Origin of the sequence: Natrinema sp. H-ect1 (genome assembly GCF_041821105.1) — an archaeon.
Taxonomy (GTDB): Archaea; Halobacteriota; Halobacteria; order Halobacteriales; family Natrialbaceae; genus Natrinema; species Natrinema thermotolerans.
In genome coordinates this window covers 1-53420 of the sequence record NZ_JBGUBA010000005.1, presented here as the reverse complement: position 1 = coordinate 53420, position 53420 = coordinate 1, and the positions used below count along the sequence as shown (strand labels likewise).

60 protein-coding genes, 3 tRNA genes, 1 rRNA gene and 1 pseudogene (1 of these 65 running past the window's edge) are annotated in these 53420 nt (G+C 64.5%); 32 read left to right on the top strand and 33 right to left on the bottom strand.

What is annotated here, in order from left to right; all coding sequences use genetic code 11:
* A protein-coding gene (locus ACERIM_RS12620; RefSeq protein WP_373632899.1) for an ABC transporter permease subunit crosses the window boundary here: on the top strand, positions 1–690 show its 3' portion. It extends 252 nt beyond the left edge of the window; the window shows 690 of its 942 coding nt (coding positions 253–942); its start codon lies off the left edge, out of view; it ends in the stop codon at positions 688–690.
* Positions 691–714: 24 nt separating this feature from the next.
* Here the strand turns inward: ACERIM_RS12620 and ACERIM_RS12615 are convergent, their stop codons facing one another.
* The 3 genes from ACERIM_RS12615 to ACERIM_RS12605 form a co-directional block, all read right to left on the bottom strand.
* Entirely contained in the window at positions 715–1617 is a 903-nt protein-coding gene (locus ACERIM_RS12615) for an ATP-binding cassette domain-containing protein (protein WP_373632897.1), read from the bottom strand.
* A 276-nt stretch (positions 1618–1893) separates the two neighbouring features.
* Entirely contained in the window at positions 1894–2304 is a 411-nt protein-coding gene (locus ACERIM_RS12610; protein WP_006650007.1) for a TRAM domain-containing protein, read from the bottom strand.
* Between the two features lie 150 nt (positions 2305–2454).
* Positions 2455–4182 (bottom strand): radical SAM protein, encoded by a 1728-nt coding sequence (locus ACERIM_RS12605; protein ID WP_373632896.1) that lies wholly within the window; start codon positions 4180–4182, stop codon positions 2455–2457.
* Between the two features lie 31 nt (positions 4183–4213).
* On the opposite strand from ACERIM_RS12605, the gene ACERIM_RS12600 reads away from it, so the two are divergent.
* The 3 genes from ACERIM_RS12600 to ACERIM_RS12590 all read left to right on the top strand — a co-directional run bounded on the left by ACERIM_RS12600 (position 4214) and on the right by ACERIM_RS12590 (position 5286).
* Positions 4214–4366: a hypothetical protein gene (locus ACERIM_RS12600; protein WP_373632895.1), complete on the top strand. Its 153-nt coding sequence runs from the start codon at positions 4214–4216 to the stop codon at positions 4364–4366.
* Between the two features lie 68 nt (positions 4367–4434).
* A complete protein-coding gene (locus tag ACERIM_RS12595) occupies positions 4435–4593 on the top strand; it encodes a hypothetical protein (protein ID WP_162834890.1) in 159 nt (52 codons plus the stop codon).
* Positions 4594–4794: 201 nt separating this feature from the next.
* Positions 4795–5286, top strand: a complete 492-nt coding sequence (locus ACERIM_RS12590) for an Hsp20/alpha crystallin family protein (protein ID WP_373632894.1) — start codon at positions 4795–4797, stop codon at positions 5284–5286.
* Position 5287: 1 nt separating this feature from the next.
* Here the strand turns inward: ACERIM_RS12590 and ACERIM_RS12585 are convergent, their stop codons facing one another.
* The gene (locus ACERIM_RS12585) at positions 5288–6481 is read right to left on the bottom strand and encodes an NAD(P)/FAD-dependent oxidoreductase (RefSeq protein ID WP_373632893.1); all 1194 of its coding nucleotides are present in this window, start codon (positions 6479–6481) and stop codon (positions 5288–5290) included.
* Positions 6482–6799: 318 nt separating this feature from the next.
* Positions 6800–7072 (bottom strand): hypothetical protein, encoded by a 273-nt coding sequence (locus ACERIM_RS12580; RefSeq protein WP_015299206.1) that lies wholly within the window; start codon positions 7070–7072, stop codon positions 6800–6802.
* Positions 7073–7332: 260 nt separating this feature from the next.
* Between ACERIM_RS12580 and ACERIM_RS12575 the strand changes: the two genes are divergently transcribed.
* Positions 7333–7569, top strand: a complete 237-nt coding sequence (locus ACERIM_RS12575; protein WP_049965073.1) for a CDGSH iron-sulfur domain-containing protein — start codon at positions 7333–7335, stop codon at positions 7567–7569.
* A 23-nt stretch (positions 7570–7592) separates the two neighbouring features.
* On the opposite strand, the gene ACERIM_RS12570 is transcribed toward ACERIM_RS12575, so the two are convergent.
* The 3 genes from ACERIM_RS12570 to ACERIM_RS12560 form a co-directional block, all read right to left on the bottom strand.
* Entirely contained in the window at positions 7593–10043 is a 2451-nt protein-coding gene (locus ACERIM_RS12570; protein WP_373632892.1) for a heavy metal translocating P-type ATPase, read from the bottom strand.
* Positions 10044–10045: 2 nt separating this feature from the next.
* Positions 10046–10837: a sulfite exporter TauE/SafE family protein gene (locus tag ACERIM_RS12565; RefSeq protein WP_049905818.1), complete on the bottom strand. Its 792-nt coding sequence runs from the start codon at positions 10835–10837 to the stop codon at positions 10046–10048.
* Between the two features lie 98 nt (positions 10838–10935).
* Complete coding sequence (locus tag ACERIM_RS12560) at positions 10936–11151, bottom strand: hypothetical protein (RefSeq protein WP_006182632.1); 216 nt, start codon at positions 11149–11151, stop codon at positions 10936–10938.
* Between the two features lie 100 nt (positions 11152–11251).
* Between ACERIM_RS12560 and ACERIM_RS12555 the strand changes: the two genes are divergently transcribed.
* From ACERIM_RS12555 to ACERIM_RS12540, 4 genes are read left to right on the top strand one after another with little or no spacing between them, the layout of a single operon-like run.
* Positions 11252–11455: a hypothetical protein gene (locus ACERIM_RS12555; protein WP_006182633.1), complete on the top strand. Its 204-nt coding sequence runs from the start codon at positions 11252–11254 to the stop codon at positions 11453–11455.
* Positions 11452–12258, top strand: coding sequence for a cytochrome c oxidase subunit II (locus ACERIM_RS12550; protein WP_373632891.1), 807 nt, complete (start codon positions 11452–11454; stop codon positions 12256–12258). The genes ACERIM_RS12555 and ACERIM_RS12550 overlap by 4 nt, the downstream gene beginning before the upstream one ends.
* Positions 12218–13999 carry a b(o/a)3-type cytochrome-c oxidase subunit 1 gene (locus ACERIM_RS12545; protein WP_373632889.1) on the top strand — a complete coding sequence of 594 codons (1782 nt, stop codon included), beginning with the start codon at positions 12218–12220 and terminating at the stop codon, positions 13997–13999. Before ACERIM_RS12550 ends, ACERIM_RS12545 begins: the two co-directional genes overlap by 41 nt.
* Positions 14000–14209, top strand: a complete 210-nt coding sequence (locus ACERIM_RS12540) for a hypothetical protein (protein WP_006649997.1) — start codon at positions 14000–14002, stop codon at positions 14207–14209.
* Positions 14210–14246: 37 nt separating this feature from the next.
* Here the strand turns inward: ACERIM_RS12540 and ACERIM_RS12535 are convergent, their stop codons facing one another.
* On the bottom strand, positions 14247–15287 hold the full coding sequence (locus ACERIM_RS12535) for a mannose-1-phosphate guanylyltransferase (protein ID WP_373632888.1): 1041 nt from the start codon (positions 15285–15287) through the stop codon (positions 14247–14249).
* Between the two features lies 1 nt (position 15288).
* Complete coding sequence (locus tag ACERIM_RS12530; RefSeq protein ID WP_006649995.1) at positions 15289–15600, bottom strand: hypothetical protein; 312 nt, start codon at positions 15598–15600, stop codon at positions 15289–15291.
* Positions 15601–15711: 111 nt separating this feature from the next.
* On the opposite strand from ACERIM_RS12530, the gene ACERIM_RS12525 reads away from it, so the two are divergent.
* The 3 genes from ACERIM_RS12525 to ACERIM_RS12515 all read left to right on the top strand — a co-directional run bounded on the left by ACERIM_RS12525 (position 15712) and on the right by ACERIM_RS12515 (position 18368).
* Positions 15712–16602 (top strand): dihydrodipicolinate synthase family protein, encoded by an 891-nt coding sequence (locus ACERIM_RS12525; RefSeq protein ID WP_373632887.1) that lies wholly within the window; start codon positions 15712–15714, stop codon positions 16600–16602.
* Positions 16603–16792: 190 nt separating this feature from the next.
* Positions 16793–17722, top strand: coding sequence for a hypothetical protein (locus ACERIM_RS12520; RefSeq protein WP_006649993.1), 930 nt, complete (start codon positions 16793–16795; stop codon positions 17720–17722).
* Position 17723: 1 nt separating this feature from the next.
* The gene (locus ACERIM_RS12515; protein ID WP_006182641.1) at positions 17724–18368 is read left to right on the top strand and encodes an RPA family protein; all 645 of its coding nucleotides are present in this window, start codon (positions 17724–17726) and stop codon (positions 18366–18368) included.
* 45 nt (positions 18369–18413) lie between these two features.
* On the opposite strand, the gene ACERIM_RS12510 is transcribed toward ACERIM_RS12515, so the two are convergent.
* Both ACERIM_RS12510 and ACERIM_RS12505 read right to left on the bottom strand, forming a co-directional pair.
* Positions 18414–19085 (bottom strand): alpha/beta hydrolase, encoded by a 672-nt coding sequence (locus ACERIM_RS12510; RefSeq protein WP_373632886.1) that lies wholly within the window; start codon positions 19083–19085, stop codon positions 18414–18416.
* Positions 19082–20062: a VOC family protein gene (locus tag ACERIM_RS12505; RefSeq protein WP_373632885.1), complete on the bottom strand. Its 981-nt coding sequence runs from the start codon at positions 20060–20062 to the stop codon at positions 19082–19084. Before ACERIM_RS12505 ends, ACERIM_RS12510 begins: the two co-directional genes overlap by 4 nt.
* Before the next feature lie 149 nt (positions 20063–20211).
* Between ACERIM_RS12505 and ACERIM_RS12500 the strand changes: the two genes are divergently transcribed.
* Positions 20212–20616, top strand: a complete 405-nt coding sequence (locus tag ACERIM_RS12500) for a ribbon-helix-helix protein, CopG family (RefSeq protein ID WP_373632883.1) — start codon at positions 20212–20214, stop codon at positions 20614–20616.
* 24 nt (positions 20617–20640) lie between these two features.
* On the opposite strand, the gene ACERIM_RS12495 is transcribed toward ACERIM_RS12500, so the two are convergent.
* Together ACERIM_RS12495 and ACERIM_RS12490 are read right to left on the bottom strand one after the other, a co-directional pair.
* Positions 20641–20868, bottom strand: a complete 228-nt coding sequence (locus tag ACERIM_RS12495) for a hypothetical protein (RefSeq protein ID WP_006649990.1) — start codon at positions 20866–20868, stop codon at positions 20641–20643.
* A gap of 149 nt (positions 20869–21017) precedes the next feature.
* The gene (locus ACERIM_RS12490) at positions 21018–21473 is read right to left on the bottom strand and encodes a DUF5814 domain-containing protein (RefSeq protein ID WP_006182646.1); all 456 of its coding nucleotides are present in this window, start codon (positions 21471–21473) and stop codon (positions 21018–21020) included.
* Positions 21474–21639: 166 nt separating this feature from the next.
* On the opposite strand from ACERIM_RS12490, the gene ACERIM_RS12485 reads away from it, so the two are divergent.
* The 3 genes from ACERIM_RS12485 to ACERIM_RS12475 all read left to right on the top strand — a co-directional run bounded on the left by ACERIM_RS12485 (position 21640) and on the right by ACERIM_RS12475 (position 24608).
* Positions 21640–21711, top strand: a tRNA-His gene (locus ACERIM_RS12485).
* A gap of 367 nt (positions 21712–22078) precedes the next feature.
* Positions 22079–24040 carry an ATP-binding protein gene (locus ACERIM_RS12480; RefSeq protein WP_373632882.1) on the top strand — a complete coding sequence of 654 codons (1962 nt, stop codon included), beginning with the start codon at positions 22079–22081 and terminating at the stop codon, positions 24038–24040.
* Between the two features lie 214 nt (positions 24041–24254).
* The gene (locus ACERIM_RS12475; protein ID WP_373632881.1) at positions 24255–24608 is read left to right on the top strand and encodes a hypothetical protein; all 354 of its coding nucleotides are present in this window, start codon (positions 24255–24257) and stop codon (positions 24606–24608) included.
* 30 nt (positions 24609–24638) lie between these two features.
* On the opposite strand, the gene ACERIM_RS12470 is transcribed toward ACERIM_RS12475, so the two are convergent.
* Complete coding sequence (locus ACERIM_RS12470) at positions 24639–25487, bottom strand: alpha/beta fold hydrolase (RefSeq protein WP_006649987.1); 849 nt, start codon at positions 25485–25487, stop codon at positions 24639–24641.
* Between the two features lie 143 nt (positions 25488–25630).
* On the opposite strand from ACERIM_RS12470, the gene ACERIM_RS12465 reads away from it, so the two are divergent.
* Positions 25631–26902: a hypothetical protein gene (locus tag ACERIM_RS12465; RefSeq protein WP_373632880.1), complete on the top strand. Its 1272-nt coding sequence runs from the start codon at positions 25631–25633 to the stop codon at positions 26900–26902.
* Between the two features lies 1 nt (position 26903).
* On the opposite strand, the gene ACERIM_RS12460 is transcribed toward ACERIM_RS12465, so the two are convergent.
* Positions 26904–27764 (bottom strand): aldo/keto reductase, encoded by an 861-nt coding sequence (locus ACERIM_RS12460; protein ID WP_373632879.1) that lies wholly within the window; start codon positions 27762–27764, stop codon positions 26904–26906.
* Between the two features lie 176 nt (positions 27765–27940).
* Here ACERIM_RS12460 and ACERIM_RS12455 point away from each other — a divergent pair, with 176 nt between their 5' ends.
* From ACERIM_RS12455 to ACERIM_RS12440, 4 genes are all read left to right on the top strand, one after another.
* Positions 27941–28231 carry a zinc ribbon domain-containing protein gene (locus ACERIM_RS12455; protein ID WP_006649984.1) on the top strand — a complete coding sequence of 97 codons (291 nt, stop codon included), beginning with the start codon at positions 27941–27943 and terminating at the stop codon, positions 28229–28231.
* 152 nt (positions 28232–28383) lie between these two features.
* Positions 28384–28773, top strand: a complete 390-nt coding sequence (locus tag ACERIM_RS12450; protein WP_100243426.1) for a hypothetical protein — start codon at positions 28384–28386, stop codon at positions 28771–28773.
* A 3-nt stretch (positions 28774–28776) separates the two neighbouring features.
* A complete protein-coding gene (locus ACERIM_RS12445) occupies positions 28777–28977 on the top strand; it encodes a helix-turn-helix transcriptional regulator (protein WP_006649982.1) in 201 nt (66 codons plus the stop codon).
* 479 nt (positions 28978–29456) lie between these two features.
* Positions 29457–29669 carry a YgaP-like transmembrane domain gene (locus tag ACERIM_RS12440; RefSeq protein ID WP_006649981.1) on the top strand — a complete coding sequence of 71 codons (213 nt, stop codon included), beginning with the start codon at positions 29457–29459 and terminating at the stop codon, positions 29667–29669.
* Between the two features lie 591 nt (positions 29670–30260).
* On the opposite strand, the gene ACERIM_RS12435 is transcribed toward ACERIM_RS12440, so the two are convergent.
* From ACERIM_RS12435 to ACERIM_RS12395, 9 genes are all read right to left on the bottom strand, one after another.
* Positions 30261–31175 (bottom strand): hypothetical protein, encoded by a 915-nt coding sequence (locus tag ACERIM_RS12435; protein ID WP_006649980.1) that lies wholly within the window; start codon positions 31173–31175, stop codon positions 30261–30263.
* 4 nt (positions 31176–31179) lie between these two features.
* The gene (locus ACERIM_RS12430) at positions 31180–31794 is read right to left on the bottom strand and encodes a hypothetical protein (protein WP_006649979.1); all 615 of its coding nucleotides are present in this window, start codon (positions 31792–31794) and stop codon (positions 31180–31182) included.
* Positions 31795–31915: 121 nt separating this feature from the next.
* The gene (locus ACERIM_RS12425; protein WP_049905814.1) at positions 31916–32836 is read right to left on the bottom strand and encodes a hypothetical protein; all 921 of its coding nucleotides are present in this window, start codon (positions 32834–32836) and stop codon (positions 31916–31918) included.
* A gap of 2 nt (positions 32837–32838) precedes the next feature.
* Complete coding sequence (locus tag ACERIM_RS12420) at positions 32839–33636, bottom strand: DUF4157 domain-containing protein (RefSeq protein ID WP_373632878.1); 798 nt, start codon at positions 33634–33636, stop codon at positions 32839–32841.
* 8 nt (positions 33637–33644) lie between these two features.
* Positions 33645–34610: a hypothetical protein gene (locus ACERIM_RS12415; RefSeq protein ID WP_006649976.1), complete on the bottom strand. Its 966-nt coding sequence runs from the start codon at positions 34608–34610 to the stop codon at positions 33645–33647.
* A gap of 2 nt (positions 34611–34612) precedes the next feature.
* Complete coding sequence (locus ACERIM_RS12410) at positions 34613–35908, bottom strand: DUF4157 domain-containing protein (RefSeq protein WP_006649975.1); 1296 nt, start codon at positions 35906–35908, stop codon at positions 34613–34615.
* Positions 35909–36182: 274 nt separating this feature from the next.
* Positions 36183–36308, bottom strand: a complete 126-nt coding sequence (locus ACERIM_RS12405; RefSeq protein WP_373632877.1) for a hypothetical protein — start codon at positions 36306–36308, stop codon at positions 36183–36185.
* Between the two features lie 49 nt (positions 36309–36357).
* Complete coding sequence (locus tag ACERIM_RS12400) at positions 36358–37389, bottom strand: hypothetical protein (protein WP_206536558.1); 1032 nt, start codon at positions 37387–37389, stop codon at positions 36358–36360.
* An 84-nt stretch (positions 37390–37473) separates the two neighbouring features.
* Positions 37474–37547, bottom strand: a tRNA-Phe gene (locus ACERIM_RS12395).
* Positions 37548–37767: 220 nt separating this feature from the next.
* Between ACERIM_RS12395 and ACERIM_RS12390 the strand changes: the two genes are divergently transcribed.
* Entirely contained in the window at positions 37768–38214 is a 447-nt protein-coding gene (locus ACERIM_RS12390; RefSeq protein WP_006182656.1) for a hypothetical protein, read from the top strand.
* Between the two features lie 230 nt (positions 38215–38444).
* Here the strand turns inward: ACERIM_RS12390 and ACERIM_RS12385 are convergent.
* Positions 38445–38518: transfer RNA gene (locus ACERIM_RS12385), tRNA-Val, on the bottom strand.
* A 413-nt stretch (positions 38519–38931) separates the two neighbouring features.
* On the opposite strand from ACERIM_RS12385, the pseudogene ACERIM_RS12380 reads away from it, so the two are divergent.
* The 3 genes and pseudogenes from ACERIM_RS12380 to ACERIM_RS12370 form a co-directional block, all read left to right on the top strand.
* Positions 38932–39387, top strand: a pseudogene (locus ACERIM_RS12380) (DUF192 domain-containing protein); the annotation flags it as partial.
* Positions 39388–39441: 54 nt separating this feature from the next.
* Positions 39442–41379 carry an ABC transporter ATP-binding protein gene (locus ACERIM_RS12375; RefSeq protein WP_373632875.1) on the top strand — a complete coding sequence of 646 codons (1938 nt, stop codon included), beginning with the start codon at positions 39442–39444 and terminating at the stop codon, positions 41377–41379.
* 69 nt (positions 41380–41448) lie between these two features.
* On the top strand, positions 41449–42069 hold the full coding sequence (locus ACERIM_RS12370) for a Yip1 family protein (RefSeq protein ID WP_373632874.1): 621 nt from the start codon (positions 41449–41451) through the stop codon (positions 42067–42069).
* Between the two features lie 5 nt (positions 42070–42074).
* Here the strand turns inward: ACERIM_RS12370 and ACERIM_RS12365 are convergent, their stop codons facing one another.
* Complete coding sequence (locus ACERIM_RS12365) at positions 42075–42419, bottom strand: hypothetical protein (RefSeq protein WP_006649969.1); 345 nt, start codon at positions 42417–42419, stop codon at positions 42075–42077.
* A 142-nt stretch (positions 42420–42561) separates the two neighbouring features.
* On the opposite strand from ACERIM_RS12365, the gene ACERIM_RS12360 reads away from it, so the two are divergent.
* Positions 42562–43299 (top strand): creatininase family protein, encoded by a 738-nt coding sequence (locus ACERIM_RS12360; RefSeq protein ID WP_373632873.1) that lies wholly within the window; start codon positions 42562–42564, stop codon positions 43297–43299.
* Between the two features lie 24 nt (positions 43300–43323).
* Here the strand turns inward: ACERIM_RS12360 and ACERIM_RS12355 are convergent, their stop codons facing one another.
* Complete coding sequence (locus tag ACERIM_RS12355) at positions 43324–43776, bottom strand: DUF5790 family protein (protein WP_006649967.1); 453 nt, start codon at positions 43774–43776, stop codon at positions 43324–43326.
* A gap of 271 nt (positions 43777–44047) precedes the next feature.
* On the opposite strand from ACERIM_RS12355, the gene ACERIM_RS12350 reads away from it, so the two are divergent.
* The 3 genes from ACERIM_RS12350 (at position 44048) to ACERIM_RS12340 (ending at position 46298) form a co-directional block, all read left to right on the top strand.
* Entirely contained in the window at positions 44048–44404 is a 357-nt protein-coding gene (locus ACERIM_RS12350) for a dihydroneopterin aldolase family protein (protein ID WP_373632872.1), read from the top strand.
* Positions 44405–44489: 85 nt separating this feature from the next.
* Positions 44490–45263 (top strand): NAD-dependent glucose-6-phosphate dehydrogenase Azf, encoded by a 774-nt coding sequence (gene azf / locus ACERIM_RS12345; RefSeq protein ID WP_006649965.1) that lies wholly within the window; start codon positions 44490–44492, stop codon positions 45261–45263.
* Positions 45264–45326: 63 nt separating this feature from the next.
* A complete protein-coding gene (locus ACERIM_RS12340) occupies positions 45327–46298 on the top strand; it encodes an aldo/keto reductase (protein WP_006649964.1) in 972 nt (323 codons plus the stop codon).
* A gap of 1 nt (position 46299) precedes the next feature.
* On the opposite strand, the gene ACERIM_RS12335 is transcribed toward ACERIM_RS12340, so the two are convergent.
* The 4 genes from ACERIM_RS12335 to ACERIM_RS12320 all read right to left on the bottom strand — a co-directional run bounded on the left by ACERIM_RS12335 (position 46300) and on the right by ACERIM_RS12320 (position 50157).
* The gene (locus tag ACERIM_RS12335) at positions 46300–47172 is read right to left on the bottom strand and encodes an LLM class F420-dependent oxidoreductase (protein ID WP_373632871.1); all 873 of its coding nucleotides are present in this window, start codon (positions 47170–47172) and stop codon (positions 46300–46302) included.
* A 136-nt stretch (positions 47173–47308) separates the two neighbouring features.
* Positions 47309–47923 carry a DUF309 domain-containing protein gene (locus ACERIM_RS12330; protein ID WP_373632870.1) on the bottom strand — a complete coding sequence of 205 codons (615 nt, stop codon included), beginning with the start codon at positions 47921–47923 and terminating at the stop codon, positions 47309–47311.
* A gap of 320 nt (positions 47924–48243) precedes the next feature.
* A complete protein-coding gene (locus ACERIM_RS12325) occupies positions 48244–49341 on the bottom strand; it encodes an aminopeptidase (protein ID WP_006649961.1) in 1098 nt (365 codons plus the stop codon).
* A gap of 90 nt (positions 49342–49431) precedes the next feature.
* Complete coding sequence (locus ACERIM_RS12320) at positions 49432–50157, bottom strand: queuosine precursor transporter (protein ID WP_006649960.1); 726 nt, start codon at positions 50155–50157, stop codon at positions 49432–49434.
* 456 nt (positions 50158–50613) lie between these two features.
* On the opposite strand from ACERIM_RS12320, the gene ACERIM_RS12315 reads away from it, so the two are divergent.
* From ACERIM_RS12315 to ACERIM_RS12305, 3 genes are all read left to right on the top strand, one after another.
* Complete coding sequence (locus ACERIM_RS12315; protein WP_006182670.1) at positions 50614–50808, top strand: cold-shock protein; 195 nt, start codon at positions 50614–50616, stop codon at positions 50806–50808.
* Between the two features lie 253 nt (positions 50809–51061).
* Entirely contained in the window at positions 51062–51337 is a 276-nt protein-coding gene (locus tag ACERIM_RS12310) for a PadR family transcriptional regulator (RefSeq protein ID WP_006182671.1), read from the top strand.
* Positions 51338–51781: 444 nt separating this feature from the next.
* Positions 51782–53128 (top strand): RNase J family beta-CASP ribonuclease, encoded by a 1347-nt coding sequence (locus ACERIM_RS12305; protein WP_373632867.1) that lies wholly within the window; start codon positions 51782–51784, stop codon positions 53126–53128.
* A 105-nt stretch (positions 53129–53233) separates the two neighbouring features.
* Here ACERIM_RS12305 and rrf read toward each other — a convergent pair.
* A 5S ribosomal RNA gene (rrf, locus tag ACERIM_RS12300) occupies positions 53234–53355 on the bottom strand.
* Between the last annotated feature and the right edge of the window lie 65 nt (positions 53356–53420).

The following is a 53420-nucleotide window of genomic DNA, read 5'->3' as shown; positions in this document are numbered from 1 at the left end:
GGCGGTTTCGTCGGTATTTTCGCCGGATACGCATCGGTCACCGGCGATCGAAACACCGGCCGACTCCCGCTTCTCTTGAAGTTACCGTACTCGCGGAGCGAGTACCTGCGACAAAAATTCCTCGGGCACGCGGGTGCGCTCTCGGCGCTGCTCGTTCTCGCACTGGGTGCCGGCTTCGCTGTCTGTACGGTCGCTCTCGGTCCCCCGCCGATCCTCGAGACGCTCGCGTTCGTGGCCGTGTCGGTCCTCTACGTTCTCGTCTGGCTCTCGATCGCGATGACGGTCTCGATGGTCGTCGCGACCGGTCGCCGAGCGATTGCCGCCCTCCTCCCGATCTTCGTCGCCACGGGGATGCTCTGGCGCATGACGTTTACGTCGATTCTGACGCCGATCGTCGGCGATCTTCCGCAGCCGGTATCGCTCCTAGTTACTCGTCTCGTCCCGTTCCGAGCGTACCTCGTCGCGACGAACTGGATCGCCGGACTCCCGAACTCGCACAGTTACGGGACGTGGATCAGTCAAGAACTCAATACCGAATTCGTCTCAGACTCGACCATTGTTTCGATGGAACTGGGCAGTTCGGTTCCGTGGTATCTGTCCGAGTGGCTGGCAATTCCTGTACTCGTGTTCTGGCTCGTCGTCCCGCCGGTCGTCGCGTCCCGGCGATTCGAGGCCGTCGACATCGTCTGAAATTCCGCTTTCGACGCTCCCGCTCTACGCTGCGGCAGTGTATTCCGAGAAGACGTCCTGTAGCGACGCCGTCTCGAGGTCGAAGTCCTGCGGTCCGGCGCCGAGGTCTTCCAGCGTCGTCAACACGTCGACCGTCGCGTTCTCGGAACACTCGAGGACGATCGTCCCCTCGTCCGTCCGAACCGACGCCACCGACTCGAGCGCCGACAGCGGCGACAGATCGTCGGGGACGCGTTCGACGGCCACCCGTATCGTCGTACTCGTCCCGAGGTCCGACCGGAGCGTCTCGAGGTCGTCGACGGCGACGAGGTTGCCGTCCCGGAGGATGCCGACGCGATCACAGACCGCCTCGACCTGTGCGAGGAGGTGACTCGAGAAGAAGACCGTCGTTCCGGCGTCGGCGCGTTCGCGGATGATTTCCTGCATCAGTGCGACGCCGTTGGGATCGAGTCCCGTCGACGGCTCGTCAAGAATCAGGAGGTCCGGATCGCCCGCGAGCGCCATCGCGAGGAGGAGTCGCTGGGTCATCCCCCGCGAGTAGTCGGTCGCGACGCGGTCGGCGTCGTCGGCGAGTCCGACCCGCTCGAGGAGGACGTCGGAATCGTCGTCGACGCCGCGGGATTCGATCTCGAACGCGACGTGGTCGCGGCCGGTCCAGTCGGGCATCATCGAACAGCCGTCGGGGACGACGCCACACCGCCGTCGGATCGCCGGGCCGTCCGTACGGGGATCGAGTCCGAAGACCGACGCCGACCCCGACGTCGGACGGATCAGATCCAGCAGGATATCGATCGTCGTCGACTTGCCGGCCCCGTTCGGCCCGAGGAAACCGAACACCTCGCCCGATTCGACGCGGAGATCGAGCGACTCGAGGGCAACGGTATCGCCGTACCGCTTCGTCAGTCCCTCGGTTTCGATCACACACATATTTCAGTATGCCAACCAGAAAGACGTTAGTACTACCGGTAGCAATCCAGAATCGTCTCAGTTGAAAGGACGGTGCCAACAGGACAAACGGGAGCGAAACCGGCGTCGACACGGCTCGAGCGTACGGCGCGCTCCGCGCGCCGTTTCACCGAGCGCGAGCGGGGCGAGGGCTGAGCGAAGCGAAGCCCTCGGAAACGCGAGCGCTCGGTCTTTTTTGGTCCAGATTTTTTGCGCGAGTGGTCGGCGAAGCCGACCCGAGCGCAAAAAAGGTGGGTCCTAGAAGGTGTCCTCGATGATCTCGCCGACCGCGAAGTTCGACTTGACCTCGGTGACTTCGATCTTGACCCGTTCGCCGACGTCGGCACCCGGCACGATAATGACGTAGCCGCGTTCGACGCGGGCGATGCCGTCGCCCTGCTTGCCGATGTCCTCGATCTCGACGTAGCGGGTTTCCCCGACGTCGACCGGTGGCTGCGGCTCCGACGGTGCGCTCTGGGGCTGGCTCGCCGTCCCCGAGTCGTCCTCGGTGGCCGCCTCGTCCCGCGAAATGAGCGCGACGCGGTAGACCTCGCCGGGGTCGATGTCGCCGGTTTCGACCTCCTGACGGGGTACTTCGATGACGTAGCGATCCTCTTCCTCCGAAACGTCCGTACTGAACAGACACAGCAGCTTTTCAGATATCTCCACAGGTAGACCCTCTATTTCATTGCAGAGACCCATCCATAATAGAACTACCGACACCGAGCCGTCGATTGACGGGGAAAGAGGCTTGTGTACCCGTTCGACCGGCGGGCTCGAGGAACCATGCGAGTGTGTGACGATCCCTGACGCACGGAATCAGTCCGCGCGCTCGAGGGGGCGAACCGTCGCGAGCCGCGAGAGGTCGACCTCGGTACCGAAGTCGGCATCGGACAGGGTCTCGTAGGGGCGGTCGACGACGATGTCGCCGGCGGTACTGTCCCCGATGCCGGGGATGGCGGTGAGTTCGTCCATCGAGGCCGCGTTGAGATCCAGCGGGTGGGGGACGCCGGTCACCGAGCGGTAGCCGTGGTCGACGACCGCGACGTCGATCGTCCGCCCGAGTTCGCGCTCGCCCGGAATCCCGACCAGCAGGGGGTAGGTGCCGAGCTGGCGGCCGAAGGTCTTGCCGTCCTGATGGTACTCGAGGTGAACGTCGGGGAGGACGGTGCCGAGCGGGGCGACCCGCTCGAGCATGGGGTTGTCGATCTCCTCGCGGACCCGCTTCTTGTAGCGTTTGAACAGCTGTTTGTGGTCGTTGGCGATCTCGGCCCCGGTGTCGCTCATGTCGGTGCCGTCGAAGGCCATCACCTGCCGGATATTGATCCGCCGGAGCATGTAGCCCTCGTCGTAGACTCGCTGGAGGAACTCGCGGTTGCGCTCGTAGGTTTCCTCGCGCTCGCCCTTGAGTCCGTGCAGGAGGTTGATGCCGGGAAGCAGCTTGGGGAGCCGGTTCGGGGTGTTCCGACCGACGCTCGGGCCGTCCCCGGGGTCTTCGCCGGGTCGCCAGCCCGCTTCCTGGTTGACGATCTTGACCGCCTCGAAACACTCCTCGGCGGTGACGTTGAGGTTGTTCTCCTCCTGAACCACCGGATCGGCCGACTCGAGGCCGAACGCGGCCGTGTCGCCGGGCGTGTTGTGTTCGGCGATGATCCGGATCCCCTCGCGGCTCTGCTCGGGCCACTCGACGATCGTGATGGGGTTCATGTTGTCCAGATGCAACGTCTCGAGGTCGGGCGCGACCTCGCGGATGCCGCCGTAGAGTTGGCGCAGGGCGTCGGGATTGGGCGCCTCGCCGTCACCGCCGTAGGCGAGGATGTCGGCCTGCCGGCCGAGCCGGAAGTGTTTGACGCCGTAATCGGAGAGGGCGTCGACCTCGCCGACGACCGTCGGCGGCGGCCGGAACTCGGGGTTGCCATAGAGCGGTTCCGTACAGAACGAACACCGATACGCACAGCCCCGCGAGGTCTCGAGTTCGGCGATGAGATGGTCCGGGTGGTTGGGATGCTGTTCGACGACGAACGCGCCCTCCCGCGCCCACCGCGAGACCTCCTCGATGTCGCGCATCCGGTTGTTGAAGCCCTCGAGGCCGCTCTCGACGAGGTCGTGAACGGCGGCCTCGACGTCGCCCTTGGCGACGAAATCGAAGTCCAGGTCCTGCCGTTCGGTCTCGGTCGCACCGGCGTTTTCGTCGCCGACGCCGAACTTGACGGGGCCGCCCATCAGGCTTGTGCCGGTGGCGGTCCAGGCCAGTTTGCGGACCTCGTCGGGTTCGGCCGGCGTCCCGCCGACGTACTTGCCGGGAACGGTCATCCCGCCCAGATAGAGCAGGAGGTCGGCCTCGTCGACGTCCCGCCAGTAATCGGGCTCGTCGCGGAGTCGGTCGATCGTGTGATAGGTGATTTGCTCGCGCGGGACGCCCGCGTCGACGAGCGCACCCGCCGCGTACCGGGGATACGTCGAGATGTACGGCGGCACCCCGAAGTGTGCGGGCTCGTCGACGTAGCCGTCGACGATTGTCACCGACAGCGTCTCGGGGTCAGTCATGGCTCCCGGTAGCGCCTCGAGGGGTAAAACGGTGACTACACGCCCTCGGTCGACGGTCGCCGCCGCCGGATCGCTACCGCCGCCGGTCCGCGAGGAGGACGGGCTCGTCGTCAGGGACCGCGACGGCCCGGCGGTCATCACGAGCCTCGCACCCGGCGTCGAGCGAGCCCTCGAGCGGGACTGAGCCACCGGAGCCTGCAGCCGTCGTGGGTGAAGCCAATGTTGATTAGTTTCCCGACCGAACGGACGGGTATGCCGCCGACGGAAGAGATCGTGTGTACCGACGACGACTGTTTTCTCGACATCTTCGAGAACCACTACACCTACGACGTTCCCGACGACCTCGAGGTCACCGACCTGTCGTGTCCGGTCTGTGGGGGGACCGACTGCCTCGAGCGGGTCGAACTCTGACGGGGGAGTGGCGTCCGTCCGTCGCCTTGCTGGGACGGTGTCGAGCCGCGCGTCTGACGTTTCTTTTGGCATGGGCAAAAGAGATATGAAACGGGCTCACGTATCCGTTCGTACGGCCATGTCTCCCACGTACTGTCAGTCCCTTCTCTCGGTCCCCACGACCGCTGCCCGCACCGGCCGTCTCGCCCGGGGTGAGGTCCCGTGAGCCTCCAAGATCTCGGGGAATCGGTCGGCAGCACGCTGTATCGACAGATCGGGCGCGCGAGCGGCCGCGTCCAGAACCACCGTTCGCTCCCCGTCGACATCCTCGAGAACGACGACGCCTATCGGGTCGTCTTCGACGCACCCGGTGCCGAACCCGACGACGTTCAGGTCCGATATCTCGATGGCACCGTCAAGATCCGGATCGATCGCTTCCGGGGATTCCACGAGGGCTACGAGATGCGGTTCCCCGGCCGGGGGATGTCGTTATCCGGCGCCGCCGAACTGCCCGGCGACGCCGTCGTCGATCCCGACGCCGGGACCGCCCGACTCACCGAAACCGGCACGCTGAGCGTCGAAATCCCGAAGGGATCATCGCTCGAAGAGCCGTCACACGAAGCGGACCCGAGCGCCGAGTCACACGATGAAACCGATCGGAGTGGGTCCGTCGAGACGGACCCCGAGACCGAACCGGTCGCCGTCGACGACTAACTCAGTTCGGCTCCGTCGACATTCCTTCCGCGATCTCGAATTCTTCGTCGCCGTCGAACCGGGTCGGGTCGAACGCGTCGATCCCGTCGCTGCCGAGGATCTCGGCCGCGAGTCGCTGTCCGATCGCCGGCGCGCGCATAAACCCGTGACCCTGGAAGCCGGTCGCGACGTAGACCCCGTCCCGAACCGCACCGACCAGCGGGTCCCGGTCCGGGGTCGCCGTACAGAGACCGGCCCACGAGCGCGTGATAGCGTTCTCACCTCCGAGATCGATCGCCGGAACCCGGTGTGAGACCCGCTCGCGGAGATCGGTCCGGAACTCGGGATCGGCCTCGCGGTCGTAGCCGTCGGGATCCGCCTCGCGTTCTTCGGTCCCGTCGCCCGCGAGAATGCCGCCGGCGTGCGGTCGCAGATAGAAGTCACCGCTCGCATCGTAACACATCGGTTCCGCGAGGTCGCCGTCCCCGAGCAGCGCCTGGACGCGATAGGGTTTCACGGCCAACTCGAGACCCGCGTCCGCGAGCAATCCGCCGGTCCAGGCCCCGGCTGCCACGAGGACTGCGTCGACCTCGTGAACGTCGCCGTCCGGACGGATCACCCGGCTCGGATCGGCCCGGACCTCGACCGGGGTCTCGGTCTCGAGGGTCGCGCCCGCACCGGTGGCCGCGGCCGCGAGACAGGCGGTGTACTCGGCGGGATCGGCATAGCCCGCCGCGCCAGCGATCCCGGCGACGGCAACGTCGTCGGTCCGCAGGGCGGGGAACCGGTCCGCGAGCGCGTCGCCCTCGAGTTCGAGCGCGACGACGCCGTGTTCCTGCATGCGCCCGACCTGTTCTCGGATCGCGTCAGCGCGTTCGGGGTCGTCCTCCCGGGCGAGCCAGACGTAGGGACACTCGACGAACGCAAAGGTATCGTCGCCCGAGAGCGCGCGGAAGCGCTCGATGGCGTCGCCGGCGATCTCGGCGTCGAGCCCGTCCGCGAACGCGTCGTAACAGATCCCCGCCGCCCGGCCGCTGGCACCGCTGGCGACGCTCCCGCGGTCGTAGACCGTCACGTCGGCACCCTCGCGGGCGAGGTCGTAGGCCGCGGTCGCGCCGACGGCACCCGCGCCGACGACCGCGACCTCGAGGCCCCTGCCCTCGCGCGTGAACGCGTCCGCACCGACCGCCAGCTCGGCGTCGTCCGGGCTGCTCATCGTCGATCCCCCACCGACGCGGTGGCCGATCCGCTCGGCGACTGCCCGTCGGCTGCGTGTTCGGTTCGCATAGCGGTCACTCGTGTGGCGGACCACTTACCTCTGGGTGATTCCGCGATCCGAGCGAACGCATCGCCTGTGCGAAGACCGGCGCGTCGAACGAAAGGGGGAGTGGATGGGGGAAGAGGGGGTACGACGGCAGGGGGCGTGAAGCTCCATGGTTCAGCGCCGATCGTCCCTGCCGTACCTTCGGATATTCCCCGATCACGGATACCGTTACTCCCAAATAAATTTGGCCGAGCGCGACATCGACGCGGCTCAGGTCACGTACAACGAGTATGCGATCACGAAGAAGCCGGCCAGTACCAGCAGGCTCTCGAGGAGGATGCCGGTCATCAGCGGGACGCCGAGTATTTCATACAGCATGCCGGCCAGTACCAGTCCGAGGGTGACGAGGCCGAAGCCGAGCGAGAGATAGCCCAGCGCGGACTGACGAGTGCGTCGGTAGGCCTTGTAGGCGAAGAACGTGATGACGCCGCCGACGATGAGGACGAGCGTCTTGACGACCGCGAGGGCGATCGCGGTCGGCATTGTCGCGGCGGAGACCCACATGACTGTTCCTATCCTGATTTTCAACAGCCGAACCAAGAACCTTGCCGTTCCCGGAGACGGTGTTCCGTGCCACCACCCCACACCATCAGTCGCCGGTACTGATAGTCGGCGTCGACGCCGGTCTCAGGGATCGGCGGTTCGTGACTGCTGTCCACCGTGTGACGGCACACTGGCGGATCACACCGCCGTGAGACGGCTGCGAGCGAAGCGTTTTGCCGACGGCGACGCGAGACACACTCATGACGCGACTGGTCGAACTCGAGGCCAACGGCCCACGGAAGCTCGAGCCCGAGGACATCGACGACGAGAAAGGCGACGTGGCGGTCTGTCAGTGCGGACTCTCGGACGACTTTCCCTTCTGTGACGGGAGCCATCGGCGGACCCGCGACGAGGACGAGGGCACGACCTACGTCTACGAGGACGGCGAGCGGCGAGAAGTCGAACGGGTCGTGACGGCCGACGAAACGGACGAGTAGAGGCGCGACGGCAGCGCCATCGCTCACAGCGAGCGGGCGGAGTTACAGACGACGAGCAGGCTGCTCGCGGCCATCGCGACGGCGGCAAACAGCGGGTTCAACAGACCGGCGACTGCCAGCGGGATCGCGACCGCGTTGTAGGCGAAGGCCCAGCCGAGGTTCTGCCGGATCCGTCGGTGCGTGGCCGTCGCCACGTCGAAGGTTTCGCCGACGGCCGTGAGGTCGTCGCCGACGATCACCGCGTCGGCCGCGTCGGTCGCGAGCTGTGTTCCCCCGCCCATCGCGATGCCGACGTCGGCCGCGGCCAGCGCGGGCGCGTCGTTGCTGCCGTCGCCGACCATCGCGACCGTCCCGCGGGCCCGGAGCCGGTCGACGGTCTCGGCCTTCGCTTCCGGCGGCACGCCCGCGAAGACCTCGTCGACGCCCTCGAGGTCGCGGAAGCGCTCGGCCGCCGCCCCCTCGTCGCCGGTGAGGACGACGACCTCGTGGTCCGCCGAGAGGTCCGTCAGGGCCGCCTCGAGATCGTCTCGCGGTGCGTCCCCGACGACGACGACGCCGTGAGCCCGGTCGTCCCAGCCGACGACGACGGGCACGCGGCCCGCCGATCTCGCGTCCTCGATCCGGGGCTCGAGGGCGTCGGGGATCGCCAGCCCGCGCTCCCGACAGAAGTCGGGGTGGCCGACGACGACCTGGTCGCCGTCGACGCGACCGCTGACGCCGCGGCTCGCCCGCTCGAAGTCCGCGACGGTGCTGGCTGCCGTCGCGTCGTCGGGTGCCGCGTCGGCGACGGCGGCCGCGACGGGGTGTTCGGAGAGGGACTCGACCGCGCCGGCCCGTCGGAGCAGTTCCTCGCGCCCGGGGCCGTCGCCCGCGGCGTCGCCGCCGACCACATGGACGGCGTCGACGGTCATCGTCCCGGTCGTGAGCGTCCCCGTCTTGTCGAGGACGACGGTATCGACCTCGGGGGCGTCCTCGAAGATCGTCTCGGCGGCGACGACGATCCCCCGTTCGGCGGCCGACTGGATCCCCGCGGCGATGGCAAGCGGCGTCGCCAGTCCCAGCGCGCAGGGACAGGAGACGATGACGACCGTGAGCCCGAGCAACAGTGCCGTCGACGGGCTCGAGCCGGTTGCCAACGAGACGGCGATCGTCCCGACGGCGAGGGCGACAACCAGCGGGACGAAGACGGTCGCGAGCTTGTCCGCGAGCCGCTGGACGCCCGGCCGGGAACTCTGGATCGACCAGAGCAGGGAGACGAGCCGGTCGAGGGTGCTTTCCGCCTCGTCGCCGACCGCGACGACGATCGGGGCGTCAGTGACGACGGTCCCCCCGCGGACCGGATCGCCCGGCTCCTTCTCGGCCGGCAGCGACTCGCCGGTGACCAGCGACTCGTCGACCGCGGCCGATCCCTCCACGATCTCGCCGTCGAGGGGAACCCGCTCGCCGGGACGAACGAGCAAACGATCGCCGGGCTCGACCGCCTCGAGGGGCACCGTCTCGCCGCTCTCGCGACGGGCCTCGTCGACCTGTCGTTCGGTCAGATCGGAGAGCAGGCCGGTCGCGCGGCGCTTGACGATCCGTTCGTAGCGCCCGCCCGCGGTGACGACGAGGACGACGGCGACGGTGACGTCGAAGTAGAGGTGACTGCTGCCGAGCAGCGTCGCGACGGCGCTGTAGCTATAGGAGCCAAGCGCCGCCGTCGCCACCAGCAGGTCCATGTTCGGGCTGCCGGCCCGGAGGCTGACGTACGCACCCCGGAGGATCGGATAGCCGGTATAGAAGAGGACGATCGAGGCGAACACCCAGATGTTCGCCGACAGAAAGGCGGTCTCGTACCCGCCGAAGTCGGCGACCGGCTCGTAGCCGAAGTACCTCGGGTAAAGGAACAGGACGTACCACACCATAATCATCATGCCGAAGAACCCGCCAAGCAGGAGCGGTGCAAGCCCGTCATCCGATCCGCTCGCATCACCAAGAGCCGATCGATCGGACGCGGTGTACCCGTAGCCGGAGACGAGTTCGGGGAGGTCGTCGGAATCGAGTCGGTCGGGATCGTAGACGAGCCGAATCGTATCCGTCGCGTAACTTGCCGTCGCGCCGCGGACCCCGGGTTCTCGCTCGGCGGTGGTCTCGAGGAACGCCTCACAGGTCGAGCAGTGCATGCCGTCGACCGCGAGGTAGGCGTCTTCGCCGTCGAGATCGTCGAGGTCCGGCCCGTCGTCGCCGGAATCGAGGCGGGATCGTACCGCCGCCTCGTCGGGCGCGTCGTCGGTCCCGTCGAGCGTGCGAGCGACCTCGAGACAGCCACGACAGCAGTACGTGCCGTCGACGTCCGGGTCGGTGATCGGCTCCGCGGGTGTCGGCAGATCACAGAGGTCGCAGGTGTCGGCAGCCGCATCGTCGACCGTCGCCGTCCCGCCGGTTGCAGCCGGTGACGATATCGAGCCTCGTGCGGGTGGTGAATCCGGTGTCATCGTTAGAATAGTGGTTCGTACGGGAGCGGGGGATGTGGCAGGTGGATGCCGTACAGCATCAGGCCGTGCGAAAGGGGAATGTAGCCGAGGAGGATAAACGCCGCGCCCAGCGCGCGGTGGAGTCGCACCCGCGTGTCGACGTCGATCGCGGTCATGGCGGTGCCGTAGACGAACAGCGTGGGGATCGTTCCGAGTCCAAGGACGGCCAGCGAGAGCGCGCTGCGTGCCGGCGATCCCAGCGCGAACGCGTAGAGATACGCGGGATAGATGATCGGACACGGCATGACCCCGTGGACCGCACCGAGCGCGACGATCCCCGGCGACGTCGCGAGCCGATCGACACGGCTCGAGAGCAGTTCCGAGAGTCGGCGAAACAGCGTGCCGACGATCGGGAGCCCGTGGCCGGGAACGGCGGTCTTGCCCCGGAGATAGTAGAGGCCGCTCGCGACGATCGCGATCCCGACGAGGATTCCGGTCGCCCCCCTGACGCTATCCCCGACCGCGGCGACGGCCTCGCTCGAGGCGACCGTCACCGCACCGAGGAGACCGAACAGGCCACCGATCGCGGCGTAGCTGGCCGTCCGGCCGAGGTTGAACAGCGCGTGCTGGCGCACCTCGTAGCCGGTCAGCGTGTCGTCGCGGCGCTTGTCACTGGCGTCGCCGATCCGATCGGCGTAGGTCGTCACCAGCGGGCCGCACATACCCAGACAGTGTGCGCCGGCGAGCAGTCCGACGACGAAGAGGACGAACAGGTTCACGTGTTCGGGGGCGAGTCCGGGGCCCGGACTCGCCATCAGCGGTGTTCCGACGGGGAACCGGACGGCTCCGTACCCCGCGCTAGTCGTCAGTAGCTCCGGGGAAAGTGAACTGAGGGTCATCTCGCGGGCGGCGGTCACCCGGCAGTTCCGTTGCCGTCACCGTGGTGATCGCCGTGCGAGCCCTCGACCGGGGACATCGCGAGGTACAGTGAGCCGACGATAAGAACGACGTTAACCGCGCTGACGGCGCCGGCGACCGTCGAGTTGGTGAGCCCATAGACGAGCAGCGGAACGATCGCCAGTAGCCCCGCGATCGCAGCCAGCCGCGGCGGTACTGTCTCGAGGTTCATACTCGGTACTGGGCGGGACGAGCGCTTAATACCCCACCATCTTCCCATCGAACGGGAACCAAGGTTGATAGTAAGTCGTCCCTATTCCCTACTCGTCCGTATGAGTTCGAAAACTGAACAACGGGAGCCCGAACATGTTCAAACACTCGGGCACGAGGAGTACGATCCGATCGGGACGGCGATCCTGATCGGAATCTACTTCCTGATACTGGTATTGCTGTGGATATTCATGTACTTCGTTGAGTTCCTCGGCAACGGGCCGACCGTCGTCGGAATGGCCCTGACGGTGGTGGGACTGGCATGAACATTCACACCTACGAGAAGGTATGGCTCGTCGCCGCCATGGTATTAATCGTTGGTTTCATCGCGACGATCACCTACGGGGCAGTCGGCCCGGGTATCGCGATGATCGACGACGAAGGCGGCGACATCAACCCCGACGAGATCAACGACGACGAACGGTTCGCCGAGCCCGGCGTCGAACACGTCGGCGGCAACGAGTACGAAGTCGCGGTCGTCGCACAGGCGTGGTCGTACACGCCGAGCCAAATAGAGGTGCCAGCCAACAGCGAGGTGACCTTCTATGTCACCAGCCGGGACGTGACACACAGTTTCTCCGTCGTGGGAACGAACGTGAACACGATGGTCATTCCCGGGCAGGTCTCGGAGATGACCGTGAAGTTCGACGAACCCGGCGAGTACGGCATCCTCTGTAACGAGTACTGCGGCGAGTATCACCACACGATGGAAGGCAAACTGAACGTCGTTCCCGAAGACGAGTTCGACCTGACCGAACTGTCCGTCGAGGCCGACGACGAGGTCGAATCGGGCAACGAGACGACGATCACCGCGAACGTGGAAAACGGCATGCAAGAGGACCTCGAGACGACCGTCTCCCTCGAGATCGGCAACGAGACGCGTGAAGAAGCCGTCACCGTCCCCGGCGACGGCAGCGAAGAAGTCGCGTTTACCGTCGACAGCGCCGACCTCGGCGAGGGCGACCACGACTGGACCGTGACCGTCGACGACTACGAGGAAAGCGGAACGCTGTCGGTCGTGACCCCCGATGGCAACGAGTCCGCCGACGGAGGTGACGGCGATGCGTAACGCCTACGTCGACCAGTTCCCCGACGAGGCGCGAGTGATCAAAGCCGCCTTCTGGAGTTCCTTCATCGCGCTGGCGATCGGCGGGACGCTCGGCCTGGTGCAGGCGCTTCACCGGACCGACGTCTTCAGGTTCATTCAATCACCCGACTACTACACCGTCCTGACCGCCCACGGCGTGTTGCTGGCGATCACGTTCACGATCTTCTTCCTCGTGGGGACCTTCACGTGGGCGGTAACGACCAGTCTGGACCGGGGCGTCGTCGACGTCCGGTTCACCTGGGCTTGGTATATCATGATGGTCGTCGGCACGGTACTCGTCGCGATCGCGATCTTTAGCGGCTTCCTCGAGTCGGCGCCGTCGGTACTCGGCTCGGAGCTGAACGCCGACGTCCTCTTTACGTTCTACGCGCCGCTGGAGGCCCATCCGATCTTCTACATCGGACTGGTGCTGTTCGTGGTCGGTTCCTGGCTCGCCGGTGTCGACTGGTTCCGAACGTGGTTGGCCTGGCGGAGCGAGAACCCCGACGAGCGGATCCCGCTGCCGACCTTCATGGTGCTGACGACGACGCTGTTCTGGTACATCTGCACGTTCGGTGTGGCCCTGTCGATCCTCGTGTTCCTGCTGCCGTGGTCGCTGGGGATCACCGAGTCGGTTAACCCGCTGTTGACCCGGACGCTGTTCTGGTACTTCGGCCACGCCGTCGTCTACTTCTGGCTGATGCCGGCGTACATGATGTGGTACATCATGCTGCCGAAGTTCTCCGGCGGAAAGCTGTTCAGCGACCCGCTTGCACGCGTCGTCTTCGTGCTGTTCCTGCTGCTCTCGACGCCGCTCGGAATCCACCACCAGTATCTGGATCCGGGCATCGCTGAGGGGTACAAGTTCATCGCGATGACGAACACAATGTTCCTCCTCTTGCCGAGCCTGCTGACCGCCTTCACTGTCGTCGCGAGCATGGAACACGGCGCGCGCCAGCGTGGCGGCGAGGGCTACCTCGGCTGGCTGAAGGCGCTCCCGTGGCGCAACCCGATCTTCACCGGGATGGCGCTCGCGGGCCTGATGTTCGCCGCGGCCGGCTTCTCCGGCATGATCAACGCCGGCATGAACATCAATTACCTCGTCCACAACACGTGGTGGGTCGTCGGTCACTTCCACCTCACCGTCGGCACCGCCGTCGCACTGACGTTCATGGCAGCGTCCTACTGGTTCATCCCGCAGCTGACGGGCAAGGAACTCTGGAACCGGTCGGTCGCGCTCGGACAGGTCCTCCTCTGGTTCATCGGCATGACGTTCATGTCCAACGCGATGCACCGCTCCGGACTGTTCGGGATGCCCCGCCGGACCGCCGAACCGCAGTATCAGGGCTTCGACTTCGAACCCGCCGTGGGTACCGTCGGCGAGATCAACATGCAGGTCGCCCTCGGCGGCGTCATCCTGACGCTGTCGCTGGCCCTGTTCCTCCTGAACATGATCATGACGTCGATCGGCGACGACAGCGAGTCGATCCCGGACAACACCTACGCGGGGACGCTCTCCGGGGCCGAGGACTCGCCGCGCATCCTCGACAACCTCAAGCTCTGGACCGCGATCGCCGTCGTTCTCGTGATCATCGCGTACACGCTCCCGCTCGCGAGCATCATCGACGCCGGCGGCCTCTTCGGGCCCGGCATCGAGGGCGTCAGGCTCTCGACGTGGGTCGACCCCGCCGTTATCGAGTCCCTCAGTGGGGTGATCCGCTAGATGCGCATCTCGAAGGGGGCGCTACTGGTCGTCGTGGCCTTGCTCGTCCCGTTCGTCGTCGAGTTCCGAACGGCGCTGTCGTGGTTCGGGATCAAACTCACCATCCTCGAGTCGCTCGCCCTCGCCGGCGTCCTCGTCATCGGACTCCTGCTCTGGGCGGTGTGGCCGGAAAACGGTAACGGCGGGACGGGAACGGCCGACTCGAGCTGACAGCCGAACTCGTTTCGCTGCGTTCCGTCGCTGTTTCTCAGAAGGCGTCGCGTTCGCGAAGCCGATCGACGACTTCGCGAACCCGCTGTGACGACGTCCGTGGCGCGACGAGGATCCGGTCGTCGTCGGCGGCGACGATCAGGTCCTCGACCTCGAGCAGGGAGACGTGCCGGTCGGGCGCGGCGACGACGTTGTTCGCCGCGTCGACCGACAGGATCTCACCGGCGACGCGGTCGTTCGTCGCGGCCGCGTCGCGGTCCGAGCGGGTCCGCCCCACGGCATCCCACGTCCCGAGGTCATCCCAGTCCACCGGCAACGGCGTCACGAAAACGTCGCTCGCCCGCTCCATGATCGCGTAGTCAACGCTGACGGCATCGACCGCGTCGAACCCGCGTTCCGGCTCGCCGGCCTCGAGGGCCTCGACCAGCGGGGCAAGCGGCGAGTCCCGCGCTTCTCGCAGCAGGGCGGCGGGCGTCCAGGCGAAGATCCCGGCGTTCCAGTACGCGCCCGCCTCGCGGAGCCGCCGCGCTTCCTCGCGGTCGGGTTTCTCGGTGAAGCGCTCGACGGCGTCGTAGTCCGCGCTCGCCCCCTCGAGTTCGTCCGCGTCGCCGTCGGGAACGATGTAGCCGTAGCCCGTCGCCGGCCGGGTCGGCTCGACGCCCAGCGTCACGAGGCCGCCGGTGTCGGCGGCGATCTCGGCGGCGCGCTCGAGGTGGGCGGCGAAGGCGGCGTCGTCGCCGACGTGGTGGTCACTGGGGAGACAGACGAGGACGGGGTCGCGGTCGAACCGTTTTCGGAGCCGCCATGCGGCGTAGACCAGCGCCGGTCCGGTGTCCTTGCCGGCGGGTTCGACCAGTAGACCCGCCTCGGGCGCGTGGTCGTGTATTTCGTCGGCGAAGGACTCGCGAGTCAGGACGAAGCGCTCGTCGGCGAACGCCGTCCGATCCATCGTCTGCGAGAGGAGCGAGCGGTCGCCGCCGAACTCGAGGAACTGTTTCGGGCGCTCCCCGCGACTCGCGGGGTAGAGCCGGCTGCCGATACCCCCGGCGAGGACACAGGCAACGATGGGCCGATCCATCTTACCAGGTCTCGATCCGCCCGCGTCGGACGTCCTCGGCACAGCCCTCGCAGTCGGGGTGGTCCGCCTCGTAACAGGCCGGTCGGTACTCCTCGTCTAACTTCGCCGCCCGCTGTTGGGCGTAACGCCGACAGACGATCTTCGCTCGGCCCGCCTCGTCGGTGGGTAACTCGCGGGCGTTTCGCGCCACCTCGTAGGCCTCGCGGGCCTCCTCGAGCTGGTCGTCGGTCGATCTGCGAAGCTCCTCGAACTGCTCGCCGGCTCCCTGCAGCGTCGAGCGCAGGAACCGCTCGAGTCGACGCCGATCCGCCATTGCCCCGTGGTTCGACCGCCGGACACATAGGCCCGCCGGTGGTCGGAGGCGCGGCGACGGCTTGCGGAACCGATGCGAACGATTTTCATCGTCCCGACGGAGGCAACGAGCATGGCTATCCGCGATGCACTCCGCGGGATCACCGCACCGACGGTGACCCCCTTCGACGACGGCGCGATCGACGAGGCGGCCCTGACCGATCTGCTCACCCACCTCGAGGCCGGCGGCATCGACGCGGTCTTTCCCTGCGGGACGACCGGCGAGTTTCCGAGCCTGACCGCCGACGAGCAGCGCCGGGTCGTCGCGGCGACCGTCGACCGCGTCGACGTCCCGGTCGTCGCCGGTGCGGCCGCCACGAGCGTCGCCGACACCGTCGCGGCCATCGATCGGGCGGCCGAGGCGGGAGCCGATGCCGCCGCGATCGTCGCACCCTACTTCACGACCGCGAACGCGCCCGACGGCAACCGGCGGTTCTTCGAGGCCGTCCTTGAGGAAGCGGCGCTCCCCGTCTTGCTGTACAACATTCCGCAGTGTACGGGCCGGCGCATCGAACCCGAGACCGTTGCCGCCGTCGCTGAGCGCGACGAGGCGATCGGCATCAAGGACTCGAGCGGCGATCTGGCGTACTTCCTCTCGGTGCTGCGGGCGACGCCCGAGGAGTTCCTGTGTCTGCAGGGGTACGACGCCTTGCTGGTGCCCGCCTTGCGGATGGGGGCCGACGGCGGGATCAATGCCCTGTCGAACGTCGTCCCCGAGGTGCTTGGCGAGGCGTTCGAGCAGGCGGACGCGGAGCGCGGGCAGGAACTCCAGTCCGACGCGATCTCGCCGCTGTTCGAGGCCTGTACGAGCCACGGCTTCGCGCCCGCGACGAAGACGGCCCTCGCCGAGCGCGGCGTCATCCCCTCCGACGAGGTCCGCCCGCCGCTGGTCGGCGTCGACGACTCGGGAACCGACGCGATCGCCGCCGCCCTCGAGCGCCGTCTCGAGGGCGGCAGGCAGTAACCGCTGGTCCGCGGGCTCGGCGGAACCCGACGACACCGCTGCAGACCGACATCTCCAATCGGCCCCGCGACGCCGTCTTGCGGTTTCTTCCGCCGCCGTTCACTTTCGCTCCGGTGGCGGTAGTTTAAATACCATCGGGAGCGAACGGGTGTATGCCTCCCACTGAAACCGAAGAGGAGGCGTGAAGCCAATGAGCGACGTACGACAACACGCGGACGACATCCACGAGCAGTTTTCGGACCACCTCGACGTCGATGTCGAGGACGTCGAGGAGCGCCTGACGACGCTCGTCGACGAGTACAAAGTGCCGATGGACGAGGCACGCCGGAGCGTCACTAACCACTACCTCGAGGAGGCCGGCCTCGATCGCGAGGACATCTCGAGCGGCGACAGCGAGGCGGCCAACGTCGAGGACGTCGACGAGCCCGAGGAGTGGATCGACCTCACCGCGAAGGTCATCGAACTCTGGGATCCCCGCAGCGACTCCGTCGCACAGGTCGGCCTGCTGGGTGACCCGACGGGGACGATCAAGTTCACCAAGTGGGCCAAATCCGACCTCCCCGCGCTCGAGGAGGGCGGCGTCTACGAACTTCGCAACGTCGTCACCGACGAGTACCAGGGCCGGTACTCGGTCAAACTCAACTCGACGACGGTGATCGAGGAACTCGACGAGGACCTCGAGGTCGGCAACGACACCAGCGAGGTCGAGGGCGCACTGGTCGACATGCAAAGCGGCAGCGGGCTGATCAAGCGCTGCCCCGAGGAGGGCTGTACCCGCGTTCTCCAGAACGGCCGCTGTAACGAACACGGCGAGGGCGAAGGCGAGTTCGACCTCCGCATCAAGGCCGTCGTTGACGACGGTATCGACGCCCACGAGGTCATCTTCGACAAGGACGCCACGGAGAACTTGACGGGACTGAGCCTCGAGGAGGCCAAAGAGATGGCGATGGACGCCTTAGACACGACCATCGTCGCCGACGAGATCCGCGAGGACATCGTCGGCACCTACTACCGCATCGAGGGACCGACCTTCGGCCGGTACGTGCTGGCCGACGACGTCGAGGAACTCGACGGGCCGATCGATGGCGAGGAACTGCTGATCAAAGCGAGGTCGATGTGATATGAGCCAGGCAGAACTCACCCGCGAAGTCGCCCGCCGCGTCTTCGCATCGGAATTCAACGACTCGACGTACACCTTCAAAGAGAGCGACGACGAGCGCGCGCCCAACTACGCGCTCCTCCCGACGGGCGACCGCGCGAACCGCGTGTTCGTCACCGGTACCCTGACCGAGACCGAAGACGTCGGCGACGAAAGCGAGTACTGGCGCGGCCGGGTCGTCGACCCGACCGGGACGTTCTTCGTCTACGCCGGCCAGTACCAGCCCGAGGCCGCCGCCGTCCTGCGGGACACCGAACCGCCGGCCTATGTCTCCATCGTCGGCAAACCCCGGACCTACGAGACCGACGACGGCACGGTCAACGTCTCCCTGCGACCCGAGTCCATCGCGGTCGTCGACGACGCCACTCGCGATCGCTGGGTCGTCGAAACCGCCGAACGGACCCTCGATCGCATCGAGGCCTTCGAGGCCTGGGAGGCCGAGCAGGAAGCGCCCGAAAGCGGCTCGACCGCACCCACGAACGAGTACGCCGAGATGGCCCGCGAGCGCTACGACTCGCCGGTCGTCAACTACCGCAACGACGTCATTCAGGCGCTCGAGCAACTCGAGGACGTCGAGGAGCCCGACGACGCGGAAGCGACGGTCTGACGGCTGGACCAGTCGACCGGTTTTTTGTTTTAGTCGAACCGCGAGCTACAGCACGGCCTCGAGCAGCGCCCCGATCGCGTCGAACTCGTCGTCGGTGACTTCGTGGCCGGTCTCGGGATACCACCGCTCGTCGACCGTAGCGGCCGCCTCTTCGAAGATCCGGACCGCTTCGGTGGCGTGGTCCGGATCGACGTGTGGGTCGTCGGCGCCGTAGCCAAAGAGTACTGGCGTCCCCTCGAGCGAGCCGTCGATCGCGGTCGCACGGAGTTCGGCGAGCGTCCCGGGAAGCGTACCCGAGAGGACGGCGATCCCGCCGTACCGCGCCGGGTTCAGGCGGGCGAACTCGGCGGCGACGCAGGCCCCTTGGGAGAAGCCCGCGACGACGGTACGCTCCGGCGGGACGCCAATCTCGGCTGCCGCCTCGAGGGCCGCCGCCACGCAGTCGACGCTCGAGGAGAGCCACGGGTCGTTCTCGGCTCGAGGGGCGGTCGCCCGGCGGGGATACCAGCGGCTTCGCTCGGCGTCCGGCGCGAGGACGGCGACGCCGTGGCGAACCGCCGGTTCCAGGAGGTTGATAACGCCCTGTGCGGTCGCGCCGCGGCCGTGACAACACACGAGCGCGGCGTCGGCGGCCAGCGCGGGCGCGCCGGCAGTGAGCAGCGGTCGGCCGGCGTGGGGTCCCGAGACGCCGTCCATCGAGCGGCCGGAGCCGGTCATCGGTCCGTGGGAGAGTCGTCGCTCTCGTCAGTCTCACTCCCGGTCGGCGCCGTCAACTCGGGGAGTTGGCTCTCGATCAACTCCCGGTCGCGTTCGAACCACTCGGGCAGGTACAGCGACTCGCCGGGACCCCCGGTCGGCCCGCTGGCGGCGACGCCGTCGGTCTCCGTCGCCAGTTCGAGGAGGATGCCCCCTGGTTCACGGACGTACAGTGAGTGGAAGACGTGCCGGTCTTTCACGCGGGACACGTCGTCGCCGCGCTCGTCGAACAGGTCCCGCCACTCGTGGAGGGCGTCCTCGCTCTCGACCCGGACCGCGACGTGATGTAGCGTTCCCTGTCCCTCGCGACCGAACGGCGCATCGCGATCGAGGACGTCCACGACTGCGGCTCGTGAGCCGGACGCACGATACCGGATCCGATTGCCGTCTTCCGCCTCGTGTTCGAACCCGAGCGTCTCGAGCGCGCCCGCGGTCGCGTAGGGATTGACCGACAGCGTCGCGACGCCGTGGAGACCGCGGATCGCGTGGTCCGTCGGGATCGGTCCTTCGGTCCACGGCTCGACGTCGCCCGGAACCGGCGGGCCGGCGACGAGTTCGAGTCGCGTCCCTGCGGGGTCGGCAAAGCGCAGCACCCGTTCGTCGAACCGCTCGAGCGGTCCCTCGACCGCGATTTCGTGGTCCGCGAGTCGTTTCTCCCAGTACGCGAGCGAGCCTTCGGGGACGACGAACGCGACCGATTCGGGCTGGGGAGCCCCGAACCGGCCGGGATCGCCGTGGGGGTCCGCGAAGTGGGTCAGGACCGTCCCCGGCCGGCCGGCGGCGTCGCCGAAGTAGAGGTGATGCTGGAGGATATCCTCGAAGTTGACCGTCTGCGTGACGAGCCGGAGCCCGAGGACGCCGCCGTAGAAATCGATCGCCGACTGGGCGTCCCCGACGATCCCGGTCACGTGGTGGAGTCCCGCCGTGTCAGTCAGCATACGCCGTGTTGGGTCTCGAGGCGCATAGCGTGTCGGGTCCCGAGTGGTCATGGCGGTTCTCGCCCGGCGCTCGAGCGCGGTCAGCGGTCACCGCGACGCCCCGTGTCTGACTAATAGTTAAGTTCCGTGAACGACGACTAGGGGTATCGATGGGGAACAAGAACAAGACCATCTCGTTCCGGGTCAACGAGGACGCCTTCGAGGCGCTGCAGGCGATCGCCGAGGAGCGCGACATCTCGCTGTCGGCCGTCTTCCGGGACTACGTCGACCAGTTGGTCGAACACGACGGCCAGGTCGAGGTCGTCCCCGAGGCCGACCTCAAGGCCCGCACGGACGAGGGGGAGGACGTGTCGTTCCCACCGACCGTCGAGGTGCCAAAGCGGTTCGTCCGCGAACACGAGCGGCTCGAACTCGAGGCCGAACACCTCCGGGAGCAACTCGAGGAGTACAAGGCCTACGTCAACGACCTCCAGGACCGCCTCGAGGACGAGGAAGAGGAGATCCTGTTGCTCGACGAACTCGACGACGAAGACGAATCCTACCAGTTGCGCTGACGATCGTTCCCGGTCGGAACGCACCTAGCGGTCGTCGTCCGCGCCCAGATACCCGAGTTGCTGTAAGTCCTCGCGGGTCGAGTCGTCGAGATCGGCGTCCGCGAGCGCGTCTCGTCCGATGTCGTGTCGTTCTTCGACCACCAACAGCAACTGCCGCACAGTCCGGAGCTTGAACCGTAGGTCCGGGTCCTCGAGTTCCTCCTGGACGCTATCGAGCATCGTGTTGATCGTCTCTATCGTCGTGTCCGGCATCGATTCTCGATAGGGGAGGACCACTGATGTCGCGCTCGATGATTATAGATTGTTAATAATGTTCGAAACGCGTAGGTGGCCACTACAACCGAGAGACGGCGCGTCGACCAGGGTGTAAGGGCGGAATCGGAGAACGGAACAACAGTCGGTTACCGCTCGAGGTTCCGTTTCGCCCGCCGGATCTCGTCGTGTTTCTCCCCGGCACCGTCCACTCGCGCCAACCCTTCGGCGGCCTCGAGGGTTCGAACGGCGTTATCGAGGAAGGAGAGAACGTCCCCGGAGTAGGCATAGACCATGTAGTCGTCGGTCATCACGTCGACGATCGCGTCCGGGCCCAGTCCCTCGGCGCGCAACTCGAGTAGGTACGTCATGAACTTGCGCTCGGGACAGCCACAGTAGGGGTTGTTGTCGCAGCTACAGTCCAGAAAGTCCTGCGTGAAATCCAGCACCCGCTCGCGGGTCGCGTCGTCGAGTTTCTCGAGGCCCTCGCCCTGGAAGAGCATGTCCAGCGTCGCCCCCTTGAACGCCCCTTTGGGGATGTTCGTCTCGAGCTGGGAGCTGAGCTGGCGGTGATTCTTGACGTAGATCTTGTCGGTGATGGCCACGCGTTGGCGGGACTAACGCCCGCGGATCGAAAAACGTCTCGGTCGCGAACGGCCCGCGGGGGCAGCCGAGATCCGCCGGCCGAAACCGAGCGAGGGCATCACACACCGCGTCCGGGAGTCGTAACGTATTTTAGTCCAACCGGCTGTAGGTTCAGGTGTAAGCGTGTCCGGGTTGGGGTAGTGGTTATCCTTCAGCCTTGTGGAGGCTGAGACGCGGGTTCGATTCTCGCACCCGGACTTTGTCGCCGCGAACAAATCCGTGAGCGGCGCAAATCCGACCGAGATCGAACCCTGCCAGTCGCAGCGGCCGAGCGAAGCGAGGCCGACCGTCTGGCTACGGTTCGATTCTCGCACCCGGACTTTTTCACGGCGTCGTCGCGAACGAAGTGAGCGACGGCTCGGAGCGGCTTTGCCGCTCCGGTGACCATCGGGAGGAGTGGAAAAGCCGGAAGGCGGAACCACGCGAGGCGAGTGTCCCCGACTGGCACGGTTCCGTCGAGTGCTTGCTGCGGTCCGTGGTGACTGTGTTCGATTCCGAACGATAGCTCGTCGACTGGCGATATTCCGGAGAAGGCTTTACCCGTCTCACTCCGTTTGAATTGGGCATGGCTTCATCGGCCGATACAGATCCACACCCCCGAATTCGACACCAAGTGGTTGTCGCTGAACTCGGCCAACAGGCGCTCGAAACCGACGACATAGATCAGTTGATGCACGACGCATGCGTTGCAGTAGCCGAGACGCTGAGCAACGACTACTGTAAGGTCCTCGAGTTGCTGCCCGGCGGTGACGAACTCTTCCTTCGGCAGGGTGTCGGCTGGCGGGAGGGTCTCGTCGGGAGCGCGATAGTCCCGACCGACCGGGGCTCACAGGCGGGCTACACGCTGCTTTCCGAAGAGCCCGTGGTCGTCGACGACTTGCGTACCGAGGAACGCTTTTCGGGCCCCGAACTCCTCACCAGTCACGACGTCGTCGGCGGGATCAGCGTTATCATTGGCTCGATCGAAAACCCGTGGGGGATCCTCGGTGTACACGCCACCGAGAAGCGCGAGTTCACCGACCACGATGTTACCTTCGTCAAAAACGTCGCGAACGTCCTCGCAGCAGCGATCGAGGAAACGAGAGCCAAACGGAAACTCGAGGAGCGAGAGACCGAACTCGAGCGGACGTTCGAACGGATCACCGACGGATTCGTCGGTCTCGACGAGGACTGGACCATTACGTACGCGAACGAGCGGGGGAAGAACGTCCTCGACCCCGAAGACGAGGGCTTAGTCGGCGAGAACTTCTGGGAGGTGTTCGAACCGGCGCTCGGAACGACGTTCGAGGAAGAGTACCGGGAGGCGGTACGAACGCAGGAACCCACATCGTTCGAGGAGTACTACCCGCCGCTTGGAACGTGGTTCGAGGTTCACGCCTATCCCTCCGAATCCGGACTCTCGATCTACTTTCGAGACGTCACGAAACGCAAGGAGCGAGAGCGCAAACTCAAAGAGAGCGAACGTCGGTATCGCACGCTGGCGGAGTTTTTCCCGAACGGGATCGTCACGCTGTTCGGTGCCGACCTCGAGTACACGCTCGCCGCGGGACAGGCGTTCGCGGAGTTACCGATCTCGCCGGCCGACGTCGAAGAGCGGACACCAGCACAGGTGTGGGGTGACACGGTTGCTGCCGACCTCGAACCTGCACTCCGGGCGGCGCTTGACGGCGACGAGACGTCAGTCGAGTTTCAGTACGTAAACCGAGACTGGCGAGTTCACGCCGTGCCGGTGACTGACGATGATGGTGAGGTCTTTGCCGGAATGACGATGGCCCAGGACATCACCGAACAGAACGAGCGCAAACAACAGTTGGAGGACACGGTCGAGAAACTCGAAAAATCGAACGAGCGATTGGAGCAGTTTGCCTACGCCGCCTCCCACGATCTGCAGGAGCCGCTGCGGATGGTCTCGAGCTACCTGCAACTCCTCGAACGGCGGTACGAGGATACGCTCGACGAGGAGGGTGAGGAATTCCTCGAGTTCGCTGTCGACGGCGCAGACCGGATGCGTGCGATGGTCGACGGATTGCTGCAGTATTCTCGTGTCGATACGGAGGGAGACCCGCTCGAACCGGTCGATCTGAACGCGGTACTCGACGACGTTCTCGCCGATCTACAGTTGCAACTCGAGGAAACGGACGCCGACATCACGGCGGCGTCACTGCCCCGTGTCGAGGGAGACGCCAGCCAGCTACGCCAACTCTTTCAGAATCTACTGGATAACGCAGTCACGTACGCGGGAGACGAGCCGCCACGGATCGCCATCTCTGCAGAGCGGGCCGGACGGGACTGGGTGGTCTCGATCAGCGACGAGGGGATGGGGATCGATCCTGACGACCAAGCGGCCGTCTTCGAGGTGTTCCAGCGGCTCCACGGGCCCCACGAACACGCTGGCACCGGTATCGGGCTGGCACTCTGTGAGCGGATCATCGAGCGCCACGACGGTGAGATCTGGGTCGACTCCGAACCGGGCGACGGGTCGACGTTCTCGTTTACGCTGCCGGCACCACGTGATCGCGATGCGTGATCGACGAACGGGAGTGCGTCGATGGAGGTGCTGTGAGTCGAGGACGATACCAGTATCGCGTGGCCAACGGCGGCGGCGTTCAAAGACCGCCGGATCGGGACCACGCTCCACGCGCCGGCGATGGCCTACTCACCGGGCAATGCGCCGCCCGGAAGAAGGCGACCTCCAGTCCCGAAGCGGGACTTTTTATCGTGCGACTCCGACAGTGGACCACATGACCCACGGACTGGAGCCGACCGAGGAGTACGACGGCTCTATCGCCGTCCACCTGCTGGACGATCAGTCGGGCCGGGAGGAGATCCGCTGTGGCTCCTACGAGGAGGCGATCGACATCGTCAAAGCCAACCACCGCTCGGTCACGGTCGCGAAGATCGTCGACCGGGGCGGCGATGTCGTCTTTACCTCCGCGGAGATGACGATCGACGACTGGGAGACCGAGTGGGAACGCGCGAAACGCCGCCTCTCCGTCGACGTCGAGGCGTACGACTGTCCCTACGACAACGTCGCCTGTTTTGCCGACGATCTCTGTCTCGACTGCCAGATCGACAGGGTCAAAGAACAGTACTGAGCGCGTAGTCACGACCGGCTCGAGGGGCGGTCACGCGGCGTCGTCGAGAAACGTCGTCAACCGATCGACGAAGTACGCCGGCCGTTCCTCGGGGATCCAGTGGCCGGCACGGTCGACGACCTCGCCCTCGACGTCGGTCGCGACCGCCTCCATGTCCCTGATCGGCAGCTCCCGAAACGAGGCCGCGCCGCCGAGTGCGAGGACCGGCAGCTCGAGTGGGTCCTCGGCGTGGGCTCGGTTGTGTTCGGCATCGGTCTCGTAGGCACGGTAATACTCGAAGCCGCCCCGCAGGCCGCCGGCCTGTGAGTAACAGCGGACGTACTCGTCGCGGGCCTCGTCGTCGATCGCCGACGGATCGTACGCGCCCTCCTTGTAGAACCAGTCGAGGTAGAGCCGTTCCCGGCCGGCGACCAGCCGCTCGGGCAGGTCACGAACGCCGTGGAATCGTGTGTGCCAGAGTTTCTTCTTTCCGTCTTCGTTGATCCCCGGCAGGCCGGCCTCAAGGACACAGAGCGCGCGGACTTCGTCGCGATACTGGGCGGCGTAGGCGTAGGCCGTCGGCATCCCCCAGTCGTGGCCGACGAGCGCGATCCGATCGTCGCCGAAGCCGAGGTGGGCGACGAGTTCCCGGACGTCGGTCGCGACGGTGTCCTTGTCGTATCCCGAGGTCGGGGTCGCGGAATCACCCAGCCCACGGAGGTCGGGCGCGATGACGGTGTAGTCGTCGGCGAGTGACGGGATCACGTCCCGCCACTCGTACCAGGTCTGTGGCCAACCGTGACACAGCACCAGTGGCGGGCCGTCACCGGCGGTCACGTAGTGGAGTTTCGTGTCGTTGACGCGGGCCTGTCCGTGTTCGAGGTCGTCACGTGCAACCATACGTCACCATTGCGGGACTGACGTATCAGGCTTCCGTCGGAAACGGGGTGGCGAGTCGGGCCGTTCGGAGTCGCTCGAGGCAGTCGAGCCGAGTGGCTTTGTCATGCTCTCGCGTTTAGGGCCGTCGGCCCGTACAGCGTCGTATGGCGGACGCCCGACTCGACGGCCTGTTCGACGACACGCAGGGAAACGCGGTACTCGCGTGGGCGCTGACGATCGCGCTCGTCGCGTTGGCGATCAATCACGGGTTCGCGGACTCGTACCGCTGGTTCGCGTTTACCGCGTTCGCGGTCGCCATCGTCCTGCTTCCCGTCGTCGCGTTTCGAGATCCGCTCGTGATGCCGCCGTGGGAGTTGCTGGTGCTGGTCTTGCTCCCCGTCGTCGACGCGACGGTCCTCGGCGAGTCGGCGCTGACGTCGATCGCCGTCTACGTCGCCGTCGCCGCGGTCGCGCTCGTCGTCACCGTGGAGATCGACCGGTTCACCGCCGTCCGGATGAACCACGCCTTCGCGGTCGCGCTCGTCGTACTGACGACGCTCGCCGTCGCCGGCGCGTGGAACGTCGCCCAGTGGCTGGCCGACGTGACGTTCGGGACGGAGTACATACTGAACGGGCGCTCACAGGACGCGGCCAACCGCGCGCTGATGATCGACTTCGGGTACGCGGCGGTGGCCGGCCTGTTCGCTGGCGTCCTCTTCGGCCGCTACTTCGGGTCCTACGGCGACGAGGGGGTCGAGACGCCGCGGGACACCTCGCCCGACGAGGAGCCGGATCCCGTCCCGACGCTGATCCGCGATCAGCTGAACGTCCCCGATGGGATCGTCGTCCGACTCTCCCGAGGCATGCAGGCGGCGCTCGCGCTCCTCCTCGTATACGGCGTCGTCAGCCGCGATCTGACGACCGTCTCGAACGCCGCCATCGCGCTCGCGATCACGTTCCTCCCCGCGCTCCTCGAGCGCGACGCCAAGTTGCCCCTCGAGCCGGGGCTGGTGTTCTGGCTCACGGCGGCCGTCTTCCTGCACGTCCTCGGATCGGCCGGCATGTACGCGCTCGTCGGTCAGTGGGACAGCATGACGCACACGGTCTCGGCGTCGATCGTCGCCGCGGGCGGCTACGCGGTCGTCCGAGCGATCGACCTCCATACCGACGAGATCTACGTCCCGCCCGCGATGTTGTTCGCGTTCATCCTCGTGTTCGTACTGGCTTTCGGCGTCGTCTGGGAACTCATGGAGTTCGGCATCGACTGGAGCGCCCAGCGGCTCGGCCTCGAGGCGGTGCTGGCCCAGCACGGGCTCGACGACACGATCAGCGATCTCGTCTACGATACCGTCGGGGCCGTCGTCGCCGCGGTCTGGGGCTCGTTCTATCTCACCGACCTCTCCGAGCGCATCGCCGGCCGACTCGCGGCCTCGTAACTCACTCGGCCGCGTCGGTCAGTCGCTGCACCTCGTCGTCGGACAGCGACAGCTGCGAGGCGGCGACGTTCGACTCGAGGTGGTCGGGATCCGAGGTACCCGGAATCGGGAGGATGACCGGCGAGCGCTCGAGGAGCCACGCCAGCGCGAGCTGTCGGCGCGTCGCGTCGTAGGTCTCGGCGATCTCGTCTAAGAGGTCGCCGTGTTCGGCCAGGTCGTCGCCGTTGATCGGGGCCCACGGGATGAAGCCGATGTCGTTCTCGGCACAGACCTCGAGGGAATCGGCCGCACCGCGGTCGTTCAGGTTGTACCGGTTCTGGACGGTCGCGACCTCGACCTGTTCCCGGGCCTGATCGATGAGTTCCGGGGAGACGTTGCTGAGGCCGACCTGATCGACGAATCCCTCGTCTTTGAGTTCCGCAAACGCCGCCACGGAGTCCTCGAACGGCGTGTCGTCGTCTGGCCGGTGGAACTGATAGAGGTCGATGGTGTCGGTCCGGAGTCGGTCCAACGACGTCAGCACCTGATTCCGGATGTAGTCGGGGTCGCCATGGGCGAGCCAGTCGCCCTCGCGGTTGCGCAACAGGCCGGCCTTGGTCGCGACCAGCACGTCGTCGGGGTCGCCGATCGCCTCGCCGATGAGTCGTTCGCTGGTTGCCGGGCCGTAGGAGTCGGCCGTGTCGATGAGGTCGACACCGCAGTCGACGGCGTGTTCGACGACCTCACGGGCGGCCGCCTCGTCGTCGGGCGCGCCGATAATGTCCTCGCCCGTGATCCGCATCGCCCCGAACCCGAGCCGATGGACCGTCGTCTCGCCGATCTCGAACGTGTCGCTCTCGTTTGTGATCGAGTTACTGCTCACGTCCGTATGTCAGCCTCGGGCCCCTTGAGAAGTCGGCTTCCCGAACGATGTGCCGGTTACGCCAGTTGGGTCCGTTTCGCCGTCCGACTCGAGGGATACCACCGTTCGTCTCGCCGGACTAGTATCGTATGGTATCATGCCCCAATCGCTAACTGTCGGGCGACCGTAACGGCGATATGGGTGACCCCGGGCAGTTGTATGCCGTCATCATCGGCGTTCTCCTGCTCGTCGCGTTGGGAGTCAGCGTCCCGGTTCTCGTCGGAATCGCACGGGACGGCCTCGAGCGCCACCGCAAGCGACGGGCCGGTAAACTGGAGCGCGACACCGACGACGAGGAGTTCGACCGCAGGCCCCCCGGAGCATTCGAGGCGGACACGGCGGATCGAACGCGCGTGACGTGTCGTCGCTGCGGTACGGAAAACGACGCCGAATTCACGTACTGTCGTCGCTGTACGACGCCGCTTTGACCGCTCTCGAACGGATCGAGGTAACCGATCGAGGGCCGTTCGTCGTGGGCCGTTCTGCAGTCAGTTCCGTGAGCCGTCGTCACTCGAGAGTCGTATCTCTCCGATAGTATGGAAAATTCTTATAACGTATTGGAAAGAATGCTTTACACGAGATGGCAGAAACGTACTCCCGTAAGCTCTCCGCCGGGATCGGACTCATGATCGCCGGCGTCATCGCATTGACCGTCGGTGCCGACGTGGCACCCGATCCGGAGATCAGCACCGCCCTCGCGATCGGCGGCGGCCTCCTCATCACGCTCGTCGGTGTCTGGTCGTTTCGCCTCGCCGAGCGACGAAACGACTACGACGAACGGTATCTCAAGATCGGCCTCCGGGGAACGGCGGTCTCCCTCTGGGTGTTCTTCTGGGCGGTCGCCGTCTGGACGACCCTCGAGCGCAGTACCGATCTCACGACGCCGGTACTCGAACCGCTGACGTGGCTCATGATCGTACCGTTTCTCGTATTGCCGAGTACGATCTGGTACTACGGACGGGTCATGTGAACGATGGAGAACGATCTCACCGTCTGGCGGGCGAAAGCCGACATCACGCAAGCCGAACTCGCCGATCAGGTCGGTGTTTCGCGACAGACGATCAACGCGATCGAACGCGGGCGGTACGACCCGAGCCTCGAGCTTGCGTTCGAGTTAGCACGCTATTTCGACTGCCGAATCGAAGACATCTTCGACTACGAGCCGGACGACTGAGCGCTGGGAGGGCCGATCGAACGCGTTCGATACCCCGGTTTCGACACTGTCGGTCGTCCGCGCACGGCGGCGCGCCTTTCACGGACGGGCTCGGATCCGCGCCGACCGCTCGCGTTAGAGGTCCTCTCCCGTCGCTTCTTCCGCCGTCTCTTCGACACCCTCAGACACTGCCTCCTCGGTCCCACCCGAGAGGTATCCCTCGATCATCTCGGCGACGATTTTGAGCGCGTCCATAGCGTTCGTTCTCGAATACAAATACAATAAATTAATCGATCATCATCAGTTCGACTGGAGAACACGGCAGTTTCGACGATATGAATCGATACCTGGCCTCACAGAGCAGGCTCTCGGAGATGGACCGAACGGAAACGCCGTCCCGGATTTGACCCGGGGGTCCGGCTTGCTTCGCTGCAGGGGCTAGATGTGGAGGTAGCATCCGCTCGGGAAAATACAAGGCCAAGGCGGCCCATGAGTCGGATATGGTCGACCAGAACGTCGGTGGCCGTGACAGACTCGTCCGCGCACTACTCGCCGTTGTGCTGACGCTCGTCGCAGCAACCACGCTCCGAAACGGCAAGCGCAAGACCGGCCTGCTTGCCCTCGTCGGGGCGCTCGGGCTCGGCTTCAACACGACGACGTGTTTCTGCGGGCTGAATGAGGCGCTCGGGATCGACACGACGACCGACGAGTAGCGCCCCTTCTTCGAGTGAGAGAGCGACTACGCCTCGTTCACAAGCCGTTCAGCCTCGAGTTCCGTTCCCGACTCGAGTAATTCCGACAGAGAATGCTGGTCGACGGTACGTACAATGGAATGAAACGCCCGCCAGCGAAGGGTGCGTTCATGAGCCGGTTCAAATCTCTCCGGAATCGCGGGGGTAACACTGCCGAAATCCACCGCTGTACGGTTAATACACAACGAACCGTAGGAGTATGCCGCCTCCCGGACCCTAAGCCGTGGTTTACATGCTCTAACACACCCCCTGTGTAGATGACGCGAAACGTCGGTTGCCGAATCGAGACACTCCAGGCCCGCATCGACGAGAGCGAAGACCTGAGGGGAGTCCCACGGGGCTGTCGACAGTCCGTCCCACGTCGGCTAACTCCTCCTGAGTCAGCCGGTAGGTCTTAGTCGTCGCCTCGTCAAGCTTCTCTTTGCCTGCTTCGGCGGCGTCCCCCGCGTCGTCTTTTACCTGTTCAATCGGCCCCTCGCCTGTCGCATCCAATGGGCGAATACACGCCTATGTGGTTCCAGCGTCTGTGGTGCTGAACGAGTAAGCAAGTGGTTACCGACTGAACAGGCTACTCTTGATCTGGTCGTACAGCGACTGATCGCTCCCTGAATCGACCAGTCCACCGAGTTCATTCCAGGTAATCGGTAGATCTGGGCGGAACTCGTGGCTGTAGCCGGGAATATCCGCGCTGAAGTCGTGATACGGCGGGTAGAGATCGAAACTGTCGTACTTGCCAGTGAAGCGATACTGGCCGTGGCCGAGTACCCGGTACTCCTCGGCTGGTTCTCCCCCCATCATGAGAGAGCAGTCGCGGATCTGGCACCGAAGGTTGTACACGAGGTAGTCCCGGAACGGGACGGGATCAACCAGCGGTGCCGGGAAGATCTCGACTCGAGCGTCCGGGTCTCGATTCGGCGCGTCACCACGCCAGACGGTTTTGCGCTCGCCTCTGGCGACGTAGTAGGTGATCCCGATGCCCGACACTGCGTCGATGCTGCCGTCGTCGTCGAGATACACATCCTGTTTGTAGATGACCGCATCCTCACCGCCGATCATCTCCGCCGGGAGTGCTTCCGGGCGCGTTGTCTCGCCGATGTCGACATCCGGATCGTCTGCGTAGTGACTCAGACTCTGGTCGAGGAGGTCACCGAAGTAGGTCTCTATCTCCGAGACCGACAGGTCCTGGAGTGCCTGCCGAACCGCCTCGAACCGGTCCGCGTCCAGATCCCACGGCAGCGTGTCGCACTCCGTCTCCTGAGCGACGTAGTACTTCGCGTACCGGCGTGCCTGACTGACGTGTTCACCCTCACTGTATGTGCGCTTATCGGGATTATCTGGATAGCCGTCTTGTTCGTGGTAGGTAATTTCACCATTAAACCCAACATGAATCCCGTGTATTGTCTCGTTGTTGTCAACTATTCTCAGACCGACTCCGTTTTCATCTTCATCTCCAAGAATTGCCTTCATGCTTTTACCTCCTCAACTGAGGGAATACTGTCCGGACGGTCACCCTCGCTAGTCCATTCATCACTGGTGTCGAACTCTTGGTTGGTATTGAGTCCGAGTACTTTACGTGCGACCTTCTGTATTTTCCCGGCTGCCTGTTCACCGAACTGAGTCGTGAGGAACGCCCCCACTGGCACGCCAGCGAGTCCACCGGCCACAGCACCGGCTGGCCCGGCGACGGACCGAGCATCGAGCCTGCTGTCCAGCCCTTCGTTGCGCCTTTGACCGGGCTGCTGGCAGCATCCTGCACGCGACTGGCCACATCGATGTCGTGGTGCTCGATGTACTCGGTGAGTCCTTTCGGCGTCTCGACCGACTGCACCATGTCGACCAATTGGTCTTTCGTCAGTCGGTAGCTCTTGGTCGTGGATTCGTCGATTTTCTCCGTCCCTGTATCAGCGAGATCCTTAGCCTTGCTCACCAATTCTTCCCCAGGCAGCCGCTGAACGTACACGTCGCTCGTTCGCATCCGATGGACGCCGATTTTGCCGCCACGCATCACGCGCTGTGCGGTTTCTTCGGCTTCACGCACCAGACGTCCGTCAGGGTTGATTTCCAACTTCCCCTCTTGGTGGAGCATACTGACCGCCCCACCAGTCTGCTAGCAGATGTGTACGAGAGCATGCTGACGTGTGTAGCGCGATCGGTGTCCCCGTCTGTATTCTCGTCCGTGAACAACTCGCCGGTCTGGCTGGCCAGAGTTACCGCTGGAACAATGCACCCTTGATTTGGTCGTACAGCGACTTCCCGCTGTTCGGTTGGACTAACCCTCCGACTTCTTCCCACGAAATCGGGAGTTCTGGACGGAACTCGTAGCTGTACCCCTCGATTTCCGCGTTCATGTTGTGGTACTCGGGGTACATTTCGAAGTGGTGGTACTTGCCAGTGAATCGATACTGGCCGTGGCCGAGAACTTTGTACTCTGTCGGTGGTTCGACGCCCATCATCAGGTAGCAGTCACGGACCTGACACCGGAGATTGTACACGAGATAATCCCGGAACGTTTCTGGCGCAACAATTGGGGCCGGTGAAATCTCGACTTTTGCGTCGGGGTCACGCGCAGGTGTGTCGTCGTTGCCGTATCGAAGTGTGTCGGTCTCGCCTTTCGACACGTAGTAGGAGACGATCACATCTGAGACCGCGCTGATGCGTCCCGTCTCGTCTAAGTAAATCTCCTGTTCGTACATGACCGTGTCCTCCGAACCGATCATGTCCGTTGGCAACTCGTAGGGACGCGTGAGATCACCGACATCAACTTCGGGATGGTCACGGTAGTGACTCAGACTCTGTTCGAGCAACGTTCCGAAGAACGATTCACTCTCTTCGGAAGAGAGTTCTCGCAGCGCCTGCTGTACCGTCTTGAAACGTTCGGCGTTCAAATCCCACGGGAGAGTCTCGTATCCTCTCTCTTTAGACACTATGTACTGAGCATACCGTCTGGCCTGACTAACGTGTTCTCCTTGTTCGGTCGTCCGTTGAGCGGGTTTATCCGGATACCCCTCCTGACCGTGGTCCTGAATGGATCCATCAGGTTCAATCGCAAGCGCGTGTTCTACCTGATTATTATCGGTTATTTCTACGCCAACAGCCCTTTCATCTTCTCCCAGAATGTTAGCTTCCATAATCATGACCCTCCAAATCTGTCCTTGATCGAGTCGACGATACCATCTGTATCCTGCTCATCCGTGTTGAACTGCTGGTCAGTGGAGGGTCCTAGTCTCTCTCGGAGTGCCTTTTGGATGGTACCGCCGAGTTGTTTGCCGAACTTGGTCGAGAGGAGATACCCGATTGGCACGCCGGCAAGCCCACCCGCGACAGTACCGACGGGACCAGCGAATGAACCGGCGAACGACCCGGCCTTCCAGCCTTTCATTCCCCCACGGAAGCCGCTGCTCAACGACTCCTGTAGGCTGCTTATCGGTTCGATACCCTTCGCTTCCATATACTTGCCCAACTCTGAGGGGTCGGTGACCGATGAAACCATCTCTTTCAATTGCCCCTTTGTCAACCGGTACTGTTGTGTGGTCATCTCGTCGGTCTTCTCGACGGCTGCGTCCTGAGCTTCCTGGGCCGTTTGTTTGCCCGCAGCCATCATCATCTCGCGATTCTGTTCGTTCGCGAGCATCCCTGCAGCGTACTGCATCGATGCAGCGTCCATCCGCTGGACGTGTACGTCGCTCGTTCGCATGCGATGGACGTCGATCTTGCTGCCACGCATCACGCGCTGTGCGGTCTCCTTGGCTTCGCGCTCCAGACGTTCGTCTGGGTCGATCTCTAACTCGCCTTCCTGTGGGAGCATCGAGACGGCACCACCGGTTTGCTGGCGGACGTGTGCGAGGACGTGCTGCCCCTCGGCGGATGAGGGATCGTACTCGCCGGTGTTGAACGCGACGTGGTTGCCGACGGTACTAACAGCGGTCATCAGAGTGGTCAGGAGGGTAGTGGCGTGTGGTCCCCATCGCGTTTGTGGACTTCGGGGTACATCTCGAAGTGGTCGTAGCGGCGCGCGTCACGGAAGTTCCCGAAGCCGGTCACCTGGAACGGCTCCGGGGGAACGACACCCATCTTGAGGAAGCAGTCCCGGACCTGACACCGGAGGTGGTGGTCCAGATACTCGCGGAACTCTTCCATCGAGTCGGGTGCGTACGGCAGCAGCGAGAGCCGGGCTTGAGCCTGGTGCGTGAACGGCGAGTCGGCCTCGTCGACCTCATGCTGCCCGCATCGGTTCGGATAGCCAACGTGCAGGCCGGAGATTCCCGTGATCGTCAATTCCGTCTCGACCTCGTCGATGCCTTCGCGCTCGACGATATCGGCGAGGTCGTCCTCGAAGGCGCGCCAGCATTCGACGGTGTCGTCGTCGAGTTCCGACGCTGGTCGGACGGTGCCATCAGCGTCGACGCCGTGGGCATTCGCGAGTGCTTGCGCGCGGTCGGTGATATCCTCACCGGCGACCTCCAGCCCGAGGTAAATATCTGGCTCGTAGACCACCGCGTCAGGCTTTCGGACATCCGACGGAAGTTCGCGGGGGCGGTCTATAGTCGAATCCTCGTGACTGCGGAGTTGCCGATAGAGCGCACCGAAGTAGCGCTCGAACTCACTGTCGGAGAGACCGTTGATGCCACGGCGGACCGCGTCGACGTACGCCGGGTTCTCGACGTGTTCGACCGTATCATAGCCGCGCTCGGCGAAGACGTAGTACTTCGCGTACCGACGCGCCTGATTGTTGTGTTCGTTCTCCTCGGACGTCCGAAGGTCAGCGTCGTCCGCATACGCCTCGCACTGATGCCCCGTTATTTCGCCCTCTTTGTTTATTTCGACAAGGTGTTCCGCGCCATTGTTATCAATGATACTGAGACCGACTAACGTCTTGTTTTCACCTGTAATCTTCCCGTCCATTGTTAGTCACCTCGTCTTTTCGCGACACCATCGAGACCACCGTGGTCTTCTCTGGCTTCGAGGAACTCTTGGTACATCTGGGCCATGTCGCTGTACATCTGTTCGAGCTTGTCGGCCTCGCCGCCTGGTCGGTTGTTCATGAGCGTCCCCATCAGTTCCTTGGAGACGTCCTTGGCGACGGCAGTGCCGCCGGCGATGAGCGCGCCCATGCCTGCGAGTTCGGGACTCCCAGTCATCGCGCCGACACCGAATCCGACACCAGCACCGGTCGCACCCTTGACCGCTGCGCCCTGCCAGTCGAACTCGTCGGGTGCCCCTGGCGCGGCTTCTAGGAGCGTCCCCATCATCTGCTCCTGGCGGTCTTCGATACCCTGAATGTTCGATTCGTTCTGCTCGATGCTGCTCTCGTGGTCACTGACCTGCTCTTGGAGGTCTTCGACCGCACCGTACAGCATCCCGTCGCCGTCCGCTGACATCCGCTGAACGTACACGTCGCTCTTTCGCATGCGATGGACGCCGATTTTGCCGCCGCGCATCACGCGCTGTGCGGTTTCTTCGGCTTCACGCTCCAGACGTTCGTCCGGGTCGATCTCTAACTCGCCTTCCTGTGGGAGCATCGAGACGGCACCGCCGGTTTGCTGGCGGACGTGCGCGAGTTCGTGTGCGAGGACATGCTGACCCTCAGCCGAACTCGGGTCGTATTCCCCGTGGTTGAACGCGACGTGATTCCCTACAGTGAACGCGCGGGCGTTGATGTCCTCGCAGGCTTTCGCAGCACTGGGTCCGGTGTGAATACGGACATCGCCGAGCGAATCACCCATGCGCTCCTCCATGGCGCGCTGGATGCTCGTGTCGAGTTGCTGGCCGGGCGAGGAGATGACGTCCCGAACGCTGTCGGGAACCTGCGTGTCACCAGCCTTGCTCGGTGCGTTGTGCGCGCCACGCGAGCGCTGGACGGACTTGTTGTTCCGGCGTTCGATATCCGTCGGTACCTCGGCCGGGCGTTCTTGCTGTCGGTCGCGGAACTCCTCCATATCCCAGGGTTTGCCTATCGTGTCGACGGGCATTCCCTCCTCGGCCCATTCGCGGACCTGCTGTGGACCGTGGTTCTGGGCGAGCCGCTGCAGTTCGACGTCGAGACCCTCCTTGTAGAGGTCGACGCCGAACCGCTCGCCGGAGGACTGGGCGGCCGTAAAACTGGTAGAACGAGACGAGTGCGACGACCGCTCGCGGTCCAGGCTCCCGCCCCCGGACCGCTCGGTGTCGCTACTCACCTCGCTCATCGAGCGAAATCCCATCTTCCGATTAGTAAGACAAACGTGTATTTAATACTTTATCATATTTCATCAGTAAAACCAATGGCCGGGTGTGGATAGCGACACGACAGGTCCAAACACTCATACACCCTGTTAGATTCCCGCTTAGCCGTGTCCCTAAGCGGGACTTCAGTAAAACACATTCCTACCTCTCCGTGCCGCACCCCCGGAGGGTGGAACACCGAGCTATGCAGAAAGAAGCAGAGATTGCTGGAAAATAGCCGCACTAGATAGTGTTGCCACTACCGAGGCGGGTTCAGCCGAGGTGATGCCACGCCACTGAGGCGAAGGATTTCGTCTCGGTCTTATCCATCGACCGGACGCCAGAGTCGATCTCCTTCTCGTATTGGGTCTTGGCTATCCGGTACCGATCCTCAGGCATATCGGCAGCAGTCCACAGCTCGTAACCTTCCCGGACCTTTCGCTTGATATCATCTACGACACCGAACTCCAGCCGAAGTTCTTCCCCATCCCGATCTCGGACATCGATATCGTGTTTCGCGGCCCATGCGATGAACACGCTCGTCGATTGATCCAGTCCGCGTTCGGCCGCTTCGATCGCCTTGGCACCGGCTTCCGCAGCTCATCTCGTCGCTTCCCTGGCCTCTTTCACTGCGTCGTGGACGAGATCCGCGATATATTTTGATCGAAGAGCCGACTTTCGGATGTGCGATCGATCGGTTGTTATCCAGGCACACCGCCTGCTGCGCATAGTAGTGCTTCACCTCCTTCGGTAGCTCGTGTGATGGGAACGCCTCACGGACACGTCGCGGGCCGAGAGTCGCCGTGTGATAGTATCCGGGGCGATCTCGAGCGTGTTCATCGCTGTCGTACTGAACGAGTTTGCGTCGCCCCGTGCGGTCGTTCTCGAGCAGATGACCCAGTTCTATCGGACCGTCCCGCGCATGCACTGGGCCGCTCTCGTTCTTGTCGACACGCACGTACCGCTCGGCATCAAGGATCGTCGAAAAGTCGTGTAGCTCGTCGAAGTACCGGCTGTTGATTCCGACCGCGCGCGCCGCGTGCTGGATCAGTGGGTGATAGCGATCGAATTCGATATTCGAGCCTTGGACGTGGAGATTCACTCCTTCGTGGAGATCGTCGGGGACACTGATTTCGTTACCACCCTCGCTTCGCATCCCCTTCCATCGCGGCGCGATATGAGCGTGGAACGACCGTTCTCCGCCAACATCTTCGCCGCTCTCGACACTGAGATCGAACTTGCGCATCTCTGCGAGTCGGAATTCGGTGCCAGTCGGGAGCTGCTCGCCGGGATGCTCGAGCCCGGAGTCACGATAGGATAACGTCGCGCGCCACGGCTCGCCCTCGAATTCGAACTCGGCGTGCTGACTCCCGTCGCCGTCCTTGATCCGACTATCGCACGCGAAGAACGGATCGAGACCGTGCGCGGCGAAGAGGAAGTGCGCCGCGAACTCGTGGGGCGCGGTCTCGATCAGCTGCACCCGCGCTCACTCCCCTTGCGAACGACGGCATAGAGACCACTGAATAGGGGGGTTGTGGTTACGGCATGTAAACCGAGAAGGGGATGCCGCCTCCCGGATTTGAACCGGGGACAGCTCGATCTTCAGTCGAGTGCTCTCCCAGTCTGAGCTAAGGCGGCGCATCTCTTTCTCCGTCCATCGTATAAAAAAGGATTTCGAATCGCGATCGTCGTTCCGATCGGCTTACAGGTGGCCGGCCGGCGACCGGACCGCTCGAGTACGGGTGTGATTCGTGAGTAATGGAGGCGATACACGCGACTCTACATGCCATTACCGGCGTCTGTTGGAATTTCGGATATTCAAGACACCCTTTTGCGCCCCGGGAGGTAATACCGTGTTATGGAAGCCCTTACCTCGAGTCAGGAGGCCCATGAACTCGACGCCGACACGATTCTCGAGCTGTTAGCGAACCGCCGGCGTCGCTACCTCCTCTATGCCCTTCGCGGTCGGGAGGACCCGATCGAACTCTCGACGCTGGCCGAAACGGTCGCGGGCTGGGAACACGACGTCCCGCCGGACGAGGTCGCGAAAAACGAGTACAAGAGCGTCTACGTGTCGTCTGTCCAGTGTCACGTCCCGAAACTGGACGACGCCGGCGTCGTCGACCACGACGAGGACAACCACACCGTCGTCCTCGCGGACAACTTCGACCAACTCGAGCCGTACCTCCGGATCGTCGTCAAGGACGAACCGGAGAACTCGACGCTGCATGCCGCCCTCCAGACCGAGTCGGGCGAGGGCCTGCTCGGTCAGATCCGTGAGAACGTCGCCCGACTCAAACAGTAACGCCAGCACTGCGGCCGGCGTTGGTCGGTCAGACGTCTCGACTCGAGGTCGTTTCTCCCCGTTTGCCGGACCGCTCGGAGCGGCGGGTTTGAACACGGTAAAGTCTCGGCTGGGCTCGGGCGGGTTCGAACAACGCGAAGACTCGCTCACTGGGTTCGCGTCGCCTTCTCTCGTTCGAACCGCCCTCGGTCCATATACCTGCTGCTCGCGAAGTTGCTCGCAACAGGAAGTGGGCTCGGGCGGGTTCGAACCACCGACCTCGGCCTTGTAAAGGCCGCGTCATGACCAGCTAGACCACGAGCCCGCACCCGAGACGAGTAGGTCCGTCCGAATAACCTTTACTCTCTGGCCCCACAGGAATCGTGCATGGCGCTCGAGTCCGTCTGGAAGGGGCTGCTGGTGATCGCCGCCGTCTCGATCATCGGCGTCGTCCTCGTGCAAGCCGGGTTGGTCTCGGTTCCGTGGGGACCGGACGAGGGCGAAGTCCGGATCTTCGACGACGAGACCGACGACGAGTCGACCACGCGATCGGATACCGGAGACGGCACCGCGAACGAAGCCGACGGCGGGAACGGCTCCAGCGGTGGGACTGACGGCGGCAGCGCCACCGACGACGGTGACGGCGATGCCAGTAGTGACACGGACGACAGCGGTTCCACTGACGCTGACGACGGCTCGAGTGCCAGCGACGACGGTGCCACGGACGACGGGACCAGCGCCGAACCCAAAGCCGTCGTCGACGTCGAGGTCGCCGACGACCGCTCGGAACGCTACACCGGCCTGAGCGATCACGACACCCTCGAGCGAGGCAACGGCATGCTGTTCGTCCACAATCGGGAGCAGGAACTCACCTACGTCATGCGCGAGATGGACTTCGACATCGACATCATCTTCATCGATGCCGACGGCGAGATAACTCAGATACACCACGCCCGCGCACCCGAACCCGGCGAGGACGGCGAGGACCTCGAGTACTCGGGCCGCGGGAAGTGGGTCCTCGAGGTGCCCCGCGGCTACGTAAACGAAACCGGGATCGAGGTCGGCGATCGGGTCGAGATCGACCTCGAGTCGACCGAGACGGCTATTTTCGACGTCACTCCCGGAGTCGACGCGCTCGAGCAGTGGGCGCTGGCCGATCCCGACGCAACCCCGACGGCGGCCGTCCGCCCCTGACGTGTTTCGATTCGTAGATAACCCTTATTGCCGGCGATCCCGGAGCCGTGTGCAATGAGTGGCGCCGACTTGGACGAGGACGATCCCTTCGAGGAACAACGCGAGGAGATCGAGAACCCGATGAAGCGGCTGTTCCTCGAGTACGGATCGAACTACACCGGTGCCGCGGTCGTCGGGATCATCGCGAGCTTCTTCGCCCGAATCCTGGATCTGCTCCCCGCGCTCATGCTCGGGATCGCGATCGACGCCGTGATCCGACAGGACATCCCGTACGCCGAGGCGTTCCCGATCGGCAGCGGGTTCGTCGGCCCGTACGTCCCCGACGGCCGAATGGCGCAGTTCTGGCTGACGGTCGGAATCATCGCCGGTTCCTTCCTGCTGTCGGCGGTCTTTCACTGGACCCGAAACTGGGGGTTCAACACCTTCGCCCAGAACGTCCAACACGACATCCGGACCGACACCTACGACGAGATGCAGCGTCTGGACATGGGCTTTTTCGCGGACAAACAGACCGGCGAGATGATGTCGATCCTCTCGAACGACGTCAACCGCCTCGAGAAGTTCTTAAACGACGGGATGAACTCCCTCTTTCGGCTGCTCGTGATGGTGGTCGGGATCGGCGGCCTGCTGTTTGCGATCAACAGACAGCTCGCGCTGGTCGCCCTGCTTCCGGTGCCACTGATCGCCGTCTTCACCTACCTGTTCATCCAGACCATCCAACCCAAGTACGCGGCAGTCCGCTCGACCGTCGGCAAGGTCAACTCCCGACTCGAGAACAACCTCGGCGGCATTCAGGTGATCAAGTCCAGCACGACCGAGTCCTACGAGTCCGACCGCGTCGAGGACGTCTCCCGGGAGTACTTCGACGCCAACTGGGGCGCGATCCGTACCCGGATCAAGTTCTTCCCCGGCCTGCGGGTCCTCGCGGGGATCGGCTTCGTCATCACCTTCACGGTCGGCGGACTCTGGGTCACACAGGGCCCGCCGGGACCGTTCACCGGCGGCCTCTCGACCGGGATGTTCGTCGTCTTCATTCTCTACACCCAGCGCTTTATCTGGCCGATGGCCCAGTTCGGACAGATAATCAACATGTATCAGCGGGCCCGCGCCTCGAGCGCCCGCATCTTCGGGCTGATGGACGAACCCAACCGGGTCGGAGAAGAGCCCGACGCACCCGATCTCGAGGTAACGGAGGGCCGGGTCGAGTACGACAACGTTTCTTTCGGCTACGACGAGGAGCCGATCCTCGAGGACATCGACTTCACCGTCGAGGGCGGCGAGACGCTCGCACTGGTCGGTCCGACCGGGGCCGGCAAGTCGACGGTCCTCAAACTCCTCTTGCGGATGTACGACGTCGACGAGGGCGAGATCCGCGTCGACGGCCAGCGGGTACAGGACGTGACGCTGCGGAGCCTGCGCGAGTCGCTTGGCTACGTCAGCCAGGATACGTTCCTGTTCTACGGCAGCGTCGAGGAAAACATCAAATACGGCACCTTCGACGCCGACCGGGAGGACGTAATCGAAGCCGCGAAGATGGCCGAAGCCCACGAGTTCATCCAGAACTTGCCGGAGGGGTACGACACCGAGGTCGGCGAACGCGGCGTCAAGCTCTCGGGCGGCCAGCGCCAGCGACTCTCGATCGCCCGCGCGATCCTCAAGGATCCGGACATTCTGGTCCTCGACGAGGCGACCAGCGACGTCGACACCGAGACGGAGATGCTCATCCAGCGCTCGATCGACGACCTCGCGGAAGACCGGACCACCTTCGCCATCGCCCACCGGCTCTCGACGATCAAGGACGCCGATCAGGTGCTGGTCCTCGAGGGCGGCGAGATCGTCGAACGGGGTACCCACGAAGAGTTGCTGGAAAACGGCGGGCTCTACTCGCATCTCTGGGGCGTCCAAGCCGGCGAGATCGACGAGTTACCGCAGGAATTCATCGAACGCGCCCAGCGCCGACAGGCCCGTACCGAAGCCGGCGACGATGACTGAGCGATAGCCATTAATTTTCCACTCGGTTTTTCGAAAACGTCTTTGTAATGCGATTTTTAAACCGCCTTAATGTCAGAACTAACACCGTTGTTCGATCCAGCGGACTATTTCGAATCACGGACCCGCCCTATCCGGGGAACGGGCGTGTTCGCTCTGCACCTCCTCGTCCAGCTAGTAGGGATGTACGTCGGGGTTACGCTTCTTTTCGATCAGGTCGAGAACCTCGATCCGGCGCTCGAGCGAGAGGTAATGTCGGCCGTCTCCGGTGTTCTCTTCGTCAGCGCTATCGTTCTCGTCATCGGGTGGGTCGTCGTCGCTGCGGTCGTCCACTACGGAAGCGGCGGCTCCCGGACGACGGGGACGTTCGCGGACGCGCTTACCGTCTCCGGCTGGGCGTACGCTCCGAACGTCGTCGCGTTTCCGCTGCTGTTCCTCTACCAGTGGCGACACATCCAACAGGTCTCGTTCGATGGGTCCGATCCGGAGCGGCTCGTAACCGAATTCGAAGCGATGCAAGCCGAGATGACGATGTCCCCGTTCCCGTTTCTCGTACTGATCGCGGTAACGGTGTGGAGCGTCTACATCCTCGCGTACGGTGTCGCAGAGACCCACGAGGTACCGGTCGAAACGGCCGCGATGCCGGCGATCGCCGTCGGCGTCGGCTCCGTCCTCCTCGCGTTGCTCGGCTGACGCGCTCAGAACGACTCCTGTTCCTCCTGTCCACCCTGATCCGGACCTCCCTCGTCCTGTCGCTGCTCACCCGACGCGGGTGGCGTGCGGTCGCTGTAGTTCTTCCGTCCGATCGCCTCGTCGCTGACCATGTTCATGATCGCCCCTTCGACTTCTTCGTAGTCGCGGTACTCGTCCTCGCCGAGCGGTCCGATGAGGTCCTCGAGGGTCGTCGTGTTGCCGCTCATCTCGATCGTCTCGTCGCCGTGTTTCTCGAGGAGTTCGTCGTGGCCGATCGGGTACGACTCGCTCTCGAGGGTCTCCTGCAAGCCGCCGAGTTCGACGCCGCGTTCGCGGCTATCGTCGGGCATGGGTCGTGAAAGGAGTCGGCGACGCAAACGGGTTGGGCCTGCGTTCGCCGTGACGCAGGCGAGTCGCGAACTGAACGTCGCTCCCGGCCTCCCAGCCGTCGACACCGCGGGTTTGATGCCCGCGCGGTCGGAGTGTTCGGCCATGCACCTCTCCGAGAACACGTGGACCGACGTTCGGGACCTCGAGACCGACCTCGCGGTCGTCCCCGTTGGAAGCACGGAACAGCACGGACCCCACGCTCCGCTCGGGACGGACGTAGCGACGGCCGAGGCGGTCGCCGACGCCGGGGTCGACCGCTGCGAGCGCGAGGTCGTCCGCGCGCCGGCGATTCCGGTCGGGATCGCCGAGGAACACCGCCAGTTCCCGGGCACGATGTGGGTCTCCGCGGACACGTTCCGGGACTACGTCGGCGAGGCCGTCGCGAGCCTCGCTCACCACGGCTTCGACCGGGTCGTCCTCGTCAACGGCCACGGCGGCAACGTCGACGCCCTCCGGGAGGTCGGCGGTCGACTCACGCGGGACGGCGACGCCTACGTCGTTCCCTTCACCTGGTTCGACGCCGTCGGCGACCACAGCGCCGATATGGGCCACGGCGGCCCCCTCGAGACGGCCCTACTACGTCACTGTGATCCCGACTCGGTTCGGGAGGACCGCATCGACGAGGCCCGCGACGGCGCTGCCGACGGCTGGGGCGAGTGGACGAGTCACGCCAATCTGGCCTACGACGCGGCCGAGTTTACGGAGAACGGAGTCGTCGGTGATCCGGGTGAAGGCGACGCTGCTCGCGGCGCGGAACTGCTCGATCTCGCCGGCGACGCGCTCGCTCGGCTGCTCGAGGCGGTCGCCGAACGCGACGTCTCGCGGCCCGCGGACCGATAGGTCGGCGAGCCCGAGGGCGGCCGATTACTCCTCGTCTTCCTCGTCGTCCGCTTCGTCCGCGGCGTCGGCCGCCTCGTCGTCGGCGGGACCGGCGTCCTGCAGCGTGCCCCGAAGCGCCGGGATCGTCGACGTGAGTTCGCCGACCTGCTCGCCGGCCTCGGCGATGTCCGTGATCGCGTCCCCGAGGGCCTCGATCTCGGCCTCGAGGTCGTCGGCGTCGTCGAAGGCGTCGGCGCGTTGGCCCATCGTGAACCACTTCTTCGCGTCGCGGAGGTGATCCTCGGCGTCGCCGACTTCCAGCGCGGAGTTGAGCCCGTTGAGCGCGCCCAACACGTTGTCCGCGTCAGTCTCCCAGACGTCGTCGGCGTCGGGCAGGGCCGCCCAGGCCGCCTCGAGCGAGGACTCGACGTCCTCGCGCATCTCGTTGGCGGCTTCCCCGAACAGTTCCTCGTCGTCGCCGAGCGTCGCTTGGCTCATGTCACCGTCTTTGCGGGCACGGGGGTTAAAAGATAGCCCGAAAGTGAAAGTGAAATCAGTCGCGAGCGGGTCGATATCGGTCGAACGGCGGCACGATTTCGAAAGGGAGGTCCTCGGTCCGGCGGCGGATCGCTCGCGTCCGCCCCGTTCGGCAGCGAGCCGACGACCGCTCCGGACGGACGGCCAGACGCAAGCGACGTGTCCGGACCGTCGCAATCGTCGCTCCACGAACATCGGAATCCCCTTGCCGGCCGCAGACGAGACCCATCGTATGAGTTCCGAGACACCGACCGACGCCGAGACGGCCTGCTTCGAGGCCGGCATCAAGTTCGGCTCGCTGTACCACCAGTTCGCCGGCACGCCCGTCTCACCCGAGAGCGCGCCCAGCCTCGCGACGGCGATGGCGGAATCGATCGAGAACCAGCCCCACTGTCGCGAAGTCACCGTCGACGTCCGAGCCGACGAACTCGAGGCCGCACTCGCCGAGTCGACGGCCGACTACACCGAACTGACGGGGCGCTTCCTCGAGGTCGAAATCGTCGTCGACTACGAAGGCTGTACGGTCGTCACCCGCATGGAAATGGAGGACGGCTATCCGCTGATGCGACTCGAGTCGGTTCGAGAGTGAATCGATCGGGGGGCGTGTGCCATCGCCGACCGCACGCCGGGCAAACCGCATGGTACTTATCGACGCTTTCCCTTCCACCGAACGAATGGCACAGTCAGTCCTGCTCACCGGGGCTGCGGGGCGGGTCGGAGACGCCATCCTCGGCGGCCTCGCGGACGACTACGAGTGGCGATTACTGGATCGGGAGCCGCCGACCGACGACCAGCCGGGCGAGTTCGTCGTCGCGGACATCACCGACGCGGAGGCCGTCCGGGAGGCGATGGACGGCATCGACGTCGTGATCCACCTCGCGGGCGACCCGCGGCCGGAAGCGCCGTGGAACAGCGTTCTGACGAACAACATCGACGGCACGCAGACGGTCTTCGAGGCGGCCGTCGACGCCGGCGTCGAGGCGGTCGTCTTCGCGTCCTCGAACCACGCCGTCGGCAACTACGAGACCGACGAGCGAACGCCCGAGATGTATCGCGAGGACGACGACTACCTGCTCGACGGGACCGAACTCCCCCGCCCGAGCAACCTCTACGGCGTCTCCAAGGCCGCCGGCGAGACGCTGGGTCGGTACTACCACGACGAACACGACCTCTCCGTTGCCTGTGTGCGCATCGGCAACCTCACGCAGGGCCACCCGCCGATCGACTACGAGCGCGGGCAAGCGATGTGGCTCTCCTACCGCGACTGTGCGCACCTGTTCGACCGCTGTATCCGCGCCGACTACGACTACGAGATCGTCTACGGCATCTCCGACAACGACCGCAAGTACTACTCGATCGCGCGCGCTCGAGCGGCGCTGGGCTACGACCCGCAGGACAACTCCGCGTACTACGACGGCGAGGAGCAAGTCGTCGAACCGGACGCCTGACAAGAGCCGGCAACCGACTCCGACGAGCCCGATTTTTTGTCGCCGCCGGTCGGATCGTGATCCATGGAGTACACGACGCTCGGCTCGACCGGGATGACGGTCAGCCGAATCTGTCTCGGTTGTATGAGCTTCGGTACGGAACGGGAGTGGATGCTCGACCCCGAGGAGAGCAAGGCGTTGATCGACCGCGCGATCGATCTCGGCATCAACTTCTTCGACACCGCGAACGTCTACTCCACCGGCGAGTCCGAGGAGATCCTCGGCGACGCGCTCGCGGGCTACGACCGCGACTCACAGGTCGTCGCGACGAAAGTCTTCGGCGAGATGGATCCCGGCAACCCCAACGCCAGCGGCCTCTCCCGCAAAGCCATCGAGCAGGAACTCGCGGCCAGCCGCGAGCGACTCGGGATGGACACCATCGACCTCTACCAGACCCACCGCTGGGACTACGAGACGCCGATCGACGAGACGCTGCGTGCGCTCGACGACGCCGTCCGCCGCGGCGAGGTACGCTACATCGGCACCTCCTCGATGTGGGCCCACCAGTTCGCCGACGCCTTGCAAACGAGCGATGCGTTAGACCTCGAGCGGTTCGCGACGATGCAGAACCACTACAACGTCCTCTATCGCGAGGAGGAACGCGAGATGTTACCTCTCTGTGACAAGGAAGACGTCGGCGTCATCCCGTGGTCACCGCTGGCCCGCGGCGTCGCGACCCGCCCCCACGAGGAGATCGAGTCGACCACGCGCGGTCGGACCGACCAGTACCTCGAGCAGATGTCCTATCTCCAGGGCGGCGGCGAGGCGATCAACGAACGGATTCAGGAGTTGGCCGCCGACAAGGGCGTCTCGATGGCCCAGATCTCGCTGGCCTGGCTGCTCCACAAGGAGTGGGTCGATGCCCCCATCGTCGGCACGACCAGCGTCGAACACCTCGAAGACGCCGTCGAGGCACTCGAGATCGACCTCTCGGATTCCGATATGGAGTACCTCGAGGAACCGTACGAGCCGTTGCCGGTGGCCGGACACCAATAAACTATAGCAGGCCGGCCTCGGTCAGCACCTCGGCGACCCGCTCGAGGTGGGCCGTGTGTTCCGTCCCCTCGAGACCCTGGTACATCGTCGTGATCGAGAGGTAGTCGGCCCCCAGCTCCCGCCAGGCCTGGGCGCGCTCGATCCACTCGTCTTCCTCGTCGGGGATGGCGTACATCCGACCGCCGAGGCCGATCTCGTCGGGATCGCGGCCCGCTTCCTCGGCGTACTCGGCGAGGTCCGCGAGGTGGGCCTCGGCGTCGTCGCCCGGCTGGAACTGGGGTAACCAGCCGTCCGCAAGCCGGGCGACCCGGCGCTTGACCGGCTCTGCCATCCCGCCCATCCAGAGCGGGATCGGTTGCTGGACCGGCAGCGGTCGGATACCGGCATCGGGAATCTCGTGGAAGTCGCCGTCGAACTCGACGAGGTCGTCGGTCCACAGGGACCTGAGGACCTCGACCTGTTCCTCGATACGCTGTCCGCGCCGCGAGAAGTCCTCGCCGAGCGCGACGTATTCGGGCTCGTTCCAGCCGACGCCGACCCCCATCCGAAATCGGCCGTCGGTAAACCGATCCAGCTGGGCGGCCTGCTTCGCCACGAGCGCCGTCTGGCGCTGTGGCAGGACGAGAATCCCCGTCATGAACGTCAACGCCTCCGTCTGCCCAGCCAGATAGGAGTACGTCGTCAGCGGCTCGTGGAACGTACTCTCGTAGTCGTATGGTCCGTCCCATCCCTCCCGGTCCGGGTTCACCCCGAGGACGTGATCGTACGCCAGCACGTGTTCGTACCCCGAGGCCTCGACCCGCCGTGCGTAGTCGGCGAGCGTCTCCGGGTCGTGGCCGATCTCGAGTTGCGGTAACACGGTACCGATTTCCATACCCCGGCGTTCGGACGGGGCCGACTTGAACCTCCGGCCGCCGGCGAACGACGGCGGCTATCGGCACGCTGGCCGACCACGTGCCGCTCAGAACGTCACCTGGCGAATCGTCGCCCGAGACTCGAGCGTCGACGCATCAGAACAGTCCCTCGACGTCCTCCTCGCGAGCCCGCCGCCGGCCGACGTGGTCCGTCAGGCGCTGATAAATGATCCCCCGATGCTCGTCCTCTCGGACGAAATCGAACACCAGCGTGATGAACCGACTGCCGTCCTCGCCGGCCGCGAGGGCGTCCTCGGCGTACTCTCGAGCCCGTGCGACCGGCTCCGGGTCGTAGCCGAACTCCTCGGCGAGGACGACCGCCGCGATCGCCGTCGGCTCGAACGCGAGCCCCGAAAGCGAGGGGGACCCGTCCTCGTGTTCGATCGGGACTGGCGGGCCTCGCTCGATCCGTTCGGGATCGGTCGCGAGTTCGGACAGCGCGGTCCGGATCGGCTCGAGTCCCAGATCGCGGTAGTCCGCAGGCAGCCCCGCGAGGTACTCGCCGCCGCTCTCGGCGAGCCCGACCGCGCCCTCCCAGTTTCGCTCGCGGGCGTGGTAGACCGCACCGCTGTACTGGATGAGCCCGTGGAGCAGCCGCTCGTCGTCGCTGCCGGACTCGCACTCGAGCCAGCGATCCTCCCAGGCGTCGTGAGCGGCGTGATAATAACCGGCGTTGAAGATCGCGGCCCCGGCTCGAAGGTGATCGCGCATAGCCGTGGTTGGGGCTCGAAACTCGAGAACGTGACGAAAACGGTGACCGCCGGATACCTCGTCGAGGAGCGACCGGGGACGCACCGGGAGCGAACGGCCCCGTCGCCGCCCGACGACGCGTACCGCCTCCGGCAGGGCGGGCAGACGACTGTGGACGGGTCGATTCCGGGACGTGTGATCCCAACCGGTTACTGGCCGCCACCGGTGCGGCGGTATCCGTTGTGAGGGGCTCCGTACGGATTAGTATGGTATTGCTTCCGGCGTTTCCGAGCGCGTTCGAGGACGGTAAGCATTCCCTACCGGCCGGTCAGCTCGAGCGTTCAGGCATCGAACCCGTCCTCGAATCGGAAGATCCCGTTTCGCTGGACGACCTCGCCGTCGATCTCGAGGCGGGAGTCCGTGCTGACGTCGGTGATCAGGTCGACGTGGACCGCCGAATCGTTGCCCGACTGGCCGTCGGGAAGACAGGCGTCGTACGCTCGGCCAAGCGCCAGATGGACGGTATCGCCCATCTTCTCGTCGAAGAGAATGTTGTCCGTGTAGCGGTCGATCCCGCGGTTCATCCCGATACCGAGTTCGCCCAACCGGCGCGCGCCGTCGTCCGTCTCGAGGACATCGCCGATCACGCCTTCGCCCTGTTCGGCGTCGTAATCGACGACCGCGCCGTCCTCGAACTCGAGGCGGACGTTCCGGACGGACTCGCCCCGGATCGTCATCGGCACGTCGAAGGTCACCTCGCCCTCGGTCGCGTACGGCGCGGTGAAGACCTCGCCGCTTGGCAGGTTGTGGGAATCGTAGGCGACGGAGGCGGCGCTGTTGACCGCCGTTCGGCCCTCGATCGACATCGTGAGATCGGTGTCGCTCGAGACGAGCCGCACCTCCGAGCCCGCATCGAGGAGGTTTTTCAGTTGCGCCATCTCGTCGGCCAGCGACTCCCAATCGCGCAGGATAGCGTCGTAGGCGAAGTCCCGGTACTCCTCGTAGGCCATGTTCGCCTGCTGGGCCAGCGAGCGCGTCGGATGCGCCGTCGACACCCAGCGGGTCCCCAGTCGCGTCTCCCGGATCTCGTTTCTGGCCTCGGTGTAGGCCCGCCGGCGCTCGCCCGGCACGTCCGCCGTCGCGCTCGTGTTTCGCCCGCCGCCCAGCGAGAGGTAGACGTCCGCGTTCTCAACGAGCGCGAGTTCGTGGGCGGGGGCCTCGTCGAACGCGTCGTCGTGGGCCTGCAGATATGCCCGCGTGACCTCGCCCGAACTGTACGTCGCGAGCAGGTTCGCGCCCCGCTCGCCGAGTTTCTCGGCGACGGCCACGGCCAGTTCGTGGGCGTCCGGCCCGACCGAGACGACCACGTCGTCGCCCGCCTCGACCCGCGCGCTCCAGTCGACCAGTACCTCGGCGTGTTCGCGGACCCGTTCGTCCATACCCGCACCTCTCGAGCGGGCTACTAAACGCTCCCCGTTCGGACCGAGAACTCCGGGGCTGTGAGGAGGGTGACTGCGAGCCGCGAGCGATCAGGCGGTGCTGGCGTCCTCGGCCGGGACCCCCTCGCGCGAGCGCACGAGCGAGACGATGGCGTAGACGACCGGGGTGTCCAGGAGGGCAATCGCGAGTTTCAGCAGGTACTGGCCGACGATCAACGAGAGCAAGAGGTCGGGCTTGAGGACCGTACCGACGCCGAGGACGGCGGGTGCAACGGCGAACGCGACGACGACGAAGATGACGGTATCGATGGCCTGACTGGAGGCCGTCGACCCGATGTTCCGAAGCCAGAGCTTCTCGGGGCCGGTGTACTCGCGGATCCGATGGAAGACGAGAACGTCCCAGTTCTGACTGACGACGTAGGCCAGGAGACTCCCCAGTACCACGTTCGTCGACGCCCCCAGCGCGGTCTCGAACGCGCCCGGATCGACGCTCGAGGGGGCGGCGGGCGCGGCGATCGTCGACCAGACCAGCGCGAGAACGACGAAGTTCAACACGAAGCCGACGTTGACCAGCACCTGTGCGGCGCGGCGACCGTACAGTTCGGTGTAACAGTCGCTCGCGAGAAACGTCAGTGCGTAGGCGAGCGCGGCCCCCGGCAACGCGAGCTGTGCCCCGGTGATCGGGATCGCGACGGGTAGTTCGAAGGCCAATACCTTCGAGGCAGTCAACTGTGCGGTGACAAGCGCCGTCACGAAGAGGCCGATCAACGAGACCTGGGCGGCCGTTGGAGCGCCCGCGGATCGTTCCTGACTCATGCCGCCGCGTATCCGTCGAACTCACCTAAACGATGCTACTTCGCCGCCGTGATCGCCGTCCGTCGCCTCGAACGGCGGTCGGACGCATCGACGATAATCCGCGTCCACTGTTCGACTCCCCATCGAACGCGCGCCCTCGAGACGAAAGCGGTCCGAAGGCGTTCTTGACGGACGGTCACTCCGCTTCGAATCGGGCCCAACGGTATCGCCAGTGTCACGAACTCTTGAGACGGTTTTAACGAATGACTACGGGGACAGTTGGGGAGTACATCCAGTTGGAGAGCTGTTCCGTGGGTTTCCGTCCGATTCCGCCACCCACCACTCGAGAAAAACAGGTTCCGCCGTTTCTTTGCAGTTCGCTCGTCACCCGTTTCCTATTATAGCTCAGTATTTTTCTTTCGGCTGCGGAATAATTGCACAACTGTTATACGCATCGCGGGTCTCTCTGGAATTGCAATGGCGAAAGGAAACGTTGATTTCTTCAACGACACAGGCGGCTACGGTTTCATCGAGACTGACGACGCGGACGATGACGTTTTCTTCCACATGGAAGACGTTGGCGGTCCGGACCTCGAAGAAGGCACAGAGATCGAATTCGACATCGAACAGGCCCCCAAGGGCCCCCGCGCCACCAACGTCACCCGCCTGTAATACGGCTACTTGCGTTCGGTAACGGGTTTCACAGTTCGAATACCATTCTTCGCAACGCAGACGCCTCGAGCGACTGCGTTCTCCCTTGCTCGGGCGAACACTCCCTCGTCGCTTCGATATAGTTGGTCGTTACCGAGTGAAATCGAACCCATCGATCCGAGAGCCTCAATTAGTTGCCCGAAACGACTTCGGAACGGTTGATACGAAATCGATAACAAATAGTCGGATTCCCGTTCGTCCACCCGAGTACACAATGGACGATCTGACTGGGTTTCAACGAGACCTTCTGTACGTGATCGCGGGGGCCGATCAGCCGTCCGGCCAAGACGTCAAAGACGAAGTCGAAACGTACTACAACAGCGAGATAAACCACGGGCGGCTGTATCCGAACCTCGATACACTCGTCAACAAGGACCTCGTCGAGAAAGGGCAACTCGACCGCCGGACGAACTACTACGAGATCAGCGACAGCGGCCAACAAGCCATCGAACGACGCCGCGAGTGGGAGCAACAATATATCAGCGACTAATCTCCGCCGACCGCCACACGAGGTCGATACCACGGGGCCGCCACGGACGGCAACCGCCCGACGCCACGAGTACCGAATAGGCCCTTGTCCCGACCATCCCGCTCGACCCAGTCAGCACCGCCTCGAGCCGCCATCCGACCCAAAATGTGGTGCCGATGCGATTCACCGTCGCGTCTCGGTTCCCGGCTCCCGCGACTACCAGTTTTCACACCAATCGACCCCCGACTGATCGCTCCCTCGCTCGCTGAAACCCGGGGCTACTTACGTCGGGAGAGCGGTTGCTATACTATCCGAAAAAGGCGCTGTCCGTGGCGCAGTCGGGGCCAGATATCGGTTCGACCGCCCGAGACGTGATCGAAGCCGGTTCTCGCCGTGCAGCACATCCGTCCGGCAACCGTTCTGGCCGCATGACTGTCCACAGGACTGCTCTGATCGGTCCCACCAATGGAAATCGAAATTGCGACGATCGGCGGTTACGAGGAAGTCGGCCGACAGATGACGGCTGTCCGCGCTGGCGACGACATAGTGATCTTCGACATGGGTCTGAACCTGTCGAAGGTACTCATTCACGACAACATCCGAACCGAAGGCATGCACAGTCTCGATCTGATCGACATGGGTGCCATTCCGGACGACCGGATCATGAGCGATCTCGAGGGCGACGTCCAGGCGATCGTGCCGACCCACGGCCACCTCGACCACATCGGTGCGATCAGCAAACTCGCACACCGGTACGACGCCCCCATCATCGCCTCCCCGTTCACGCTCGAACTGGTCAAAGGCGAACTCGAGGAGGAAGGCAAGTTCGACGCCGACAACGAACTGATCGCGATGGATCCCGGCGAGACGACCTCGATCGGCGACAGCGGCGTCCTCGACCTCGAGTTCGTCAACGTCACCCACTCCATCGTCGACGCGATCAATCCCGTCCTCCACACGCCCGAAGGCGCCGTCGTCTACGGGCTGGACAAACGGATGGATCACACCCCCGTCATCGGCGATCCGATCGACATGGAACGGTTCCGCGAGATCGGCCGTGAAGGCGAGGGCGTCCTCGCCTACATCGAGGACTGTACCAACGCGAACAAGAAGGGCCGAACGCCATCCGAGAACGTCGCCCGCGAACACCTCCGTGACGTCCTCTACAGCATGGAGGACTACGACGGCGGCATCGTCGCGACGACGTTCTCGAGTCACATCGCGCGGGTGAAGTCTCTCATCGAGTTCGCTCGAGATATCGGCCGGCAGCCGATCCTGCTGGGCCGCTCGATGGAAACCTACTCCGGCACCGCGAAACAGATCGGGATCGACTTCCCCTCCGACGTCGAGATGGTCGGCTACCGCCAATCCATCGAGCAGACGTTCGAGCGGATCATGAACGAGGGCAAGGAGAACTTCCTCCCCGTCGTTACCGGTCATCAGGGCGAGCCGCGTGCGACCCTCACCCGTATGGGCCGCGGCGAGACGCCCTACGAACTGGAGGACGGTGACAAAGTCGTCTTCTCGGCACGGGTGATTCCGGAACCGACCAACGAGGGCCAGCGCTACCAGGCCGAGAAACTCCTCCGCATGCAAGGTGCGCGCATCTACGACGATATTCACGTCTCGGGGCACCTCTGTCAGGAGGGTCACTACGAGATGCTCGATGCGCTGCAGCCCGAACACGTGATTCCGGCCCACCAGAACATGAGCGGCTTCTCGGGATACGTCGATCTGGCCACTAATCAGGGATACAAGCTCGGACGGGATCTGCACGTCACCTCGAACGGGAATATCATCGAACTCGTCTGAGTTAGCCAACAGCGGTTTCTCTTCTCTCAGTTACAAACAGCATAGAGTGTGCGACAATAAATACGAAAACCCGCATAGTAGCGACTATGCGGGTTGAAGTATGAATGGAAGCGGCGAAACGGGGTTCCCAGAGGGTCGCCCACTCCAGTACTAACCGTAACGTAGGCGAGCTTATCTTCCGTGTTCGGGATGGGTACGGGAGGCACCTCGCCACTATGGCCGCTGTAATGCCGACCGGCGGAATCGAACCGCCGTCAGACCACGATCGGTATATTTCGGCTCTATTGGCCGA

Excerpts from the sequence above, each read along its gene's own strand:
- ACERIM_RS12335 (WP_373632871.1), bottom strand. The coding sequence starts at position 47,172 with ATGGAAATCGGTACCGTGTTACCGCAACTCGAGATCGGCCACGACCCG.
- ACERIM_RS12570 (WP_373632892.1), bottom strand. The coding sequence starts at position 10,043 with ATGACACCGGATTCACCACCCGCACGAGGCTCGATATCGTCACCGGCT.
- ACERIM_RS12310 (WP_006182671.1), top strand. The coding sequence starts at position 51,062 with ATGGACGATCTGACTGGGTTTCAACGAGACCTTCTGTACGTGATCGCG.
- ACERIM_RS12525 (WP_373632887.1), top strand. The coding sequence starts at position 15,712 with ATGGCTATCCGCGATGCACTCCGCGGGATCACCGCACCGACGGTGACC.
- ACERIM_RS12355 (WP_006649967.1), bottom strand. The coding sequence starts at position 43,776 with ATGAGCCAAGCGACGCTCGGCGACGACGAGGAACTGTTCGGGGAAGCC.
- ACERIM_RS12450 (WP_100243426.1), top strand. The coding sequence starts at position 28,384 with ATGGCAGAAACGTACTCCCGTAAGCTCTCCGCCGGGATCGGACTCATG.
- ACERIM_RS12390 (WP_006182656.1), top strand. The coding sequence starts at position 37,768 with ATGGAAGCCCTTACCTCGAGTCAGGAGGCCCATGAACTCGACGCCGAC.
- ACERIM_RS12325 (WP_006649961.1), bottom strand. The coding sequence starts at position 49,341 with ATGGACGAACGGGTCCGCGAACACGCCGAGGTACTGGTCGACTGGAGC.
- ACERIM_RS12585 (WP_373632893.1), bottom strand. The coding sequence starts at position 6,481 with ATGAGCAGCCCGGACGACGCCGAGCTGGCGGTCGGTGCGGACGCGTTC.
- ACERIM_RS12605 (WP_373632896.1), bottom strand. The coding sequence starts at position 4,182 with ATGACTGACCCCGAGACGCTGTCGGTGACAATCGTCGACGGCTACGTC.
- ACERIM_RS12535 (WP_373632888.1), bottom strand. The coding sequence starts at position 15,287 with ATGGATCGGCCCATCGTTGCCTGTGTCCTCGCCGGGGGTATCGGCAGC.
- ACERIM_RS12445 (WP_006649982.1), top strand. The coding sequence starts at position 28,777 with ATGGAGAACGATCTCACCGTCTGGCGGGCGAAAGCCGACATCACGCAA.
- ACERIM_RS12575 (WP_049965073.1), top strand. The coding sequence starts at position 7,333 with ATGACGCGACTGGTCGAACTCGAGGCCAACGGCCCACGGAAGCTCGAG.
- ACERIM_RS12410 (WP_006649975.1), bottom strand. The coding sequence starts at position 35,908 with ATGGGATTTCGCTCGATGAGCGAGGTGAGTAGCGACACCGAGCGGTCC.
- ACERIM_RS12470 (WP_006649987.1), bottom strand. The coding sequence starts at position 25,487 with ATGGTTGCACGTGACGACCTCGAACACGGACAGGCCCGCGTCAACGAC.
- ACERIM_RS12500 (WP_373632883.1), top strand. The coding sequence starts at position 20,212 with ATGGGGAACAAGAACAAGACCATCTCGTTCCGGGTCAACGAGGACGCC.
- ACERIM_RS12540 (WP_006649997.1), top strand. The coding sequence starts at position 14,000 with ATGCGCATCTCGAAGGGGGCGCTACTGGTCGTCGTGGCCTTGCTCGTC.
- ACERIM_RS12440 (WP_006649981.1), top strand. The coding sequence starts at position 29,457 with ATGGTCGACCAGAACGTCGGTGGCCGTGACAGACTCGTCCGCGCACTA.
- ACERIM_RS12365 (WP_006649969.1), bottom strand. The coding sequence starts at position 42,419 with ATGCCCGACGATAGCCGCGAACGCGGCGTCGAACTCGGCGGCTTGCAG.
- ACERIM_RS12305 (WP_373632867.1), top strand. The coding sequence starts at position 51,782 with ATGGAAATCGAAATTGCGACGATCGGCGGTTACGAGGAAGTCGGCCGA.
- ACERIM_RS12435 (WP_006649980.1), bottom strand. The coding sequence starts at position 31,175 with ATGAAGGCAATTCTTGGAGATGAAGATGAAAACGGAGTCGGTCTGAGA.
- ACERIM_RS12480 (WP_373632882.1), top strand. The coding sequence starts at position 22,079 with ATGGCTTCATCGGCCGATACAGATCCACACCCCCGAATTCGACACCAA.
- ACERIM_RS12350 (WP_373632872.1), top strand. The coding sequence starts at position 44,048 with ATGAGTTCCGAGACACCGACCGACGCCGAGACGGCCTGCTTCGAGGCC.
- ACERIM_RS12510 (WP_373632886.1), bottom strand. The coding sequence starts at position 19,085 with ATGACCGGCTCCGGCCGCTCGATGGACGGCGTCTCGGGACCCCACGCC.
- ACERIM_RS12370 (WP_373632874.1), top strand. The coding sequence starts at position 41,449 with ATGTCAGAACTAACACCGTTGTTCGATCCAGCGGACTATTTCGAATCA.
- ACERIM_RS12515 (WP_006182641.1), top strand. The coding sequence starts at position 17,724 with ATGAGCCAGGCAGAACTCACCCGCGAAGTCGCCCGCCGCGTCTTCGCA.
- ACERIM_RS12320 (WP_006649960.1), bottom strand. The coding sequence starts at position 50,157 with ATGAGTCAGGAACGATCCGCGGGCGCTCCAACGGCCGCCCAGGTCTCG.
- ACERIM_RS12360 (WP_373632873.1), top strand. The coding sequence starts at position 42,562 with ATGCACCTCTCCGAGAACACGTGGACCGACGTTCGGGACCTCGAGACC.
- azf (WP_006649965.1), top strand. The coding sequence starts at position 44,490 with ATGGCACAGTCAGTCCTGCTCACCGGGGCTGCGGGGCGGGTCGGAGAC.
- ACERIM_RS12565 (WP_049905818.1), bottom strand. The coding sequence starts at position 10,837 with ATGGCGAGTCCGGGCCCCGGACTCGCCCCCGAACACGTGAACCTGTTC.
- ACERIM_RS12455 (WP_006649984.1), top strand. The coding sequence starts at position 27,941 with ATGGGTGACCCCGGGCAGTTGTATGCCGTCATCATCGGCGTTCTCCTG.
- ACERIM_RS12595 (WP_162834890.1), top strand. The coding sequence starts at position 4,435 with ATGCCGCCGACGGAAGAGATCGTGTGTACCGACGACGACTGTTTTCTC.
- ACERIM_RS12430 (WP_006649979.1), bottom strand. The coding sequence starts at position 31,794 with ATGCTCCACCAAGAGGGGAAGTTGGAAATCAACCCTGACGGACGTCTG.
- ACERIM_RS12505 (WP_373632885.1), bottom strand. The coding sequence starts at position 20,062 with ATGCTGACTGACACGGCGGGACTCCACCACGTGACCGGGATCGTCGGG.
- ACERIM_RS12330 (WP_373632870.1), bottom strand. The coding sequence starts at position 47,923 with ATGCGCGATCACCTTCGAGCCGGGGCCGCGATCTTCAACGCCGGTTAT.
- ACERIM_RS12420 (WP_373632878.1), bottom strand. The coding sequence starts at position 33,636 with ATGACCGCTGTTAGTACCGTCGGCAACCACGTCGCGTTCAACACCGGC.
- ACERIM_RS12405 (WP_373632877.1), bottom strand. The coding sequence starts at position 36,308 with ATGCCTGAGGATCGGTACCGGATAGCCAAGACCCAATACGAGAAGGAG.
- ACERIM_RS12475 (WP_373632881.1), top strand. The coding sequence starts at position 24,255 with ATGACCCACGGACTGGAGCCGACCGAGGAGTACGACGGCTCTATCGCC.
- ACERIM_RS12580 (WP_015299206.1), bottom strand. The coding sequence starts at position 7,072 with ATGCCGACCGCGATCGCCCTCGCGGTCGTCAAGACGCTCGTCCTCATC.
- ACERIM_RS12555 (WP_006182633.1), top strand. The coding sequence starts at position 11,252 with ATGAGTTCGAAAACTGAACAACGGGAGCCCGAACATGTTCAAACACTC.
- ACERIM_RS12520 (WP_006649993.1), top strand. The coding sequence starts at position 16,793 with ATGAGCGACGTACGACAACACGCGGACGACATCCACGAGCAGTTTTCG.
- ACERIM_RS12560 (WP_006182632.1), bottom strand. The coding sequence starts at position 11,151 with ATGAACCTCGAGACAGTACCGCCGCGGCTGGCTGCGATCGCGGGGCTA.
- ACERIM_RS12425 (WP_049905814.1), bottom strand. The coding sequence starts at position 32,836 with ATGGAAGCTAACATTCTGGGAGAAGATGAAAGGGCTGTTGGCGTAGAA.
- ACERIM_RS12545 (WP_373632889.1), top strand. The coding sequence starts at position 12,218 with ATGGCAACGAGTCCGCCGACGGAGGTGACGGCGATGCGTAACGCCTAC.
- ACERIM_RS12495 (WP_006649990.1), bottom strand. The coding sequence starts at position 20,868 with ATGCCGGACACGACGATAGAGACGATCAACACGATGCTCGATAGCGTC.
- ACERIM_RS12375 (WP_373632875.1), top strand. The coding sequence starts at position 39,442 with ATGAGTGGCGCCGACTTGGACGAGGACGATCCCTTCGAGGAACAACGC.
- ACERIM_RS12415 (WP_006649976.1), bottom strand. The coding sequence starts at position 34,610 with ATGGACGGGAAGATTACAGGTGAAAACAAGACGTTAGTCGGTCTCAGT.
- ACERIM_RS12550 (WP_373632891.1), top strand. The coding sequence starts at position 11,452 with ATGAACATTCACACCTACGAGAAGGTATGGCTCGTCGCCGCCATGGTA.
- ACERIM_RS12615 (WP_373632897.1), bottom strand. The coding sequence starts at position 1,617 with ATGTGTGTGATCGAAACCGAGGGACTGACGAAGCGGTACGGCGATACC.
- ACERIM_RS12465 (WP_373632880.1), top strand. The coding sequence starts at position 25,631 with ATGGCGGACGCCCGACTCGACGGCCTGTTCGACGACACGCAGGGAAAC.
- ACERIM_RS12340 (WP_006649964.1), top strand. The coding sequence starts at position 45,327 with ATGGAGTACACGACGCTCGGCTCGACCGGGATGACGGTCAGCCGAATC.
- ACERIM_RS12315 (WP_006182670.1), top strand. The coding sequence starts at position 50,614 with ATGGCGAAAGGAAACGTTGATTTCTTCAACGACACAGGCGGCTACGGT.
- ACERIM_RS12530 (WP_006649995.1), bottom strand. The coding sequence starts at position 15,600 with ATGGCGGATCGGCGTCGACTCGAGCGGTTCCTGCGCTCGACGCTGCAG.